56 protein-coding genes and 5 tRNA genes (1 of these 61 only partly in view) are annotated in these 48,725 nt (G+C 61.6%); 55 read left to right on the top strand and 6 right to left on the bottom strand.

Annotated elements, in window-relative coordinates; all coding sequences use genetic code 11:
- Nucleotides 1–197: FCD domain-containing protein (locus tag ACLKMW_RS14055; protein WP_415725080.1), on the top strand; the 197-nt coding region annotated here is incomplete at its 5' end.
- 229 nt (nt 198–426) lie between these two features.
- On the opposite strand, the gene ACLKMW_RS14050 is transcribed toward ACLKMW_RS14055, so the two are convergent.
- On the bottom strand, nt 427–840 hold the full coding sequence (locus ACLKMW_RS14050) for a MerR family transcriptional regulator (RefSeq protein WP_415725079.1): 414 nt from the start codon (nt 838–840) through the stop codon (nt 427–429).
- A gap of 74 nt (nt 841–914) precedes the next feature.
- On the opposite strand from ACLKMW_RS14050, the gene ACLKMW_RS14045 reads away from it, so the two are divergent.
- Both ACLKMW_RS14045 and ACLKMW_RS14040 read left to right on the top strand, forming a co-directional pair.
- Nucleotides 915–1,400 carry a methyltransferase family protein gene (locus ACLKMW_RS14045; protein ID WP_415725078.1) on the top strand — a complete coding sequence of 162 codons (486 nt, stop codon included), beginning with the start codon at nt 915–917 and terminating at the stop codon, nt 1,398–1,400.
- Nucleotides 1,401–1,484: 84 nt separating this feature from the next.
- The gene (locus tag ACLKMW_RS14040; RefSeq protein WP_415725077.1) at nt 1,485–3,671 is read left to right on the top strand and encodes a heavy metal translocating P-type ATPase; all 2,187 of its coding nucleotides are present in this window, start codon (nt 1,485–1,487) and stop codon (nt 3,669–3,671) included.
- A 121-nt stretch (nt 3,672–3,792) separates the two neighbouring features.
- Here the strand turns inward: ACLKMW_RS14040 and ACLKMW_RS14035 are convergent.
- Nucleotides 3,793–3,868: transfer RNA gene (locus tag ACLKMW_RS14035), tRNA-Val, on the bottom strand.
- 214 nt (nt 3,869–4,082) lie between these two features.
- Here ACLKMW_RS14035 and ACLKMW_RS14030 point away from each other — a divergent pair.
- Nucleotides 4,083–4,159, top strand: a tRNA-Asp gene (locus tag ACLKMW_RS14030).
- A gap of 133 nt (nt 4,160–4,292) precedes the next feature.
- Here ACLKMW_RS14030 and ACLKMW_RS14025 read toward each other — a convergent pair.
- A complete protein-coding gene (locus ACLKMW_RS14025) occupies nt 4,293–4,595 on the bottom strand; it encodes an IclR family transcriptional regulator domain-containing protein (RefSeq protein ID WP_415725076.1) in 303 nt (100 codons plus the stop codon).
- A gap of 296 nt (nt 4,596–4,891) precedes the next feature.
- On the opposite strand from ACLKMW_RS14025, the gene otnI reads away from it, so the two are divergent.
- Complete coding sequence (gene otnI, locus ACLKMW_RS14020; protein ID WP_415725075.1) at nt 4,892–5,701, top strand: 2-oxo-tetronate isomerase; 810 nt, start codon at nt 4,892–4,894, stop codon at nt 5,699–5,701.
- A 38-nt stretch (nt 5,702–5,739) separates the two neighbouring features.
- On the opposite strand, the gene ACLKMW_RS14015 is transcribed toward otnI, so the two are convergent.
- Nucleotides 5,740–6,603 (bottom strand): TrmH family RNA methyltransferase, encoded by an 864-nt coding sequence (locus tag ACLKMW_RS14015; protein ID WP_415725074.1) that lies wholly within the window; start codon nt 6,601–6,603, stop codon nt 5,740–5,742.
- 268 nt (nt 6,604–6,871) lie between these two features.
- Here ACLKMW_RS14015 and ACLKMW_RS14010 point away from each other — a divergent pair.
- The 12 genes from ACLKMW_RS14010 (at nt 6,872) to rpoC (ending at nt 21,301) form a co-directional block, all read left to right on the top strand.
- Nucleotides 6,872–6,956, top strand: a tRNA-Tyr gene (locus tag ACLKMW_RS14010).
- Nucleotides 6,957–6,993: 37 nt separating this feature from the next.
- Nucleotides 6,994–7,067, top strand: a tRNA-Gly gene (locus ACLKMW_RS14005).
- A 190-nt stretch (nt 7,068–7,257) separates the two neighbouring features.
- Nucleotides 7,258–8,433, top strand: coding sequence for an elongation factor Tu (gene tuf / locus ACLKMW_RS14000; RefSeq protein ID WP_415725062.1), 1,176 nt, complete (start codon nt 7,258–7,260; stop codon nt 8,431–8,433).
- A gap of 236 nt (nt 8,434–8,669) precedes the next feature.
- Nucleotides 8,670–8,745 (top strand) — tRNA-Trp (locus ACLKMW_RS13995).
- Nucleotides 8,746–9,210: 465 nt separating this feature from the next.
- On the top strand, nt 9,211–9,414 hold the full coding sequence (gene secE / locus ACLKMW_RS13990; RefSeq protein ID WP_415725073.1) for a preprotein translocase subunit SecE: 204 nt from the start codon (nt 9,211–9,213) through the stop codon (nt 9,412–9,414).
- Between the two features lie 28 nt (nt 9,415–9,442).
- Complete coding sequence (nusG, locus tag ACLKMW_RS13985) at nt 9,443–9,970, top strand: transcription termination/antitermination protein NusG (RefSeq protein WP_415725072.1); 528 nt, start codon at nt 9,443–9,445, stop codon at nt 9,968–9,970.
- Nucleotides 9,971–10,126: 156 nt separating this feature from the next.
- The gene (gene rplK, locus ACLKMW_RS13980; RefSeq protein ID WP_415725071.1) at nt 10,127–10,555 is read left to right on the top strand and encodes a 50S ribosomal protein L11; all 429 of its coding nucleotides are present in this window, start codon (nt 10,127–10,129) and stop codon (nt 10,553–10,555) included.
- A gap of 4 nt (nt 10,556–10,559) precedes the next feature.
- The gene (gene rplA, locus ACLKMW_RS13975; protein WP_415725070.1) at nt 10,560–11,261 is read left to right on the top strand and encodes a 50S ribosomal protein L1; all 702 of its coding nucleotides are present in this window, start codon (nt 10,560–10,562) and stop codon (nt 11,259–11,261) included.
- Between the two features lie 366 nt (nt 11,262–11,627).
- The gene (gene rplJ / locus ACLKMW_RS13970; RefSeq protein WP_415725069.1) at nt 11,628–12,146 is read left to right on the top strand and encodes a 50S ribosomal protein L10; all 519 of its coding nucleotides are present in this window, start codon (nt 11,628–11,630) and stop codon (nt 12,144–12,146) included.
- Nucleotides 12,147–12,199: 53 nt separating this feature from the next.
- On the top strand, nt 12,200–12,580 hold the full coding sequence (gene rplL, locus ACLKMW_RS13965; protein ID WP_415725068.1) for a 50S ribosomal protein L7/L12: 381 nt from the start codon (nt 12,200–12,202) through the stop codon (nt 12,578–12,580).
- A gap of 202 nt (nt 12,581–12,782) precedes the next feature.
- A complete protein-coding gene (rpoB, locus tag ACLKMW_RS13960) occupies nt 12,783–16,919 on the top strand; it encodes a DNA-directed RNA polymerase subunit beta (RefSeq protein WP_415725067.1) in 4,137 nt (1,378 codons plus the stop codon).
- A gap of 185 nt (nt 16,920–17,104) precedes the next feature.
- The gene (rpoC, locus tag ACLKMW_RS13955) at nt 17,105–21,301 is read left to right on the top strand and encodes a DNA-directed RNA polymerase subunit beta' (RefSeq protein ID WP_415725066.1); all 4,197 of its coding nucleotides are present in this window, start codon (nt 17,105–17,107) and stop codon (nt 21,299–21,301) included.
- Between the two features lie 81 nt (nt 21,302–21,382).
- Here rpoC and ACLKMW_RS13950 read toward each other — a convergent pair whose 3' ends face one another.
- A complete protein-coding gene (locus ACLKMW_RS13950; RefSeq protein WP_415725065.1) occupies nt 21,383–21,664 on the bottom strand; it encodes a transcriptional regulator in 282 nt (93 codons plus the stop codon).
- A gap of 464 nt (nt 21,665–22,128) precedes the next feature.
- Here ACLKMW_RS13950 and rpsL point away from each other — a divergent pair, with 464 nt between their 5' ends.
- The 36 genes from rpsL to ACLKMW_RS13770 all read left to right on the top strand — a co-directional run bounded on the left by rpsL (nt 22,129) and on the right by ACLKMW_RS13770 (nt 46,347).
- Nucleotides 22,129–22,500, top strand: coding sequence for a 30S ribosomal protein S12 (gene rpsL / locus ACLKMW_RS13945; protein WP_008837709.1), 372 nt, complete (start codon nt 22,129–22,131; stop codon nt 22,498–22,500).
- Between the two features lie 58 nt (nt 22,501–22,558).
- Nucleotides 22,559–23,029, top strand: coding sequence for a 30S ribosomal protein S7 (rpsG, locus tag ACLKMW_RS13940; protein WP_415725064.1), 471 nt, complete (start codon nt 22,559–22,561; stop codon nt 23,027–23,029).
- A 33-nt stretch (nt 23,030–23,062) separates the two neighbouring features.
- A complete protein-coding gene (gene fusA / locus ACLKMW_RS13935) occupies nt 23,063–25,153 on the top strand; it encodes an elongation factor G (protein WP_415725063.1) in 2,091 nt (696 codons plus the stop codon).
- Between the two features lie 63 nt (nt 25,154–25,216).
- Nucleotides 25,217–26,392, top strand: coding sequence for an elongation factor Tu (tuf, locus tag ACLKMW_RS13930; RefSeq protein ID WP_415725062.1), 1,176 nt, complete (start codon nt 25,217–25,219; stop codon nt 26,390–26,392).
- Nucleotides 26,393–26,459: 67 nt separating this feature from the next.
- Nucleotides 26,460–26,768, top strand: coding sequence for a 30S ribosomal protein S10 (gene rpsJ, locus ACLKMW_RS13925; RefSeq protein ID WP_006205468.1), 309 nt, complete (start codon nt 26,460–26,462; stop codon nt 26,766–26,768).
- Between the two features lie 65 nt (nt 26,769–26,833).
- Nucleotides 26,834–27,547, top strand: a complete 714-nt coding sequence (gene rplC, locus ACLKMW_RS13920) for a 50S ribosomal protein L3 (protein ID WP_415725061.1) — start codon at nt 26,834–26,836, stop codon at nt 27,545–27,547.
- On the top strand, nt 27,547–28,167 hold the full coding sequence (gene rplD, locus ACLKMW_RS13915) for a 50S ribosomal protein L4 (RefSeq protein WP_415725060.1): 621 nt from the start codon (nt 27,547–27,549) through the stop codon (nt 28,165–28,167). The genes rplC and rplD overlap by 1 nt, the downstream gene beginning before the upstream one ends.
- Nucleotides 28,164–28,457, top strand: coding sequence for a 50S ribosomal protein L23 (locus ACLKMW_RS13910; RefSeq protein WP_415725059.1), 294 nt, complete (start codon nt 28,164–28,166; stop codon nt 28,455–28,457). Before rplD ends, ACLKMW_RS13910 begins: the two co-directional genes overlap by 4 nt.
- A 19-nt stretch (nt 28,458–28,476) precedes the next feature.
- Nucleotides 28,477–29,310, top strand: a complete 834-nt coding sequence (gene rplB, locus ACLKMW_RS13905; RefSeq protein ID WP_415725058.1) for a 50S ribosomal protein L2 — start codon at nt 28,477–28,479, stop codon at nt 29,308–29,310.
- Between the two features lie 16 nt (nt 29,311–29,326).
- Entirely contained in the window at nt 29,327–29,605 is a 279-nt protein-coding gene (gene rpsS / locus ACLKMW_RS13900) for a 30S ribosomal protein S19 (RefSeq protein WP_415725057.1), read from the top strand.
- A 1-nt stretch (nt 29,606) separates the two neighbouring features.
- On the top strand, nt 29,607–29,996 hold the full coding sequence (gene rplV / locus ACLKMW_RS13895) for a 50S ribosomal protein L22 (RefSeq protein ID WP_415725056.1): 390 nt from the start codon (nt 29,607–29,609) through the stop codon (nt 29,994–29,996).
- A complete protein-coding gene (rpsC, locus tag ACLKMW_RS13890; protein ID WP_415725055.1) occupies nt 29,996–30,718 on the top strand; it encodes a 30S ribosomal protein S3 in 723 nt (240 codons plus the stop codon). Before rplV ends, rpsC begins: the two co-directional genes overlap by 1 nt.
- Nucleotides 30,719–30,746: 28 nt before the next feature.
- On the top strand, nt 30,747–31,160 hold the full coding sequence (gene rplP, locus ACLKMW_RS13885) for a 50S ribosomal protein L16 (RefSeq protein WP_415725054.1): 414 nt from the start codon (nt 30,747–30,749) through the stop codon (nt 31,158–31,160).
- A gap of 13 nt (nt 31,161–31,173) precedes the next feature.
- On the top strand, nt 31,174–31,374 hold the full coding sequence (gene rpmC, locus ACLKMW_RS13880; RefSeq protein WP_415725053.1) for a 50S ribosomal protein L29: 201 nt from the start codon (nt 31,174–31,176) through the stop codon (nt 31,372–31,374).
- A gap of 11 nt (nt 31,375–31,385) precedes the next feature.
- Nucleotides 31,386–31,628, top strand: a complete 243-nt coding sequence (gene rpsQ, locus ACLKMW_RS13875; RefSeq protein ID WP_415725052.1) for a 30S ribosomal protein S17 — start codon at nt 31,386–31,388, stop codon at nt 31,626–31,628.
- Nucleotides 31,629–31,696: 68 nt separating this feature from the next.
- Complete coding sequence (gene rplN / locus ACLKMW_RS13870; protein ID WP_353641725.1) at nt 31,697–32,065, top strand: 50S ribosomal protein L14; 369 nt, start codon at nt 31,697–31,699, stop codon at nt 32,063–32,065.
- A 12-nt stretch (nt 32,066–32,077) separates the two neighbouring features.
- A complete protein-coding gene (gene rplX, locus ACLKMW_RS13865; RefSeq protein WP_415725051.1) occupies nt 32,078–32,392 on the top strand; it encodes a 50S ribosomal protein L24 in 315 nt (104 codons plus the stop codon).
- A complete protein-coding gene (gene rplE / locus ACLKMW_RS13860) occupies nt 32,385–32,942 on the top strand; it encodes a 50S ribosomal protein L5 (RefSeq protein ID WP_415725050.1) in 558 nt (185 codons plus the stop codon). The genes rplX and rplE overlap by 8 nt, the downstream gene beginning before the upstream one ends.
- Before the next feature lie 27 nt (nt 32,943–32,969).
- A complete protein-coding gene (rpsN, locus tag ACLKMW_RS13855; RefSeq protein ID WP_415725049.1) occupies nt 32,970–33,275 on the top strand; it encodes a 30S ribosomal protein S14 in 306 nt (101 codons plus the stop codon).
- Nucleotides 33,276–33,287: 12 nt separating this feature from the next.
- Nucleotides 33,288–33,686, top strand: coding sequence for a 30S ribosomal protein S8 (rpsH, locus tag ACLKMW_RS13850; RefSeq protein ID WP_415725048.1), 399 nt, complete (start codon nt 33,288–33,290; stop codon nt 33,684–33,686).
- A 41-nt stretch (nt 33,687–33,727) separates the two neighbouring features.
- Nucleotides 33,728–34,261, top strand: a complete 534-nt coding sequence (gene rplF, locus ACLKMW_RS13845; RefSeq protein ID WP_415725047.1) for a 50S ribosomal protein L6 — start codon at nt 33,728–33,730, stop codon at nt 34,259–34,261.
- 80 nt (nt 34,262–34,341) lie between these two features.
- On the top strand, nt 34,342–34,701 hold the full coding sequence (rplR, locus tag ACLKMW_RS13840; RefSeq protein ID WP_415725046.1) for a 50S ribosomal protein L18: 360 nt from the start codon (nt 34,342–34,344) through the stop codon (nt 34,699–34,701).
- Nucleotides 34,702–34,774: 73 nt separating this feature from the next.
- Nucleotides 34,775–35,341: a 30S ribosomal protein S5 gene (rpsE, locus tag ACLKMW_RS13835; RefSeq protein ID WP_415725045.1), complete on the top strand. Its 567-nt coding sequence runs from the start codon at nt 34,775–34,777 to the stop codon at nt 35,339–35,341.
- Between the two features lie 22 nt (nt 35,342–35,363).
- Nucleotides 35,364–35,561 carry a 50S ribosomal protein L30 gene (gene rpmD / locus ACLKMW_RS13830; RefSeq protein WP_415725044.1) on the top strand — a complete coding sequence of 66 codons (198 nt, stop codon included), beginning with the start codon at nt 35,364–35,366 and terminating at the stop codon, nt 35,559–35,561.
- A 22-nt stretch (nt 35,562–35,583) separates the two neighbouring features.
- Nucleotides 35,584–36,060 (top strand): 50S ribosomal protein L15, encoded by a 477-nt coding sequence (rplO, locus tag ACLKMW_RS13825; RefSeq protein WP_415725043.1) that lies wholly within the window; start codon nt 35,584–35,586, stop codon nt 36,058–36,060.
- Between the two features lie 129 nt (nt 36,061–36,189).
- On the top strand, nt 36,190–37,530 hold the full coding sequence (gene secY, locus ACLKMW_RS13820; protein WP_415725042.1) for a preprotein translocase subunit SecY: 1,341 nt from the start codon (nt 36,190–36,192) through the stop codon (nt 37,528–37,530).
- Nucleotides 37,527–38,120, top strand: coding sequence for an adenylate kinase (locus ACLKMW_RS13815; RefSeq protein WP_415725041.1), 594 nt, complete (start codon nt 37,527–37,529; stop codon nt 38,118–38,120). The genes secY and ACLKMW_RS13815 overlap by 4 nt, the downstream gene beginning before the upstream one ends.
- Before the next feature lie 183 nt (nt 38,121–38,303).
- Nucleotides 38,304–38,672, top strand: coding sequence for a 30S ribosomal protein S13 (rpsM, locus tag ACLKMW_RS13810; protein ID WP_415725040.1), 369 nt, complete (start codon nt 38,304–38,306; stop codon nt 38,670–38,672).
- A gap of 142 nt (nt 38,673–38,814) precedes the next feature.
- Entirely contained in the window at nt 38,815–39,204 is a 390-nt protein-coding gene (gene rpsK / locus ACLKMW_RS13805) for a 30S ribosomal protein S11 (protein ID WP_415725039.1), read from the top strand.
- 100 nt (nt 39,205–39,304) lie between these two features.
- Nucleotides 39,305–40,315 (top strand): DNA-directed RNA polymerase subunit alpha, encoded by a 1,011-nt coding sequence (locus ACLKMW_RS13800; RefSeq protein ID WP_415725038.1) that lies wholly within the window; start codon nt 39,305–39,307, stop codon nt 40,313–40,315.
- Between the two features lie 155 nt (nt 40,316–40,470).
- Nucleotides 40,471–40,899, top strand: coding sequence for a 50S ribosomal protein L17 (rplQ, locus tag ACLKMW_RS13795; RefSeq protein WP_415725037.1), 429 nt, complete (start codon nt 40,471–40,473; stop codon nt 40,897–40,899).
- Nucleotides 40,900–41,141: 242 nt separating this feature from the next.
- A complete protein-coding gene (locus ACLKMW_RS13790; protein ID WP_415725036.1) occupies nt 41,142–42,665 on the top strand; it encodes a DegQ family serine endoprotease in 1,524 nt (507 codons plus the stop codon).
- A 7-nt stretch (nt 42,666–42,672) separates the two neighbouring features.
- Nucleotides 42,673–43,992, top strand: a complete 1,320-nt coding sequence (locus ACLKMW_RS13785; protein WP_415725035.1) for a replication-associated recombination protein A — start codon at nt 42,673–42,675, stop codon at nt 43,990–43,992.
- Nucleotides 43,993–44,038: 46 nt separating this feature from the next.
- Nucleotides 44,039–44,416, top strand: coding sequence for a fluoride efflux transporter CrcB (gene crcB / locus ACLKMW_RS13780; RefSeq protein WP_415725034.1), 378 nt, complete (start codon nt 44,039–44,041; stop codon nt 44,414–44,416).
- Between the two features lie 34 nt (nt 44,417–44,450).
- Nucleotides 44,451–45,437, top strand: a complete 987-nt coding sequence (locus tag ACLKMW_RS13775; RefSeq protein WP_415725033.1) for an RluA family pseudouridine synthase — start codon at nt 44,451–44,453, stop codon at nt 45,435–45,437.
- 118 nt (nt 45,438–45,555) lie between these two features.
- Nucleotides 45,556–46,347: an ATP12 family chaperone protein gene (locus ACLKMW_RS13770; protein WP_415725032.1), complete on the top strand. Its 792-nt coding sequence runs from the start codon at nt 45,556–45,558 to the stop codon at nt 46,345–46,347.
- Here ACLKMW_RS13770 and ACLKMW_RS13765 read toward each other — a convergent pair.
- Nucleotides 46,344–47,870: an NAD(P)H-hydrate dehydratase gene (locus tag ACLKMW_RS13765; RefSeq protein ID WP_415725031.1), complete on the bottom strand. Its 1,527-nt coding sequence runs from the start codon at nt 47,868–47,870 to the stop codon at nt 46,344–46,346. The two genes, ACLKMW_RS13770 and ACLKMW_RS13765, sit on opposite strands and share 4 nt — an antisense overlap.
- Before the next feature lie 318 nt (nt 47,871–48,188).
- Between ACLKMW_RS13765 and ACLKMW_RS13760 the strand changes: the two genes are divergently transcribed.
- Nucleotides 48,189–48,527 carry a P-II family nitrogen regulator gene (locus ACLKMW_RS13760; protein WP_415725030.1) on the top strand — a complete coding sequence of 113 codons (339 nt, stop codon included), beginning with the start codon at nt 48,189–48,191 and terminating at the stop codon, nt 48,525–48,527.
- Between the two features lie 41 nt (nt 48,528–48,568).
- Nucleotides 48,569–48,725: the start of a type I glutamate--ammonia ligase gene (glnA, locus tag ACLKMW_RS13755; protein WP_415725029.1), read on the top strand. The gene runs 1,253 nt beyond the window's last position; 157 of the gene's 1,410 nt are visible here — the first part of the coding sequence; its start codon is at nt 48,569–48,571; its stop codon lies beyond the right edge, outside the window.

Raw genomic sequence — 48,725 nt, 5'->3', positions numbered from 1 at the left:
AAGGGTTGAATGTCCGCATCAACCAGCTTCGCTCGATGACCATTGCTTCGGCAAATCGTCGAGAGCCGGCTATTGCCGAGATGATTGAAATCATGAGCGCGATCCGCTCACGCGACGCCGATGCGGCGGAACGGGCGGCCCGACACCATGTTGAGCAGGCTTGGCGTATCGCGCGGCAGTCGCTGCAGCCGAAATAGACAATCGCTCTGCACGCTTACCTGTTGGGCCCCGACGTCGCACGCCGACAGGTGTGATGGTTCGTCCGCAAGCATCCGACGCCGAAAGCCGAAGCTGACGGGCGAGACCGATATGTCGGGGCGCGAAACATCTGTGGGCAAGAGCATCCGACAAGTAGCGCGAAGCCTCGCCGATCTCGCCGCCAGAGATGGCAACCTGTTTAACAGCGCAACGCCCGGTTCGTGACCCTCAGTGTTCGTGTTCGCACAAGGAGTGGTCCGACAGCGCCCGGATGACGTAGCAGTGGCCAACGGTCTCGCCGGTGCAGCAGGTGGCTATGCGCTCCAGTTCCGTCTCCAGTTTCTGGAGTCGCGCGATGCGCTCACGGACGGAGGCAAGCTGCTCCTTCGCAATTCGGTCCGCATCCGCGCACGGCCTGTCCGCATGGCCGCTGAGTTCGATCAATTGCCGGATGGCGTCTATCGTGAGGCCGAGATCGCGCGCGTGACGAATGAATGCCAGCCGTTCCAGCTCCGCCCTCCCGAACCGCCGCTGGTTGCCTTCAGACCGCTCGGGCACATCTATCAAGCCCATTTGTTCGTAATAGCGGATGGTTGGGACTTTCACGCCCGTGCGCCGCGACAGGTCGCCGATCGAGTACATCGCCATTTTTCCTCTTGAACCTCTAGCTACTAGAGCAATTAGGTTGCGTGGAAAGCAATGGCAACAGGTGGCACATGAGTTCTCCGAATATTCCAACTCCAGACAATCCCGGTGTGATCGCGCCGCCGCCGCGGGTCTTTGCGAGCATGCTGGCCACGGGAATTCTCGTGGACCGCTACGTCGCGGAAAGCTCGATGGCACTCGCTACATCTCCGCGCCAGGTGTTCGCCTTCATTCTTTTTGTCGCCGGGTTGCTTTTTCTCGCGGGGGCGATCGGTCGGTTCCGCAGGGCCGGCACCCGTGCCGAACCTTGGCAGCCGACGACAGCAATCGTTACCAACGGCATCTATCGATATACGCGCAATCCCATGTATGTCGGCATGGCGTTGGCTTATGCCGCTGTGGCGGTCTTTGCCGATAGACCGGCCGCGCTGCTGCTACTTCCGCTTGCCGTTCTGGCTATCCACCATGGCGTCATCCTTCGGGAGGAGCGCTACCTCGCGGCGAAGTTCGGTGCCGAGTACCTCGACTACAAGTCTCGCGTACGACGCTGGCTTTGATCTCCGCCGCGTCTTTGGCTTGAAACTCCAGCCGGTTGAGCACGTAGCGTCGGCGGCTGCCGAACAATTTTCAGGAATGCAAGCATGGAAAACATCTCTACTCGAACGCGCTACCGGGTCAGCGGCATGGACTGCGGCTCCTGCGCAACGAAGATCGAGACCGCCGTCAGACGGATCGCCGGTGTGGAGGAGGTGTCCGTATCCGTCACAAACGGGAGCCTGACCGTTACCCATGGCGGCACGGTGACGGACAATGTCATTGTCCGTCAGGTGTCGAGATTGGGCTACAAGGTCACGCCTTCCGAAGGGGGAGCAGCGCATGCCGAAGACATCGGCCAATGCACCCATGATCACTCGCACGGGCGCGCGCATGATCACTCTCATGGAGGCTCGCATACAAGCAGCGACGAACGCTGGTGGCGGTCGGGCCGCGCATTGCTGACCATTGCCTCGGGCGTGGCGCTGTTGGTGGCGTACACGCTGGGCAAGCTCGTCCCTGCAATTGAACACTGGGCATTTCTGGCGGCATTGCTGGTAGGACTGATCCCTGTCGCACGGCGGGCGGTTACTGCCGCGTTTGCCGGGACACCCTTCTCAATCGAGACCCTGATGACGATCGCCGCCGTTGGGGCGGTGCTTATCGGCGCAACGGAAGAAGCGGCGGCCGTTGTGCTTCTCTTCCTTGTCGGCGAAATGCTCGAAGGCGTGGCCGCGGGCAGGGCACGCGCCAGCATTCAGGGTTTGGCTGATCTTGTGCCGAAGACTGCTTTGGTGGAGCGGAACGGCGAGGCTGTCGAGATTGCGGCAGGTTTGCTTGCTGTCGGCGATGTGATCCTCGTCCGTCCCGGCGACCGGATTCCGGCGGATGGCGAGATCGTGGAGGGATCGAGCGAGGTCGACGAGGCCCCCGTCACCGGCGAAAGCACCCCGAAGCGGAAGGCGGAAAAGGACCCGGTTTTCGCCGGAACGATCAGCACGGATGGCATGCTGAGGATCCGTGTCACCGCGACGGCTGAGGACAACACGATCGCCCGCATTGTCCGTCTGGTCGAGGAGGCCCAGGAAAGCAAGGCTCCGACCGAGAGATTCATCGACCGTTTCTCCCGCTACTATACGCCGGGTGTCCTGGTGGTTGGTTTGCTCGTGGCCGTGCTCCCGCCGCTGCTGTTCGGTGCGGGATGGAGCGAATGGATCTACAAGGGGCTGGCAATCCTGCTGATTGGATGTCCATGCGCGTTGGTCATCTCGACCCCTGCCGCGATCGCCGCCGGTCTTTCGGCAGGTGCCCGCCGGGGGCTGCTGATGAAGGGCGGTGCGGTTCTGGAGAACTTCGGCAAGATCACGGCGGTGGCATTCGACAAGACCGGCACTCTGACCGAAGGCAGACCTGTCGTTACCGATCTGGTTGCATATGACCGGACGGAACGTGAGATGCTCTCCATGGCGGCGGCGCTCGAACAGGGGTCCAGCCATCCCTTGGCCCTTGCCATCGTCGCAAGGGCCAAAGCCGACAAGGTTCCTGTCCCTCCCGCATTTGGCGCGAAGGCCGTCTCGGGAAAGGGCGTTGAGGGCAATGTCGGCGGCGTGCAGGTGTTTCTCGCGTCAAGCCAGGCGGCGGGCGAACGCGTGGTCCTTGCACCGGAACAGGTTTCCCGAATCGAGGCGCTGAATGGCCAGGGCAAGACGGTGTCAGTGTTGTTGGCCGACGACAAGGTGGCGGGCCTGATTGCAATGCGCGACGAGCCGAGAGCCGACGCCAAGGCCGGATTGGCGGCGCTCAAAGCTCAGGGCATTCGGACGGTCATGCTGACCGGAGACAACCGGAAGACGGCCGAGGCGATTGCGGGCGGCCTGGGAATCGAGCCGCGTGCCGAACTCCTGCCGCAGGACAAGCAGCGGATCGTCGCAGAACTGCAGAAACAGGGCCTGACGGTCGCCAAGGTCGGCGATGGCATCAATGACGCTCCGGCCCTTGCGGCCGCCGACATCGGGATCGCGATGGGCGGCGGCACCGATGTCGCACTCGAGACGGCGGATGCGGCAATCCTTCACGGACGTGTCGAAGATGTTTCGCGCATGGTCCGGCTGTCGCGCACCGTGATGGCGAACATCAAGCAGAACATCGCCGTTGCCCTCGGTCTCAAGGCGGTATTCCTGGTAACGACCGTGGTGGGTGTCACCGGACTTTGGCCCGCAATCCTCGCCGATACCGGCGCGACGGTTCTCGTCACCGCGAACGCCATGCGCCTTTTGCGGTGGGGGCGTGGCTGACAGGGAACAGAGTTCAGAAACATAGGGCCGAAATTTAATCCGGTGTTTCGAGAGACTGCAATTCGGGTGGTGGAGCCTTCAAGCGGCTCTGCCGCCCCGCTTCATATATTCGATTGAAGGATGGTGGGCGATGACGGACTCGAACCGCCGACATCTTCGGTGTAAACGAAGCGCTCTACCAGCTGAGCTAATCGCCCTTTGAACGGCGAACGTGTAAGCGGTTCGTTGACGATCCGCAAGGTGAATTGACGCCTTTTTTCAGGCCCGTCCCCTGTAGTGTCGCCGTTGGAGGCCGAAGTGCGAAAACCTTTCGACGATTGTTGGAAATGGCGCTTCGGGCCGCTTGACACTCACTGCCGAACCCCTTAATGCCAGCCCACGACGCGGCACGGTTCGTTGCAGCGTCAGTGCGCGGGTGTAGCTCAGTCGGTTAGAGTGCCGGCCTGTCACGCCGGAGGTCGCGGGTTCGAGCCCCGTCACTCGCGCCATTCTTTTCAAGGCTTTAGCAACGATCTTTCGCAGGCTTCTCGCTGCTCTATGCGAAGTCGGCGGTTGACCCTCGGCAAGGGACGCCGTTGCGATTGCGGCTGCGGATCCCTTGAACTTCATTCAAGTGGCCGGCTAAGGAGACGGTGCGGCGCCGCCGATCAGCGCGGTCACCGCTGCCGCTGCCTTGCCGACCAGCGGGCCGATCTGCGCGACGCGATCGGGAGTGATGCGGGCCGATGGTCCCGACACGGCAATGCCCGCCAGCGATTCGCCAAATTCGTTGAAGATGGCGGCTGCCACGCAGCGCATACCTGGATAACGCTCTCCGTCGTCTATCGACCAGCCGCGCGACCTTGTTGCGGCGAGATCGCGGGCGAGGGCGTCTGTGTCGACCAACGTCTTTTGCGTATAGGCTTCGAGACCCGCCTTGCGCACGATTGAGCTGCACGATCGGGCGGCAGGTAGGCGAGGATCGCCTTGCCTATGCCAGAGACGCATGCAAGAGGCTGCGGGTGCCTGGCTGAAAGAAGGCACGAATCGCGCCTTCGCCGAGGCCGAGCGGCTGATGATGGAATACCAGGTGCCGTGGTGTTTGAATTCATCCTGGAGGGGGTGACGAATATTTCCATGGCACGGAAATCGACAATATCGTCGCGTTCGAGGAACTTGTCGAACGAAACGAAGATGCGCCGACGGCGGTCACGCTGCTCGACTGACAGATGAGGAAGACCATGCCGCGTTTTTCAGCCAATCTTTCCATGCTCTTTACGGAGCACGATTTTCTCGATCGCTTCGATGCAGCGGCGAAGTCCGGCTTTGTCGGCGTGGAATATATTGCGCCTTACGACCACGAGCCGGAGACGGTTGCCGCACGCCTGAAGCAGAACGGGCTGGTGCAGGTGCTGTTCAACCTGCCGCCCGGCGACTGGGCCAAGGGCGAGCGCGGCATCGCCGTGCTGCCGGATCGCATCAATGAGTTCCGCAAGGGCGTCGATACGGCGATTACCTATGCCAAGGCGCTGGGGTGCAGCCAGGTCAACTGTCTCGCCGGTATCGCGCCTAAGAATGTGGATCACGCCTCATTGGAGACGGTGTTCATTGAAAATCTCCGCTTTGCGGCCGAAAAGCTGAAGGCAGCCGGCATCAAGCTGCTGATCGAGCCGATCAATACGCGCGACATTCCGGGTTTCTTCCTGACGAATACCAAGCAGGCACTCGACATCATCGAGCGCGTCGGCTCCGACAATCTCTATCTGCAGTACGATATCTACCACATGCAGATCATGGAGGGGGATCTCGCCCGCACGATCGAGGCCAATCTCGGCCGCATCGCGCATATCCAGCTTGCCGACAATCCCGGTCGCCACGAACCCGGTACGGGCGAGATCAACTGTCCGTTCCTCTACGAGCATCTGGACCGGATCGGCTATGCCGGCTGGGTGGGTGCCGAATACAAGCCCAAGGCCGGCACGGTCGAGGGGCTCGGCTGGTTCAGAGAATTTGCTGTCGGGAAAAGTGCTGCGGCTAGTTGTGGTGAGTAGCGAGTAGTGAGTAGGGGATTGGCCCTACTCGCCATTCGCTATTCCCTATTCGCTATCCCCAGGTGCTTCCTCGCCGCGTAAAGCGACACCGCCGCCGCATTCGACACGTTGAGCGAGCGGATCGCGCCGGGCATGTCGAGCCGGGCGAGTACGGAAACGGTCTCGCGCGTCTTTTGTCGCAGTCCCTTGCCTTCGGCGCCGAGCACGAGAGCGATTCTGGTGCCGTCGAGGGATTTTTCCAGATCTTCGGGACCTTCCGAATCGAGGCCGATGGTCTGAAAACCGGCTTCGTGCAGTTCGGCGAGTGCTTCGGCCAGGTTTCGCACCTCGATCAGATCGATATGTTCCAGCGCGCCTGAAGCCGATTTCGCCAGCACGCCCGATTCATGCGCGCTGTGGCGCGAGGTGGTGATCAGCGCGCCCGCGCCGAAAGCAACGGCGGAACGGATGATGGCGCCGACATTGTGCGGGTCCGTCACCTGATCAAGCACCAGCACCAGTGAGGTTTCGCCCAGCGCGCTGAGTGCCTTCGGCTTCAGTGGTTTGGCTTCGATCAGCGCGCCCTGATGGACCGCATCCGTGCCGGTGATCTTGTCGATGTCGCGCGGCTCGACGATCTCGACGGGAAAGGGCAGGGCGGAGGTGTCGGCGATTTCGAGCCGCTCCAGCGCGTTGCGGGTAACAAGCATTTTGCGGATTGTTCGGCGCGGGTTGTCGATTGCCGCACGCACCGTATGCAGGCCATAGAGCCGCAGCAGCCCGTCCGGTGCTGCTTCGCCGGGCGGCAGAGGCTTTTTGGGCCGAAAGGCGGGCGGGCCGCCGGCTTTCTGGTCGCGGTAGCTGCGCCGCAATCTGGCGTAGTGCGTGTCTTTGGGCGTTCCGGATTTCTTGTCGTCGGTCATTGGAGCTCTATAGCCGGGTGCTCGCCGTTTGGATATGGCGCTTGTGAAACGCAGGCGGGCTTTGCGCGTCGAACCGGTTTTCTCGTCCAGGCGCATGGTCTTGTTGGAAAAGTCCGCAACTTTTCTGAAACATAGCCGACAGCGCGGTTGACAGTGTTTTGCCTTGACGCCATAAGGCGCTTCGCAAGGCTTGGGTGCCCGGTCGTCTTCATGACGGAATGACGGACCTTTCGCACAATGCCTCGCTGCACGGCTCCCGGCCGCAATTGGAGGGGTGTCCGAGTGGTTAAAGGAGACGGACTGTAAATCCGTTGGCTAAGCCTACGCTGGTTCGAATCCAGCCCCCTCCACCACCGGCCGGAAACGTGAAGCGCGCGGTACCTGGAACACGCGGGTATAGCTCAATGGTAGAGCAGCAGCCTTCCAAGCTGAATATGCGGGTTCGATTCCCGCTACCCGCTCCAGAACTCCAAGGTCGGACGGCTATTCCATTTCCAGCAAAACGTCCCATATGGACGGCGATCACTCAATCGCGGCCGTTTCATCGCAAACAGGCAAGGTGCGGGCAAAAGACTCTTGTGTTTTTTGGCCTTTGTCGCTAATCGCCCGCATTCGAACCCAAACCGAAGTTCCCGCCGCCAAGGAAAGTAAACGATGGCTAAGAGTAAATTCGAGCGCACCAAGCCGCATGTGAACATTGGCACGATTGGTCACGTCGACCATGGCAAGACGTCGTTGACGGCTGCGATCACGAAGTATTTCGGGGATTTCAAGGCGTACGACCAGATCGACGCGGCGCCGGAGGAGAAGGCGCGCGGCATCACCATTTCGACCTCGCATGTTGAGTACGAGACGGCCAACCGCCACTATGCGCATGTCGACTGCCCGGGCCACGCCGACTATGTGAAGAACATGATCACCGGTGCGGCGCAGATGGACGGGGCGATCCTGGTGGTTTCGGCCGCCGACGGCCCAATGCCGCAGACGCGCGAGCACATCCTTCTGGCGCGCCAGGTCGGCGTGCCGTCGATCGTGGTGTTTTTGAACAAGGTCGACCAGGTCGACGATGCCGAGCTTCTGGAGCTGGTCGAGCTCGAGGTGCGCGAGCTGTTGTCGAAGAACGAGTTCCCGGGCGACGATATTCCGATCGTCAAGGGCTCGGCGCTGGCGGCGCTTGAAGACAGTGACAAGAAGCTGGGCGAGGATGCGATCCGCGCGCTGATGGAAGCGGTCGACAGCTACATCCCGACGCCGGAGCGTCCGGTCGACCAGCCGTTCCTGATGCCGATCGAGGACGTGTTCTCGATCTCGGGCCGCGGCACGGTGGTGACGGGCCGCGTCGAGCGCGGCATCGTCAAGGTCGGCGAGGAGCTGGAGATCGTCGGCATCCGGCCGACGACGAAGACGACCTGCACGGGCGTCGAGATGTTCCGCAAGCTGCTCGACCAGGGCCAGGCCGGCGACAACATCGGCGCGCTGCTGCGCGGTGTGGACCGTGACGGGGTCGAGCGCGGCCAGGTTCTGGCCAAGCCGGGCTCGGTCAAGCCGCACAAGAAGTTCAAGGCCGAGGCCTACATCCTGACCAAGGACGAGGGCGGCCGCCACACGCCGTTCTTTACCAACTACCGGCCGCAGTTCTATTTCCGCACGACCGACGTGACCGGCATCGTGCAGCTGGCGGAAGGCACCGAGATGGTGATGCCGGGCGACAATGTGACGGTCGACGTCGAGCTGATCGTGCCGATCGCCATGGAAGAGAAGCTGCGCTTCGCCATCCGCGAGGGCGGCCGCACCGTCGGCGCCGGCGTCGTCGTCTCGATCACGGAATAATCGATACGCGGCTACCGGCCGCGAACAACGTTGCAAACGCGCTCCGCGCGTTTGCAGGCCGCTACGGCGGCACGTCTTGGGAATTTCGGTTTATGGAGAGGGTGGCTTTGGTCACCCGCTCCTGATGGAACCAAGGCTTCAGCATCCCGGTCGATATAAAGCGGGATTGCAGCGCCCGAAGCATGGCTTCGGCACTTGAAACGTCGCGACGTTTGTGAAATGAACGCAGCCGCGATAGGGGTATAGCTCAGTTGGTAGAGCGGCGGTCTCCAAAACCGCAGGTCACAGGTTCGAGCCCTGTTGCCCCTGCCATTTCAATTCCCTTGCCATTTGTCTTTTGAGACGCAGCGCAATTGGATGCGCCGGATCATTGATTACTGACGAATCTCCGCTGAAATGCAGAGGGCAAGGCCACCGCGATCAAAGTAGCGCTCAAGAGTCCGGCATGGTCAGGGCGTCCAATTTCTGAATGTGGCGCCTGCCGCGTTGCCGGTACCTGGTCGAGGCAAGCGGTGCACGTTGATTGCGGTCTATCGTCTTTCGACGATGTTTGACAGGCAGGATGGGTTTAGCACTTGCAAGTGCGCGAAATCGGTTTTATGTAGAGGAAACAGACACGCGGCGCGTGGAGCTGGGTAGCCGGCTTTACGCGCCCGAAATGCATGGGCCGAACACAGCGCTGATTCGCGGCGGTTTTGGTGTCACGCAGAGAATTGCCCGGCCAACGGGAGCGTCCAGAAAGGCCCACCTCAAGGGCTTTCGAAAGCAGAGCGGCATATGGCGTCAAAAACCACCAATCCTTTTACCTTTCTCCAGCAGGTCAGGTCGGAGACGGCGAAGGTGACCTGGCCTTCGCGGCGCGAGACGGTGATCTCAACGATCATGGTTCTTGTGTTCTCGGTGCTGACGATGGCCTTTTTCTTCGCTGCAGACCAGTTAATGGCCTTCGCGGTCGAATTGATCCTCGGCATCGGCCGCTGAACTCAGCGATTACGGAGAAGCATCCAAGATGACTGCGCGCTGGTACATCGTCCATGCCTACTCGAATTTCGAGAAGAAGGTTGCCGAAGATATCGAGCACAAGGCGAGGCAGAAGGGTCTGAGCGACCTGATCGAGCAGATCGTCGTTCCGACCGAAAAGGTGGTTGAAGTGCGCCGCGGCCGAAAGGTCGATGCGGAGCGCAAGTTCTTCCCCGGCTACGTGCTGGTTCGTGCCAATCTGACCGACGCGGTGTTCAGCCTGATCAAGAACACGCCGAAGGTCACGGGATTCCTTGGCGATTCGAAGCCGGTTCCGATCACCGACAAGGAAGCGGACCGCATCCTTCACCAGGTGCAGGAAGGGGTCGAGAGGCCGAGGCCGTCGGTCACTTTCGAGATCGGCGAGCAGATTCGCGTTTCGGACGGGCCTTTCGCGTCGTTCAACGGGTTCGTCCAGGAAGTGGACGAGGAGCGGGCGCGGCTCAAGGTGGAAGTTTCGATCTTCGGGCGCGCCGTGCCTGTGGATCTGGAGTTCGGACAAGTCGAAAAAGGCTGATCCGAAAACTGCCGCCAGCTTGGCGGCGGGCGCGGCGGGGCGCGAGCTCTCCGTCGAAGCGGTGGGAGGAAGGTGCTGGCTTAGCCGGCCGCATCGACCGGACCACCAGACTGCAACCGCCGGGATCGTCCGGCTCTAAGACAAGGCAGATTAGAGATGGCTAAGAAAGTTGCGGGCCAGCTCAAGCTTCAGGTTCCCGCGGGTTCGGCGACGCCGTCGCCCCCGATCGGTCCTGCGCTTGGTCAGCGTGGCATCAATATCATGGAATTCTGCAAGGCGTTCAACGCGCAGAGCCAGGAGATGGAGAAGGGATCGCCGATTCCGGTCGTGATCACCTACTATCAGGACAAGTCGTTCACCTTCGTCATGAAGACGCCGCCGGTGACCTTCTTCCTCAAGAAGGCCGCCAACCTGAAGTCGGGCTCGAAGGAGCCTGGCAAGGCCAAGGCCGGCCAGATCAGCCGCGACAAGGTGCGCGAGATCGCCGAAGCAAAGATGAAGGACCTGAACGCGAACGACGTCGAGGCGGCGATGCGCATGGTCGAGGGTTCCGCCCGCTCGATGGGCCTGGAAGTGGTGGGCTGAGATCATGGCAAAGATTGCAAAGCGCGTAGCAAAGTCCCGCGAGGGCATCGACGCCAACAAGGCTTACGACCTCGGCGAGGCGCTGAAGCTGCTCAAGGAGCGGTCGTCGGTCAAGTTTGACGAGACGGTCGAAATCGCCATGAACCTGGGCGTCGATCCGCGTCATGCCGACCAGATGGTGCGTGGCGTCGTCAATCTGCCGAACGGCACCGGGCGCACCGTGCGCGTGGCTGTGTTCGCCAAGGATGCCAAGGCCGATGAAGCTCGTGCCGCGGGTGCCGACATCGTCGGAGCCGAAGACCTTCTCGAGATCGTGCAGAAGGGCGAAATCAATTTCGACCGCTGCATCGCCACGCCCGATATGATGCCGCTGGTCGGCCGTCTGGGCAAGATTCTCGGCCCGCGCGGCATGATGCCGAATCCCAAGGTTGGCACTGTCACCACCGATATCGCCGGTGCTGTGAAGGCCTCCAAGGGCGGCGCCGTCGAGTTTCGCGTCGAGAAGGCCGGCATCGTGCATGGCGGCGTCGGCAAAGTGTCTTTCGACGTCAAGGCGCTGGAAGAAAACATCTGTGCCTTCGCCGATGCGGTTAACAAGGCCAAGCCTGCCGGCGCCAAGGGTGTCTACGTCAAGAGGGTTTCAGTCAGCTCGACCATGGGTCCGGGCCTGAAGCTTGATCTGGCAACGATCGCCCAGGCATCGTGAGCCGGTTGAAGGTCGGCTCGTAACGGGCTGACCATGTGAAGAATTCCGGGCCTTATGGGGCCTGGATAGCGGAGGTGAAAACTTCCGCGCATCCTGTCCGAGATTGCAGGCGGCTCGCCTTAATTCATATGGGCCTGCATGAGACGGGTGAAGACCCGACAACGGAGCCTCAAGCTCCAATGAAAGGTTCGAACCGTGTTTGCCTTTTGTCTGCGCATCGGGGCGACGCCAATGTCGGCCGGTGTGGCGAAAGGGGGCAGGATCCTCGAGCGCCGTTCGGGAGATCTGGAAGTCTGGATCGCCCGCCCGGCAAAAGGCAACCCGATGGCCGTTTCGAGTGAAGCGGTTGTCAACTGGAGATAGGCAGTGGACAGAGCGGAAAAACGCGAACTCGTCACGGGCCTGAATGAAGCGTTCTCGAACGCCGGTTCAGTCGTCGTGGCCCACTATGCCGGTATCACCGTTGCGCAAATGAACGACCTGCGGTCGAAAATGCGTGCAGCCGGCGGCACCGTCAAAGTCGCGAAGAACCGCCTCGCCAAAATCGCTCTTCAGGGCACGGAATCCGAAGGCATCGTCGATCTGTTCAAGGGACAGACGCTGATCGCCTATTCGGAAGATCCGGTTGCGGCGCCGAAGGTCGCGTCCGATTTCGCCAAGGGAAATGGCAAGCTTGTCATTCTCGGCGGCGCAATGGGCTCGACCTCGCTCGATGCCGATGGTGTGAAGGCCTTGGCCACCATGCCGTCGCTCGACGAACTTCGCGCCAAGATCGTCGGCATGATTTCCACGCCGGCGACCAGGATCGCCCAGGTCGTCAACGCACCGGCAGGCCAGCTTGCCCGCGTATTCGGCGCCTATGCCCGGAAGGACGAGGCGGCATGAGGCCGTTCCTCGCTGTCATCAACATGTGTTCGAACTTTAAAGGAAAATGAAAAATGGCTGATCTCGCAAAGATCGTAGACGACCTGTCGAGCCTGACCGTCCTCGAGGCGGCTGAGCTCTCCAAGCTCCTGGAAGAGAAGTGGGGCGTTTCGGCTGCCGCTCCGGTTGCTGTTGCCGCTGCTGGCGGTGGCGCTGCCGCTGCTGCTGCTCCGGAAGAAGAGAAGACCGAATTCGACGTCGTTCTCGCCGACGCCGGCGCCCAGAAGATCAACGTGATCAAGGAAGTGCGCGCCATCACCGGTCTCGGCCTGAAGGAAGCCAAGGATCTGGTCGAGGCTGCGCCGAAGCCGGTCAAGGAAGGCGTTGCCAAGGCGGACGCCGAGAAGATCAAGGCCCAGCTCGAAGCAGCCGGCGCCAAGGTCGAACTGAAGTAAGTACCCAGGGTTTCGGCGGGCGGCTTGCCGCTCGCCGGCCCGCGTGGCGGGAACTGATTGGAAACCTCTTTCCTGAGGGCCGAAAACGGCTTTCAGGAAACGGGTTTTTGCCCGTTTCAGAAGAACCGTCGGCGGAGACGGTAACGAGTTGCAAGGCGCGCCGTGCGAGGCCGCGCCCCAAGAGAGGCAGCAAGGAGCGACGATGGCCCAGACCCAGACTTTCAATGGCCGCAGACGCGTACGCAAGTTCTTCGGGAACATCCCGGAAGTTGCGGAGATGCCGAACCTGATCGAGGTTCAGAAGGCATCGTATGATCAGTTTCTCATGGTGGAGGAGCCCAAGGGCGGCCGTCCCGACGAGGGGCTGCAGGCCGTTTTCAAGTCGGTCTTCCCGATTTCCGATTTTTCCGGCGCCTCGATGCTGGAATTCGTCAAGTATGAGTTCGAAGCGCCGAAGTTCGACGTCGACGAGTGCCGTCAGCGCGACCTGACCTACGCGGCGCCGCTCAAGGTAACGCTTCGTCTCATCGTGTTCGATATCGACGAGGATACGGGTGCCAAGTCGATCAAGGACATCAAGGAGCAGGACGTCTATATGGGCGACATGCCGCTCATGACGTCGAACGGCACCTTCATCGTCAACGGCACCGAGCGCGTGATCGTCTCGCAGATGCACCGTTCGCCGGGCGTGTTCTTCGACCACGACAAGGGCAAGTCGCACTCGTCGGGCAAGCTTCTGTTTGCAGCGCGCGTCATTCCTTATCGCGGGTCCTGGCTCGATATCGAGTTCGATTCCAAGGATGTCGTGCATGCGCGCATCGACCGTCGCCGCAAGATTCCGGTGACGTCGCTGCTGATGGCGCTTGGCATGGATGCCGAGGAAATCCTGTCCACCTTCTACGAGAAGATCACCTACAAGCAGTCCGGCGATCATTGGCGCATTCCCTTCACCGTGGAGCGCTTCCGCGGTCTCAAGGCCGTTGACGACCTGATCGATGCCGACACGGGCGAGATTATCGTCGAGGCCGGCAAGAAGATCACTGCGCGCCAGGCCAAGCAGCTTGCCGACAAGGGCCTGAAGGCGATCAAGGCTACGCAGGACGATCTCTACGGCAGCTACCTGGCCGAGGACATCGTCAACTATGCGACGGGCGAGATCTTCCTCGAAGCCGGTGACGAAATCGATGAAAAGACACTGAAGGTTCTGCTCTCGACGGGCGCGGAAGAGTTCAGCGTGCTCGATATCGATCATGTCAATATTGGCGGTTACATCCGCAACACGCTGGCGGTGGACAAGAACGAAAGCCGACAGGACGCGCTGTTCGACATCTACCGCGTCATGCGTCCCGGCGAGCCGCCCACGCTCGAGACGGCGGAGGCGATGTTCAATTCGCTGTTCTTCGATGCCGATCGCTACGATCTTTCGGCCGTCGGTCGCGTCAAGATGAACATGCGCCTCGACCTCAAGGCGGAAGACACCGTGCGCGTGCTGCGCAAGGAAGACATCCTTGCCGTGGTCAAGACGCTGGTCGAACTGCGCGACGGCAAGGGCGAGATCGACGACATCGACAATCTCGGCAACCGCCGCGTGCGCTCGGTCGGCGAACTCATGGAGAACCAGTATCGCGTCGGCCTGCTGCGCATGGAGCGCGCGATCAAGGAGCGTATGTCGTCGATCGAGATCGACACCGTCATGCCGCAGGACCTGATCAACGCCAAGCCGGCGGCTGCAGCGGTGCGCGAATTCTTCGGTTCCTCGCAGCTCTCCCAGTTCATGGACCAGACCAACCCGCTTTCGGAAATCACCCACAAGCGTCGCCTCTCGGCGCTTGGACCGGGCGGTCTTACCCGCGAGCGCGCCGGCTTCGAAGTGCGCGACGTGCACCCGACGCACTACGGCCGCATCTGCCCGATCGAGACGCCGGAAGGCCCGAACATCGGTCTGATCAACTCTTTGGCGACCTTTGCGCGCGTCAACAAATACGGCTTCATCGAGACGCCTTATCGCAAGATCGTCGATGGCAAGGTCACGCTTGACGTCGTCTATCTTTCAGCGATGGAAGAGGCCAAGCACTATGTTGCTCAGGCCAACGCCGATCTCGACAAGGAAGGCGCGTTCGTCGACGAATTCGTCATCTGCCGTCATGCCGGCGAAGTGATGATGGCGCCGCGCGAGAACGTCGACCTCATGGACGTGTCGCCCAAGCAGCTCGTTTCAGTTGCCGCCGCACTCATCCCGTTCCTTGAGAACGACGACGCCAACCGTGCGCTGATGGGCTCCAACATGCAGCGTCAGGCCGTGCCGTTGGTGCGCGCCGAAGCGCCGTTCGTCGGTACCGGCATGGAGCCGATCGTCGCTCGCGATTCAGGCGCCGCAATCGGCGCTCGCCGTGGCGGCATCGTCGATCAGGTCGACGCGACGCGTATCGTCATTCGCGCGACGGAAGATCTCGATCCGGGCAAGTCGGGCGTCGACATCTACCGGCTGATGAAGTTCCAGCGTTCGAACCAGAACACCTGCATCAACCAGCGCCCGCTGGTGCGCATGGGCGATCACGTCAACAAGGGCGATATCATCGCCGACGGCCCGTCGACCGATCTTGGCGATCTGGCGCTCGGCCGCAACGTGCTCGTCGCGTTCATGCCGTGGAACGGCTACAACTACGAGGACTCGATCCTTCTGTCCGAGAAGATCGTGTCGGACGACGTCTTCACCTCGATCCACATCGAGGAGTTCGAGGTCATGGCCCGCGACACCAAGCTCGGGCCCGAGGAAATCACCCGCGACATTCCGAACGTCTCGGAAGAAGCGCTGAAGAACCTCGACGAAGCCGGCATCGTCTATATCGGCGCGGAAGTGCTGCCGGGTGACATCCTGGTTGGCAAGATCACGCCGAAGGGCGAAAGCCCGATGACGCCGGAAGAGAAGCTTCTGCGCGCCATCTTCGGCGAGAAGGCGTCTGACGTGCGTGATACCTCCATGCGCATGCCGCCCGGGACCTATGGAACCGTGGTCGAGGTTCGCGTGTTCAATCGTCACGGCGTCGAGAAGGACGAACGTGCGATGGCGATCGAGCGCGAGGAAATCGAGCGCCTGGCCAAGGACCGCGACGACGAACAGGCAATTCTCGACCGCAACGTCTATAGCCGCCTGAACGACATGCTCATCGGCAAGGAGGCGATTGCCGGGCCGAAGGGCTTCAAGAAGGGCAGCACGCTCACCAAGGAGACGTTCGACGACTATCCTCGTTCGCAGTGGTGGCAGTTCGCACTCGAGGACGAGAAGCTCCAGGGGGAACTCGAGGCGTTGCGCGGCCAGTACGACGATTCCAAGAAGGCTCTGGAACAGCGCTTCATGGACAAAGTCGAGAAGGTGCAGCGTGGCGACGAGATGCCGCCCGGTGTCATGAAGATGGTCAAGGTCTTCGTGGCCGTGAAGCGCAAGATGCAGCCGGGAGACAAGATGGCCGGCCGTCACGGCAACAAGGGCGTTGTCTCCAGAATCGTTCCGGTCGAGGATATGCCGTTCCTCGAAGATGGCACCCATGCCGATATCGTGCTCAATCCGTTGGGCGTGCCGTCGCGCATGAATGTCGGCCAGATTCTGGAAACGCATCTTGGCTGGGCTTGTGCCGGCATGGGCCGCAAGATCGGAGACCTGATCGAAGCCTACAGGGCTGATGGCGACATCAAGCCGCTGCGGGCCGAGATCGAGAACCTGATCCCCGAGAACGACCGCAACGAGTCGGTTCGCGAATTCGACGACGAAAGCATCGTTCGCCTCGGCGAGCAGATGAAGCGTGGCGTGTCGATCGCGACGCCGGTCTTCGACGGTGCGCATGAGGTCCACATCAACGAGATGCTGGAGCGTGCGGGCCTTCACTCGAGCGGACAGTCGCAGCTCTATGACGGGCGCACCGGCGAGCCGTTCGATCGCAAAGTGACGATGGGCTACATATATATGCTGAAGCTCCATCATCTCGTGGACGACAAGATCCACGCGCGTTCGATCGGACCGTACTCGCTGGTCACCCAGCAGCCGCTGGGCGGCAAGGCGCAGTTCGGCGGTCAGCGCTTCGGCGAGATGGAGGTCTGGGCGCTCGAAGCCTACGGTGCCGCCTACACGCTGCAGGAAATGCTTACGGTCAAGTCGGACGACGTGGCCGGCCGCACCAAGGTGTATGAGGCGATCGTGCGCGGAGACGACTCGTTCGAGGCGGGTATTCCCGAGAGCTTCAACGTGCTCGTCAAGGAAATGCGTTCGCTCGGTCTCAACGTCGAACTGGAGAACACCAGATACGACGAAGTGCCGACGCCGCTGCCCGACGCGGCCGAGTAAGAATACGGCGCGCCGCGGGATGACGAGCATCCCGCGGCTGCACCACGACTATCTCGCGACCGCCCATGCGGTCGATCGTACGGATCCGGTGATGCCAGCGAAGCGGCGGCGTTCGAGCGGATCGCCATGGGGCTTTTGCCCGTCAATATTCGAAAGGGGCCTTCGGTCCCGAGAAGGAGAACGGCATGAACCAAGAGGTCATGAATCTCTTCAACACCAACGCCCCGGCGCAGGTGTTCGATTCCATCCGGATTTCTCTCGCCAGCCCGGAGAAGATCCTGTCCTGGTCGTTCGGTGAGATCAAGAAGCCGGAGACGATCAACTACCGCACGTTCAAGCCCGAACGCGACGGCCTGTTCTGCGCCCGCATCTTCGGGCCGATCAAGGACTATGAGTGCCTGTGCGGCAAGTACAAGCGCATGAAGTACAAGGGCGTCATCTGCGAGAAGTGCGGTGTCGAAGTCACGCTGTCGCGCGTGCGTCGCGAGCGTATGGGCCATATCGAACTGGCGGCACCCGTCGCCCACATCTGGTTCCTGAAGTCGTTGCCGTCGCGCATCGGCACGCTGCTCGACATGACGCTCAAGGATATCGAGCGCGTCCTCTATTTCGAGAACTACATCGTCACCGAACCCGGCCTGACGGCGCTGAAGGAGCATCAGCTTCTTTCCGAAGAAGAATACATGATTGCCGTCGACGAGTATGGCGAGGACCAGTTCACCGCCATGATCGGCGCCGAGGCGATCCACGAGTTGCTGTCGGCGATGGACCTGGAGAAGATCGCGGGCGACCTGCGCACCGAGCTTGCCTCTACCACGTCCGAACTGAAGCAGAAGAAGTTCCTCAAGCGACTGAAGGTCGTCGAGAACTTCATGGAATCGGGCAATCGTCCGGAATGGATGATCATGAAGGTCGTGCCGGTTATCCCGCCGGACCTGCGCCCGCTGGTTCCGCTCGACGGCGGCCGTTTTGCGACTTCCGATCTCAACGATCTATATCGTCGCGTCATCAACCGTAACAACCGCTTGAAGCGGCTGATCGAACTGCGTGCGCCCGGCATCATCATCCGCAACGAAAAGCGCATGCTGCAGGAGGCCGTCGACGCACTGTTCGACAACGGTCGCCGTGGCCGCGTCATCACCGGCGCGAACAAGCGTCCGCTGAAGTCGCTCTCGGACATGCTGAAGGGCAAGCAGGGCCGGTTCCGCCAGAACCTGCTCGGCAAGCGCGTCGACTACTCCGGACGTTCGGTTATCGTGACGGGTCCGGAACTCAAGCTGCATCAGTGCGGCCTGCCGAAGAAGATGGCGCTGGAGCTGTTCAAGCCGTTCATCTATGCGCGGCTGGACGCAAAGGGCTATTCGTCGACCGTCAAGCAGGCCAAGAAGCTGGTCGAAAAGGAACGTCCCGAGGTTTGGGACATTCTCGACGAGGTTATTCGCGAGCATCCGGTGCTGCTCAATCGCGCGCCGACGCTGCACCGCCTCGGCATCCAGGCGTTTGAGCCGACCCTTATCGAGGGCAAGGCAATCCAGCTTCATCCGCTGGTCTGCACGGCCTTCAACGCCGACTTCGACGGCGACCAGATGGCTGTGCACGTCCCGCTGTCGCTGGAAGCGCAGCTTGAAGCCCGCGTGCTGATGATGTCGACCAACAACATCCTGCATCCCGCGTCCGGCGCGCCGATCATCGTGCCGTCGCAGGACATGGTGCTCGGTCTCTATTATCTCTCGATCGTCAACCAGAACGAGCCGGGCGAGGGCATGGTGTTTGCCGACATGGGCGAACTCCAGCACGCGCTGGAGACCAAGGTCGTCACGCTGCATTCCAAGATCAAGGGGCGCTTCCGCACCGTCGATGCGCAGGGCAATGTCGTTTCCAAGATCTATGAGACGACGCCGGGCCGCATGATCATCGGCGAGCTTCTGCCGAAGAACCCGAATGTGCCCTATGAGATCGCCAACCAGGAGATGACCAAGAAGAACATCTCCAAGATGATCGACACCGTCTACCGCCATTGCGGTCAGAAGGAGACGGTCATTTTCTGCGACCGCATCATGGCGCTCGGTTTTGCCCATGCCTGCCGCGCCGGTATTTCGTTCGGCAAGGACGACATGCTCATCCCCGACACCAAGCACAAGCTGGTGGCCGATACTGAGGCGCTCGCGAAGGAGTATGAGCAGCAGTACAATGACGGCCTGATTACCCAGGGCGAGAAGTACAACAAGGTCGTCGACGCCTGGGCCAAGTGCTCCGAGAAGGTCGCCGACGAAATGATGGCCCGCATCAAGGCCGTGGAGTTCGAGGACAGCGGCCGTCAGAAGCCGATGAACTCGATCTACATGATGTCGCATTCCGGTGCGCGTGGCTCGCCGACCCAGATGCGCCAGCTTGCCGGCATGCGCGGCCTGATGGCCAAGCCGTCGGGCGAGATCATCGAGACGCCGATCATCTCGAACTTCAAGGAAGGCCTGACCGTTCTTGAATACTTCAACTCGACCCACGGCGCCCGCAAGGGTCTTGCCGATACCGCGTTGAAGACCGCGAACTCCGGCTATCTGACGCGCCGACTGGTCGACGTGGCCCAGGACTGCATCGTAAACTCGATCGACTGCGGCACTGAGAAGGGCCTGACCATGCAGCCGATCGTGGATGCAGGGCAGGTGGTCGCATCGCTCGGCCAGCGCATCCTTGGACGCACCGCGCTCGACGACATCAATCATCCGGTTTCGGGCGAGTTGCTCGTCAAGGCCGGAACGCTGATGAACGAGCAGGACATCGAGCAGATCGAAAAGGCGGGCATCCAGTCGGTTCGCATCCGTTCGGCACTGACCTGCGAGGTCAGGACCGGCGTATGTGCGGTCTGCTACGGGCGCGACCTTGCCCGCGGAACCCCGGTCAACCAGGGTGAAGCGGTCGGCGTCATTGCCGCGCAGTCGATCGGCGAGCCGGGCACGCAGCTCACCATGCGCACCTTCCACATGGGCGGCACCGCGCAGGTGGTCGACAGCTCGTTCCTCGAAGCTTCCTACGAGGGTACCGTCCAGATCCGCAACCGCAACGTGGTTCGCAATTCCGATGGTCAGCTCATGGTCATGGGCCGCAACATGGCGGTCCTGATCCTGGACGAGACCGGCAAGGAGCGTGCCGCGCATCGCGTCACCTACGGTTCGCGCATTTTCGTCGACGATGGCGACAAGGTGAAGCGCGGCCAGCGCATCGCCGAGTGGGATCCATACACCCGCCCGATCCTCACCGAAATCGAGGGCAGGGTGGTGTTCGAGGACCTGGTCGACGGCATCTCCGTGCAGGAGACCGCGGACGAATCGACCGGCATCACCAAGCGCGAAGTCATCGACTGGCGCTCGACGCCGCGTGGTGCGGACCTCAAGCCGGCGATCGCCATACACGATGCCAAGGGCAAGGTCGGCAAGCTCGCCAAGGGCGGCGATGCGCGCTTCCTGCTGTCGGTCGAGGCGATCCTGTCGGTCGAGCCCGATGCGATGGTGCGTCCTGGTGACGTGATTGCGCGTATTCCGATGGAAAGCGCCAAGACCAAGGACATCACCGGCGGTCTGCCGCGTGTTGCCGAGCTGTTCGAGGCGCGTCGTCCGAAGGATCACGCGATCATCGCCGAAATCGACGGCACGGTGCGTTTCGGGCGCGACTACAAGAACAAGCGCCGCATTGTGATCGAGCCGCACGACTCGACGCTCGAGCCCGTCGAATACCTGATCCCGAAGGGCAAGCCGTTCCATCTTCAGGACGGTGACGCTATCGAGAAGGGCGATTACATCCTCGACGGCAATCCGGCGCCGCATGACATCCTGGCGATCAAGGGCGTGGAGGCGCTGGCCTCTTATCTCGTCAACGAAATCCAGGAAGTCTACCGGCTGCAGGGCGTGTTGATCAACGACAAGCACATCGAGGTGATCGTTCGCCAAATGCTGCAGAAGGTGGAGATCACCGCGCAGGGCGATTCGACCTACATCCCTGGCGATCATGTCGACGTGATCGAGCTGGATGAGATCAACGAACGCCTGATCGAGGAAGGCAAGAAGCCTGCCGAAGGCCAGCCGGTGCTGCTCGGCATCACCAAGGCCTCGCTGCAGACGCCGTCCTTCATTTCGGCAGCCTCCTTCCAGGAGACGACCCGGGTGCTCACCGAAGCGGCTGTGGCCGGCAAGACCGACATGCTGCAGGGCTTGAAGGAAAACGTCATCGTTGGCCGGCTCATCCCGGCCGGCACCGGCGGTCAGATGAGCCAGATCAGGCGCATCGCGACCTCGCGCGACGAACTGATCCTCGACGAGCGCCGCAAGGCGAGCGGAGCGGAAGTCGCCGAGCCGATGCTGACCGACATGGTCGACGCGGCGCAGTAATCGGGCCCGCGCCCTTTGCTAAAACGAAAAGGCCGCCGGGCACTCCCGGCGGCCTTTGTGTTAGCGGTAATGCGAAATTGGCTAACGCTTTTCGTTGAAGGTCACGATCGACACTTCACCCTCCAGCGCCCCTTGATAGGCTGACAGGTGAGGCTCGTCGTCAGGCTCGCCGTCCATATCGCCGATCTGGTCGAACTCGACTTCCGCGAACCCTTCGGCGTTCAGCGCTTCGAGCGCGCGGCGCACGGCCGAATCGTCGTCAGGCGCCACCAGAAGGACGTGAACGCCCTCTGCGCGACCGTCCTTGCGGCGCCAGACCCGGCCGGTGATGATGGTTACCGGTCGTTCTTCATTGTCGTTCATGAGGCGATTCTCTGCTCCGGTAGAGTTGGCATGCGTCGAATGCGAATTCTTGCATGAAGCGAGGGTAGGTGACAGGCAAAACTACGCCACATTCTGTTTCGCGGATGCGAAGATGCGCAAGAAAATTTCTCGGGACTGCCAACCTTGTTCCAAATGCCCGGATCGTTAAGATAATCTGCGTTGCGGGGTTGACGATTGGTGGTCTTGGGCGTATTACCCGCGGCGTCTGAACCGATGTGAGGTCTGGCTTTCCGGAGCGACGCGTTCTGGAGTTCGCCTCAAACAGGGTTCGTTTTACGAGCGAATACATATTTCCGGCGTGCAAGAGGCGGTTTCCGCTTCCTCTGCTTTTTGGATCGGGCGCACCGCGAATTGGCGGTTTGTGGCCCGATTTGCGTATGGAAACGACGCTTGAAGCCGCCCGTGAATGGGCTCGAGACGGAATTGAGAGACAAGAGGGTTTAATGCCTACCGTCAACCAGTTGATCCGCAAGCCGCGCATCGCGCCGGTGAAGCGCAATAAGGTTCCGGCCATGCAGGCCAATCCGCAGAAGCGGGGCGTCTGCACGCGTGTCTACACGACGACGCCGAAGAAGCCGAACTCCGCGCTCCGCAAGGTCGCGAAGATTCGCCTGACGAATGGCTTTGAGGTGATCGGCTACATTCCTGGCGAGGGTCATAACCTTCAGGAGCACTCCGTGGTCATGATCCGCGGCGGCCGCGTCAAGGACCTTCCGGGCGTGCGCTACCACATCATCCGTGGCGTGCTGGATACGCAGGGTGTGAAGAACCGCAAGCAGCGTCGTTCGAAATACGGCGCCAAGCGTCCGAAGTAAGGTTTCCCGGCGCGGTATGTTCAGGCGTACCGAGCTTCGAAGTTGAAAGACGAAAGCCATGTCCCGTCGCCATAGTGCAGAAAAGCGTGAGATCAATCCGGACCCGAAGTTCGGTGATCTGGTCATTACGAAATTCATGAATGCCGTCATGTATGACGGCAAGAAGTCGGTCGCCGAAACGATCGTCTATGGCGCGCTCGATCAGGTGCAGGCCAAGACGAAGCAGGAGCCGGTCACGGTGTTCCATCAGGCGCTCGACAATGTCGCCCCGCAGGTCGAGGTGCGTTCGCGCCGCGTCGGCGGTGCGACCTATCAGGTTCCGGTCGACGTTCGTCCCGAGCGTCGCCAGGCGCTTGCCATCCGCTGGCTCATCACGGCTGCGCGCAACCGCAACGAGACGACGATGGTTGACCGTCTGTCCGGCGAGCTGATGGATGCCGCCAACAACCGTGGCACCGCCGTGAAGAAGCGCGAAGACACCCATAAGATGGCGGAAGCCAATCGCGCCTTCGCGCACTACCGCTGGTAACAGCGAACGGACTTACAGGAAGGCACGACCCCGATGGCCCGCGAATATAACATTTCCGACTACCGCAACTTCGGCATCATGGCGCATATCGACGCCGGCAAGACGACGACGACGGAGCGCGTCCTTTATTATACGGGCAAGAACCACAAGATGGGCGAGACGCATGATGGCGCCTCGACCATGGACTGGATGGAGCAGGAGCAGGAGCGCGGCATTACCATCACGTCCGCCGCGACGACCACGTCCTGGCCGGGTCGTGACGGCCGTCGCCGGCGCTTCAACATCATCGATACGCCCGGACACGTCGACTTCACCATCGAGGTGGAGCGTTCGCTCCGCGTGCTGGACGGCGCTATCGCGCTTCTGGATGCCAATGCCGGTGTCGAGCCGCAGACGGAGACTGTCTGGCGCCAGGCCGACAAGTATCACGTCCCGCGGATGATCTTCTGCAACAAGATGGACAAGATCGGCGCTGACTTCTACCGCTCGGCCGAGATGGTCAAGTCGCGTCTTGGCGCGACTCCGGTCGTCATGCAGTTGCCGATCGGTGCGGAAACCGATTTCAAGGGCGTCGTCGATCTGATCGAGATGAAGGCGCTCATCTGGCACAATGAAGAGCTCGGCGCGCAGTGGGACGTCCTCGATATCCCGGCCGATCTTCAGGCGAAGGCCGAAGAATATCGCGAGAAGATGATCGAGACGGCCGTCGAGATGGACGAGGCGGCGCTCGAGGCTTACCTCGAAGGCACGATGCCGACCAACGAAGAGCTGCGCGCGCTGATCCGCAAGGGCACGATCGGCGTGAAGTTCTTCCCGATGTTCTGCGGCACCGCGTTCAAGAACAAGGGCATCCAGCCGCTGCTCGATGCGGTCATCGACTTCCTGCCGGCTCCGGACGAAGTGCCTGCCATCAAGGGCATCGACCCGAAGACCGAGGCGGAAGTGGTCCGTCGTTCGACCGACGAAGAGCCGCTGTCGATGCTGGCCTTCAAGATCATGAACGACCCCTTCGTCGGCTCGCTCACCTTCTGCCGCATCTATTCGGGCAAGGTCACCAAGGGTGCCTCGCTTGAGAATACGGTCAAGGGTAAGAAAGAGCGTATCGGCCGCATGCTGCAGATGCATGCGAATGCCCGCGCCGACATTGAAGAGGCCTTCTCCGGTGACATCGTTGCCTTGGCTGGCCTGAAGGAAACGACGACCGGCGATACGCTTTGCGATCCCGCGAAGCCTGTCATCCTGGAGCGCATGGAATTCCCCGAGCCGGTCATTCAGATCGCGATCGAGCCGAAGACCAAGGGCGACCAGGAGAAGATGGGTCTGGCGCTTCATCGCCTCGCGGCCGAGGATCCGTCCTTCCGCGTCAAGACCGACGAAGAGTCCGGCCAGACCATCATTGCCGGCATGGGCGAGCTTCATCTCGACATCATCGTCGACCGCATGAAGCGCGAGTACAAGGTCGAGGCGAATGTCGGCGCGCCGCAGGTGGCCTATCGCGAGACGATCACCCGTACGCATGAGCAGGACTATACCCACAAGAAGCAGTCGGGTGGTTCCGGCCAGTTCGCGCGCGTCAAGATCCTGTTCGAGCCGAATCCGGAGGGCGAAGACTTCCTGTTCGAGTCGAAGATCGTCGGCGGCGCCGTTCCCAAGGAATATGTGCCGGGCGTCGAGAAGGGCATCGAAAGCGTGCTTTCGTCGGGTCCGTTTGCCGGCTTCCCGATGATCGGTGTGAAGGCGACGCTCATCGACGGCGCCTACCACGATGTCGACTCGTCGGTTCTTGCCTTCGAGATCGCCGGGCGTGCCTGCTTCCGCGAAGCGGCGCCGAGGGTCGGCGTGCAGTTGCTGGAGCCGATCATGAAGGTCGAGGTCGTGACGCCGGAAGATTATGTCGGCGATGTCATCGGCGACCTCAACTCGCGGCGTGGCCAGATCCAGGGCACGGAGGCCCGCGGTGTGGCGACCGTCGTCAATGCGATGGTGCCGCTCGCCAACATGTTCAAGTATGTCGACAATCTGCGCTCGATGTCGCAGGGCCGTGCCCAATACACGATGCAGTTCGATCACTATGAGCCGGTGCCGACTGTCGTGGCTCAGGAAGTTCAGAAGAAGTACGCGTAATCCGCGGGTTACGCCGATAATTTAATTCAATGCCCTAACCGGCTGCTAGAATGGAGACTTCACATGGCTAAGAGTAAATTCGAGCGCACCAAGCCGCATGTGAACATTGGCACGATTGGTCACGTCGACCATGGCAAGACGTCGTTGACGGCTGCGATCACGAAGTATTTCGGGGATTTCAAGGCGTACGACCAGATCGACGCGGCGCCGGAGGAGAAGGCGCGCGGCATCACCATTTCGACCTCGCATGTTGAGTACGAGACGGCCAACCGCCACTATGCGCATGTCGACTGCCCGGGCCACGCCGACTATGTGAAGAACATGATCACCGGTGCGGCGCAGATGGACGGGGCGATCCTGGTGGTTTCGGCCGCCGACGGCCCAATGCCGCAGACGCGCGAGCACATCCTTCTGGCGCGCCAGGTCGGCGTGCCGTCGATCGTGGTGTTTTTGAACAAGGTCGACCAGGTCGACGATGCCGAGCTTCTGGAGCTGGTCGAGCTCGAGGTGCGCGAGCTGTTGTCGAAGAACGAGTTCCCGGGCGACGATATTCCGATCGTCAAGGGCTCGGCGCTGGCGGCGCTTGAAGACAGTGACAAGAAGCTGGGCGAGGATGCGATCCGCGCGCTGATGGAAGCGGTCGACAGCTACATCCCGACGCCGGAGCGTCCGGTCGACCAGCCGTTCCTGATGCCGATCGAGGACGTGTTCTCGATCTCGGGCCGCGGCACGGTGGTGACGGGCCGCGTCGAGCGCGGCATCGTCAAGGTCGGCGAGGAGCTGGAGATCGTCGGCATCCGGCCGACGACGAAGACGACCTGCACGGGCGTCGAGATGTTCCGCAAGCTGCTCGACCAGGGCCAGGCCGGCGACAACATCGGCGCGCTGCTGCGCGGTGTGGACCGTGACGGGGTCGAGCGCGGCCAGGTTCTGGCCAAGCCGGGCTCGGTCAAGCCGCACAAGAAGTTCAAGGCCGAGGCCTACATCCTGACCAAGGACGAGGGCGGCCGCCACACGCCGTTCTTTACCAACTACCGGCCGCAGTTCTATTTCCGCACGACCGACGTGACCGGCATCGTGCAGCTGGCGGAAGGCACCGAGATGGTGATGCCGGGCGACAATGTGACGGTCGACGTCGAGCTGATCGTGCCGATCGCCATGGAAGAGAAGCTGCGCTTCGCCATCCGCGAGGGCGGCCGCACCGTCGGCGCCGGCGTCGTCGTCTCGATCACGGAATAATAGTGGACCAATCGATCTGTCGCGGGCGCAGGACAAGCCCGCGCCGCGCCAGAACAAGGAAATGACCATGAACGGACAGAATATCCGAATTCGCCTGAAGGCGTTCGATCATCGGGTGCTCGATGCCTCGACCCGCGAAATCGTGTCGACGGCAAAGCGCACCGGCGCCAATGTTCGTGGGCCCATTCCGCTGCCCACGCGGATTGAAAAATTCACTGTTAACCGTTCGCCGCACGTCGACAAGAAGAGCCGCGAGCAGTTCGAGATGCGCACCCACAAGCGCCTGCTCGACATCGTGGATCCGACCCCGCAGACGGTCGATGCTTTGATGAAGCTCGATCTGGCTGCAGGTGTCGACGTCGAAATCAAGCTGTAAGGCTTGGAATAAGAGGCGTGGAGGGGTGTTGAACCCCTACGGGAACTCTAGAGGAAATCGAACCGATGCGTTCAGGTGTTATCGCACAGAAGTTGGGCATGACCCGCGTCTATAACGACGCTGGCGAGCATGTCCCCGTTACGGTTCTTCGCATGGAGAACTGCCAGGTCGTGGCGCAGCGCACGAAGGAAAAGAATGGCTACACCGCCGTTCAGCTCGGCGTTGGGCTGGCCAAGGTCAAAAACACGTCGAAGGCGCTGCGCGGTCATTTCGCTGTCGCTTCCGTCGAGCCGAAGGCCAAGCTTGCAGAGTTTCGCGTCTCCGACGAGAACCTGCTCGATGTCGGCGCCGAGCTGACGGTTGAACACTATGTTCCCGGCCAGAAGGTCGACGTGACCGGCACCAGCATGGGCAAGGGCTTTCAGGGCGTCATGAAGCGCCACAATTTCGGTGGCGGCCGCGCGACGCACGGTAACTCCGTGTCCCACCGCACGCACGGTTCGACCGGCCAGCGCCAGGACCCGGGCAAGGTGTTCAAGGGCAAGAAGATGGCCGGCCACATGGGTGCTACCCGCGTGACCACGCAGAACGTCGAAATCGTGTCGACTGACAGCGATCGCGGCCTGATCCTGATCCGCGGCGCGGTTCCGGGCACCAAGGGCGCCTGGATACTGGTTCGCGACGCCGTCAAGGAAGCGCTCCCGGAAAATGCTCCCAAGCCGGCCGGCATTCGTGCCGCCTCAAAGAGCGAAGCTCCGGCCAAGGAAGGAGCTGAATAATGGATCTCAAGATTTCAACGCTTGGCGGCGAGGATGCCGGCAAGGTGAAACTCTCCGAGGAGATTTTCGGCCTTGATCCGCGCGAGGATATCCTGCAGCGCGTGGTGCGCTGGCAGCTTGCCAAGAAGCAGCAGGGCACGCACAAGGCGAAGGGCCGCGCCGAAATCGCGCGCACCGGCGCCAAGATGTACAAGCAGAAGGGGACGGGCCGCGCTCGTCACTCCTCGGCTCGCGCACCGCAGTTCCGCGGCGGCGGCAAGGCCCACGGCCCGGTCGTTCGCAGCCACGAGCATGATCTTCCCAAGAAGGTGCGCGCTCTCGGCATCAAGCATGCGCTGTCGGCGAAGGCCAAGGGCGCCAGCCTGATCATCGTCGATGATCTGGTGGTCAAGGAAGCCAAGACCAAGGCGCTGGCCGAGAGCTTCGCCAAGCTCGGCTTGAACAATGCCCTCGTGATCGGCGGCGCCGAGCTCGATCGGAACTTCAAGCTCGCCGCGGCCAACATCCCCAATATCGACGTGCTGCCGATCCAGGGCATCAACGTCTACGACATTTTGCGCCGCGGCACGCTGGTCCTTTCGAAGGCCGCCGTCGAGGCTCTCGAGGAGCGCTTCAAATGACGGATCTCCGCCACTACGACGTGATCGTCAGCCCGGCGATCACCGAAAAGTCGACCATGGCGTCGGAGCAGAACCAGGTCGTCTTCAATGTCGCCCGCAAGGCGACGAAGCCGGAAATCAAGGCTGCGGTCGAGGCGCTGTTCAGCGTCAAGGTCACCGCAGTGAACACGCTGGTCCGCAAGGGCAAGGTGAAGCGTTTCCGCGGCACGATTGGCCGTCAGAGCGACGTGAAGAAGGCGGTTGTGACGCTGGCCGATGGTCAGTCGATCGACGTCGCGACGGGCCTCTGACAGGCGCGAGGACAGAACAATGGCATTGAAGCACTTCAAACCGGTAACGCCTGGCCTTCGCCAGCTGGTCATCATCGACCGATCCGGCCTCTACAAGGGCAAGCCCGTCAAGGGACTGACCGAAGGCCTGACGAAGTCGGGCGGCCGCAACAATTACGGCCGCATCACCGCTCGTTTCATTGGCGGCGGCCACAAGCGCTCCTACCGCATCGTCGACTTCAAGCGTCGCAAGTTCGGCGTGTCGGCAACTGTCGAGCGGATCGAATATGATCCCAACCGCACGGCGTTCATCGCGCTGATCAAGTATGAGGACGGCGAGCTCAACTACATCCTGGCGCCGCAGCGCCTGGCGGTTGGCGACCAGGTCATCGCCGGCGAGAGCGTCGACGTGAAGCCGGGCAATGCCATGCCGCTCAGCGCCATGCCGGTCGGCACGATCGTGCACAATGTGGAGCTGAAGCCGGGCAAGGGCGGTCAGTTGGCGCGTTCGGCCGGCGCATATGCGCAGCTCGTCGCACGCGACCAGGGCATGGCGATCCTTCGCCTGAACTCGGGCGAACAGCGTGCCGTTCCGGGCGCCTGCATTGCCACCATCGGGGCGGTGTCGAATCCCGACCATGCCAACATCAACCTGGGCAAGGCCGGCCGCAACGTCTGGCTTGGCAAGCGTCCGCACAATCGCGGCGTCACCATGAACCCGGTTGACCATCCGCATGGCGGTGGTGAGGGACGTACCTCGGGCGGCCGCAATCCGGTGACCCCGTGGGGCAAGCCGACCAAGGGCAAGAAGACGCGGTCCAACAAGGCGACCGACAAGTTCATTCTGCGCTCGCGTCATCAGCGCAAGAGCTAAAGAGAGGTAACGCCAAGTGACCCGTTCAGTTTGGAAAGGCCCGTTCATCGATGGCTTTCTGCTCAAGAAGGCCGAGAAGGTGCGCGAGGGTGGCCGCAACGAAGTGATCAAGATGTGGAGCCGCCGCTCCACCATCCTGCCGCAGTTCGTCGGATTGACCTTCGGCGTGCACAACGGCCAGAAGCATGTTCCGGTTAGCGTGTCGGAAGACATGGTTGGCCACAAGTTCGGTGAATTCGCCCCGACGCGAACCTACTACGGTCACGGCGCGGACAAGAAAGCGAAGAGGAAGTAACATGGGCAAGGCCAAAGCTCCGCGCAGGCTTGCTGACAACGAGGCACGTGCAGTTCTGCGCACCATCCGCATCAGCCCGCAGAAGCTGAACCTGGTTGCAGCGTTGATTCGCGGCAAAAAGGTCGAGACCGCGCTTTCGGATTTGGAATTCTCGCGCAAGCGCATCGCCGGCACCGTTCGCAAGACGCTGGAATCGGCGATCGCGAATGCGGAAAACAATCACGACTTGGATGTCGACGCGCTGGTCGTCGCCGAGGCCTATGTCGGCAAGTCGATCGTCATGAAGCGTTTCCAGGCTCGTGGCCGCGGCCGCGCCAGCCGCATCGAGAAGCCGTTTTCGCATCTCACGATAGTCGTTCGTGAAGTCGAAGAGAAAGGGGAGGCCGCCTGATGGGTCAGAAAATCAATCCGATCGGTCTGCGCCTCGGCATCAATCGCACCTGGGATTCGCGCTGGTTCGCGAACACCGGCGAGTACGGCAAGCTGCTGCACGAAGACATCAAGATCCGCAAATATCTTGAGGGCGAACTGAAGCAGGCCGCGATTTCCAAGGTCGTCATCGAGCGTCCGCACAAGAAGTGCCGCGTCACGATCCATGCTGCCCGTCCCGGCCTGATCATCGGCAAGAAGGGCGCCGACATCGAGAAGCTGCGCCGCAAGCTGACCGAGATGACCAAGTCGGAAACGCATCTCAACATCGTCGAGGTGCGCAAGCCCGAGACGGACGCCACGCTGGTCGCGCAGTCGATCGCGCAGCAGCTCGAGCGCCGCATCGCATTCCGCCGCGCTATGAAGCGCGCCGTTCAGTCGGCGATGCGTCTCGGCGCCGAGGGCATCCGCATCAACTGCTCCGGCCGTCTTGGCGGCGCCGAGATCGCGCGCATGGAGTGGTACCGTGAAGGTCGCGTGCCGCTGCACACGCTGCGCGCCGACGTCGACTACGGAACCGCCGAAGCGCAGACCGCCTATGGCATCTGCGGCGTCAAGGTTTGGGTATTCAAGGGCGAAATCCTTGAGCACGATCCGATGGCTTCGGAGCGTCGTGCGACGGAAGATCATTCGCATGGCGGTGATCGTGGCGACCGCGGTGGTCGTCGTCGCGAGAACGCCTGAGAAGCACTGAGAATTTGGAGTAAGAACGATGCTGCAGCCAAAGCGCACAAAGTTCCGCAAGCAGTTCAAGGGCCGCATCCACGGCGCCGCCAAGGGTGGCACCAATCTGGATTTCGGTGGTTTCGGGCTGAAGGCGCTGGAGCCGAACCGTGTCACGGCACGTGAGATCGAAGCGGCCCGCCGCGCGATCACGCGTGAAATGAAGCGCCAGGGCCGGGTGTGGATCCGCATTTTCCCGGACGTTCCGGTCACAGGCAAGCCAACCGAAGTCCGCATGGGCAAGGGTAAGGGCGCGGTCGACTACTGGGCGTGCCGTATCAAGCCGGGCCGGGTGATGTTCGAGATCGACGGCGTGCCGGAAGACGTTGCCCGCGAGGCGCTCCGTCTCGGCGCCGCCAAGCTGTCGGTGCGCACGCGCTTCGTGCAGCGCATCGCTGAATAAGGAAGGTCAAGTCATGAAAGCCGCAGATGTCCGGTCAAAGACCCCCGACCAGTTGGACGATGAGTTGGCCGCGCTGAAGAAGGAGCAGTTCAACCTGCGTTTCCAGAAGGCGACGGGCCAGCTCGAGAAGACAGCACGCGTGAAGCAGGTCCGCAGGGACATTGCGCGCATCAAGACCATCGCCGCCGAGAAATCGGCAGGCAAGAAGGCTTAAGGACGAATACCATGCCAAAGCGCATTCTGCAGGGCACCGTCGTCAGCGACAAGAACGAGAAGACGGTCGTCGTCAAGGTCGAACGGCGCTTCACGCACCCGGTGATGAAGAAGGTCGTGCGCATGTCGAAGAAGTACAAGGCGCACGACGAGAACAACGCCTGCAAGGTCGGCGACCAGGTCTTTATCCAGGAATCGGCTCCGATCTCCAAGGACAAGCGCTGGGTCGTCATCACCGAGACGCAGGCGTCTTAGTAACGATATTTTGGACAAGCCGGGCAGGGCGCGACGTCACTGCCCACGAATGAAGAAGGCGGCCAGTCATGATTCAGATGCAAACAAACCTCGATGTCGCGGACAATTCCGGCGCGCGTCGTGTCATGTGCATCAAGGTGCTGGGCGGCTCGAAGCGGAAATACGCTTCCGTCGGCGACATCATCGTGGTGTCGATCAAGGAAGCCATTCCGCGCGGCCGCGTGAAGAAGGGCGATGTGATGAAGGCGGTCGTTGTGCGTACCGCCAAGGACATTCGCCGTCCCGACGGCAGCGTGATCCGCTTCGACAAGAATGCGGCCGTTCTCGTCGACAACAAGAAAGAGCCGATCGGCACGCGTATCTTTGGACCGGTTCCGCGTGAACTGCGCGCCAGGAACCACATGAAGATCATCTCGCTCGCGCCTGAAGTGCTGTAAGGAGCCGCAAAGATGCAAAAGATTCGCAAAGGCGACAAGGTCGTCGTTCTTGCAGGCAAGGACAAGGGCCGCTCGGGCGAGGTCGTCCGGGTCATGCCCAAGGACGACAAGGCCGTCGTTCGTGGTGTCAACCTGATCCGCCGCCACCAGAAGCAGACCCAGTCCCAAGAGGGCGGGATCATTACCAAGGAAGCGCCGATCCATTTGTCGAACATCGCACTGGCCGATCCTAAGGACGGCAAGCCGACCCGCGTCGGCTTCAAGATCCAGGACGACGGCAAGAAGGTGCGCGTGGCAAAGCGCTCGGGAGAAGTGATCAATGGCTAAGGCAGAATATCAGGCCCGGCTGCGCAAGGTCTATGACGAGACCATCCGCAAGGCGCTGCTCAAGCAGTTCAAGTACGAGAACGAGATGGAAGTCCCGCGTCTCGACAAGATCGTGCTGAACATGGGTGTGGGCGAGGCGACGGCGGATTCCAAGAAGCCGTCCGTGGCAGCCGCAGATCTGGCGCTGATCGCCGGTCAGAAGCCGGTCATCACCTATGCGCGCAATTCGATCGCCGGCTTCAAGGTCCGCGAGAAGATGCCGATCGGCACCAAGGTGACGCTGCGCAAGGAGCGCATGTACGAGTTTCTGGATCGCCTGGTCAACATCGCGCTGCCGCGCGTTCGCGACTTCCGCGGCCTTAACCCGAAGAGCTTTGATGGCCGCGGCAACTATGCCATGGGCATCAAGGAACACATCGTGTTTCCCGAGATCAACTACGACAAGGTAGACCAGGCTTGGGGTATGGACATCATCGTATGTACGACGGCGAAGACGGACGAGGAAGCCCGGGCACTGCTCAAGGCTTTCAACTTCCCCTTCCGCCAGTAACGGCAGCGAGCAAAGGAAAGATCTGAAATGGCAAAGACCAGCTCAGTCGAAAAGAACAATCGGCGCCGCAAGCTTGTGGACCAGAGCGCTGCCAAGCGTAAGGCCCTCAAGGCGACGATCATGGACAAGAGCCTCCCGATCGAAGAGCGTTTTCGGGCGCAGCTGAAGCTTGCGGCGATGCCGCGCAATTCGTCCCGGACCCGCATCCGCAACCGTTGCGAGATCACCGGACGTCCGCGCGCCTACTATCGCAAACTTAAGATGTCGCGCATCGCGCTTCGTGAGCTTGGTTCGCTGGGTGCGATCCCGGGCCTGGTCAAGTCGAGCTGGTAAGGAGCACACGATATGTCCCTAAGTGATCCTCTCGGCGATATGCTGACCCGCATCCGCAACGCTTACGGCCGCAAGAAGACGAAAGTCTCGACGCCTGCCTCGCGTCTGCGTGCCCGCGTTCTGGACGTGCTGAAGTCGGAAGGTTACATCCGCGACTACAGCCAGGTCGACTACGGCAACGGAAAGTCCGAAATCGAGATCGAGCTCAAGTATTTCGACGGCGCTCCGGTTATCCGCGAGATCGCCCGCGTCTCGAAACCCGGCCGCCGTGTCTACGTCTCGGTGAAATCGATCCCGCAGGTCGCCAACGGTCTCGGCATTTCGATCCTTTCGACGCCCAAGGGCGTGATGGCCGATCACGATGCGCGTGAGCAGAACGTCGGCGGCGAGGTGCTCTGCCAGGTATTCTGACCGGGGCAGGCTGAAACATACAGAAAGACGAGGACAACGACATGTCTCGTATTGGCAAGAAACCCGTTCCGCTTCCGCAGGGCGTGACCGCGACCGTGGACGGCCAGACCGTTACGGCCAAAGGTCCCAAGGGCGAGCTGAAGTTCGTGGTCAACGATGAAGTGCTGGTCAAGCTGGAGAATGGCGAAATTTCCGTCCAGCCGCGCGATGAGTCGAAGGACGCCCGCTCGAAATGGGGCATGTCGCGCACCCAGATCGTCAACATCCTTCAGGGCGTGAAGGAAGGTTTCGAGCGTCGGCTCGAGATCAACGGCGTCGGCTATCGCGCCGCCATGCAGGGCAAGAACTTGCAGCTTGCCCTTGGCTTTAGCCACGACGTGGTCTACGAGGCACCCGAAGGTGTCACGATCAGCGTTCCGAAGCCGACCGAAATCGTCGTCGCCGGCATCGACAAGCAGGTCGTTGGCCAGGTCGCGGCCGAGATTCGCAAGCATCGCCAGCCGGAGCCCTATAAGGGCAAGGGCGTGAAGTATGTCGGCGAGACGATCGTGCGCAAGGAAGGCAAGAAGAAGTAACGCCGCGGTGCGCGGTTGCGGGAGCGATTTTCCTACCGCACATGGCCGCTCCCGTCTGTTGAAGGCAAGGAAACGAAGAGATGGCTTCCAAGGAAACCACCCAGCGGCGCGCCCAGCGGGTACGCCGTCAGCTCAAAAAGGTCGCCGGCGACCGGTTGCGCCTGTCGGTGTACCGTTCGTCGAAGAACATTCATGTGCAGATCATCGACGATTCGAAGGGGCACACTGTTGCCGCCGCCTCGACGCTCGAGAAGGATCTGAAGGGATCGCTCAAGACCGGCGCGGACATAGCGGCGGCTGCGGCCGTCGGCAAGCTGATTGCCGAGCGAGCCACCAAGGCCGGCATCAAGGAAGTGGTCTTCGACCGCGGACCGTATATCTATCACGGCCGCGTCAAGGCGCTCGCCGAGGCAGCTCGCGAAGGCGGCCTCAGCTTCTAATCCGCCCCGGCGCCCTAGTGGCGCCGGATCGTTGTTTTAACCGTGCTTCCGGAAAAAAATAAGGAACAGGATAATGGCACAAGAACGTAGGGACAGCCGCCAGGGCGGTCGCGAGCGCGAAGAGCGCGATAGCGAATTCGTCGACAAGCTCGTCCACATCAACCGCGTCGCCAAGGTCGTCAAGGGCGGCCGGCGCTTTGGCTTTGCAGCGCTCGTCGTCGTCGGCGACCAGAAGGGCCGGGTCGGCTTCGGTCACGGCAAGGCGCGCGAAGTTCCGGAAGCGATCCGCAAGGCGACCGAATCGGCCAAGCGCGATCTGATTTTCGTGCCGCTGCGCTCGGGTCGTACGCTGCATCACGACGTCGAGGGCCGTCATGGCGCCGGTCGGGTTCTGCTGCGCACCGCCAAGGCCGGTACCGGCATCATCGCAGGTGGCCCGATGCGCGCTGTCTTCGAGACGCTTGGCGTTCAGGACGTGGTCGCGAAGTCCATGGGCTCGTCCAACCCGTACAACATGGTTCGTGCGACCTTCGATGCGCTGAAGAGCCAGTTGCATCCGAAGGATGTGGCCGCCCAGCGCGGCATCAAGTACTCGACGCTCCAGGCGCGCCGCGGCACCGCCGTCGCCGCTGACGAGTGATCGGCCGGCAAGGATTACGACCATGGCAAAGAAATCAAGCAAGACGATCACGGTCGAGCAGATCGGCAGCCCGATTCGCCGTCCGAAGGAGCAGCGCGCGACGCTGGTCGGCCTCGGCCTCAACAAGATGCATCGCCGCCGCACCCTTGAGGATACGCCCTCCGTGCGCGGCATGATCGCGACAGTGCAGCATCTCGTCCGCGTCGTGGACGAGGCGTAGTCTTGAGCGCAGGAGAACAATCATGAAACTCAACGAACTGCGTAACAGGGACGGCGCAACCCACGCGAAAAAGCGTGTCGGGCGCGGCATCGGCTCGGGTTCGGGCAAGACCGGCGGCCGTGGCGTGAAGGGTCAGAAGTCCCGCTCGGGCGTTTCGATCAACGGCTTCGAGGGCGGCCAGATGCCGCTTTACCGGCGCCTGCCGAAGCGTGGCTTCAACAACATTTTCGCCAAGAGCTACAACACCGTGTCGCTTGCCCGCGTCCAGGCCGCAATCGATGCCGAAAAGCTTGATGCAAAGGAAACGGTAACCGCCGAGGCCCTGGTCAAGGCTGGGGTTATTCGTCGCGTCAAGGATGGCGTGCGCCTGCTCAGCGGCGGCGAACTGAAGGCCAAGCTCGCATTCGATATCGCCGGCGCGTCGAAGGCCGCCGTCGAGAAGGTCGAGAAGGCCGGTGGATCGGTCAAGGTCCCCGAGAAGGCTGCGGAAGCCGAATAACGATCTTAGATCAGGCGGCGGGCATCAGCTCGCCGCTTGCATCTTTGCCGTCCGAAGCCTATCTCGTGGCTTCGTCGACACGTGCCGCCCGGCGCGGGCTTTCGAGCGTGACCAAGCGGAGAATTTTGCATGGCATCGGCTGCTGAACAACTTGCCTCGAATCTGAATTTCGCAGCCTTCGCCAAGGCCGACGATCTGAAGAAACGCATCTGGTTCACGCTCGGCGCACTGCTTGTCTATCGGCTCGGCACCTATATTCCGCTCCCCGGAATCAATCCGGAGGCGTTCGCGCAGGCGTTCCAGCAACAGCGCGGCGGCGTGCTCGGCATGTTCAATATGTTCGCCGGTGGTGCCGTCGAGCGGATGGCGATCTTCGCCCTCGGCATCATGCCGTACATTTCCGCCGCCATCATCATGCAGCTCATGACGTCGGTGGTGCCGACGCTTGAGGCGCTGAAGAAAGAGGGCGAGCAAGGCCGTAAGGTCATCAACCAGTATACACGCTACGGAACCGTGCTTCTGGCGATCGTGCAGGCCTACGGGATAGCGGTGGGGCTTGAGAGCGGCAACGGTATCGTCAGCGATCCGGGCATGTTCTTCCGCGCCTCCACGGTGATCAGCCTGCTCGGCGGTACCATGTTCCTGATGTGGCTCGGCGAACAGATCACCGAGCGCGGCGTCGGCAACGGCATCTCGCTGATCATTTTCGCCGGCATCGTGGCGGGCATGCCGGGTGCGATCAGCGGCACCCTCGAGCTTGGCCGAACCGGCGCGCTGTCGACGGGCCTGATCCTGGCGATCATCGTGCTTGCGGTTCTGGTCATAGCATTGATGGTGTTCGTCGAGCGCGCGCAGCGGCGGCTGCTGATCCAGTATCCGAAGCGTCAGGTCGGCAATCGCATGTTCCAGGGCGACACGTCGCACCTGCCGCTGAAGCTGAACACCTCCGGCGTCATTCCGCCGATCTTCGCCTCGTCGCTTCTGCTTCTGCCTGCGACTATCGCCGGCTTTTCGACAACGACCAATTTGCCGGGATGGGCGAGTACCGCGCTAGCCGCGCTGGGTCACGGGCAGCCGCTCTATATGGCGCTCTACGCGGCGATGATCGTCTTCTTTACATTCTTCCACACGGCGATCGTGTTCAATCCGAAGGACACGGCCGACCAGTTGAAGAAGCATTCCGGCTTCATTCCGGGCTATCGTCCGGGTGAGCGCACCGCCGAATATATCGATTACGTGCTGACCCGCATCACGGTCATCGGCGCCATCTATCTCGTCCTCGTTTGCCTGTTACCCGAATTTCTGATCTCGGCCACTGGCATTCCATTCTATCTTGGTGGAACATCGCTGCTGATCGTCGTCAGCGTCACACTTGACACGATCGCGCAGATCCAGGGCCATTTGATCGCTCACCAGTATGAGGGACTGATCAAGAAGTCGAAGCTTCGTGGGGGCAAGAGGGGTAGATGAGACTGATATTGCTTGGGCCGCCCGGAGCAGGGAAGGGAACGCAGGCGCAGCGCCTCGTAGAAAAATACGGCATCCCGCAACTGTCGACCGGGGACATGCTGAGAGCGGCGGTGAAGGCCGAGACCGAAATCGGTAAGCGCGCCAAGGCGGTCATGGATGCGGGGCAACTCGTTTCCGACGAGATCGTCAATCAGATCGTCTCGGAACGCGTTGATGCTCCCGATGCGGCGAACGGCTTTATTCTCGACGGCTTTCCGCGCACGGTTCCGCAGGCCAAGGCTCTGGGCGAGATTTTGTCCGGCAAAGGGCTGAAGCTCGATGCGGTGATCGAACTTGCGGTCGATGAGTCGGCGTTGGTGAAACGGATGGAAAAGCGCGTCGCCGAGACGGTAGCGGCCGGCGGGCAGGCGCGGGCCGACGACAATCCGGAATCATTCAAGAAGCGTCTCGTCGAATTTCGCGAAAAGACCGCACCGCTGTCGGCATATTATGCCGGCACCGGTGAGTTGAAGAAGGTCGACGGCATGGCGCCGGTAGATGAAGTCACCGAGGCGATCGAAGCTGCGCTGATGCAGGCCGCGGAAAGTTGAATCGCCACGGTTGACAATTTGCCTTGCCTGGACTAGAGGGGCCCGTCTCCCATTCAGGCGTATCATTGGCTTGTCCGAGAGGGCAAGGCATTTGCTTTGAACCAGGAACACCCGCAAGGGCCGGCCTCCACCGGACGCGGGTCAACTCACACGCCGGCTCGCCCGGCCCACATGGAGAAGAAAATGGCTCGTATAGCCGGCGTCAATATTCCGACGAACAAGCGCGTGGTTATCGCGCTGCAGTACATTCACGGTATCGGCAAGCAGTTCGCCCAGGAGATCGTCGACAAGGTCGGCATCCCGTCGGAGCGTCGCGTCAACCAGCTTACGGACGCGGAAGTGCTGGCGATCCGCGAGACGATCGACCGCGACTATCAGGTCGAGGGTGACCTGCGCCGCGAAGTTTCGATGAACATCAAGCGTCTGATGGACCTTGGCTGCTATCGCGGCCTGCGTCACCGTCGTTCGCTTCCGGTTCGCGGTCAGCGCACGCACACCAATGCGCGCACCCGCAAGGGTCCCGCCAAGGCGATTGCCGGGAAGAAGAAGTAATTCGGCGAATGGTCAATGGTGAATAGTGAATGGTAGTTCGCGACGAGTTCGCTGTTCCGCCATTCACCATTTTTCCATTCACCATTCACTGTAGGTGGAGCCGCTGGAATTACGGCGGTGCAGAGATCAGGAAAGGATAAACATGGCCAAGGAAGCCACGCGTATTCGCCGCCGCGAACGCAAGAACATTTCGACGGGCGTCGCCCACGTCAATTCGACTTTTAACAACACGATGATCACCATCACCGACGCGCAGGGCAATGCGATTGCCTGGTCGTCGGCCGGTGCTCAAGGGTTCAAGGGCTCGCGCAAGTCGACACCGTTTGCCGCGCAGATGGCTGCCGAGGATGTTGCCAAGAAGGCGCAGGAACACGGCATGCGCACTCTCGAGGTCGAGGTTTGCGGCCCCGGCTCCGGTCGTGAATCGGCATTGCGTGCCCTGCAGGCCGGCGGCTTCACGATCACCTCGATCCGCGACGTCACGCCGATCCCGCACAATGGCTGCCGCCCGCGCAAGAAGCGCCGCGTCTAAGCCCTGACTTAACCGCCGGGCGGGAGCGAAGGCGCTCGCTCGGTTTTTCCAGATCGCCTGCCACGATTGGATGGTGGCAGGGAAACGGAAGGACGACAAAATGATCCAGAAAAATTGGCAGGAACTGATCAAGCCCAACAAGATCGAGTTCTCGTCGAAGAAGAAGACGCTGACCACTCTGGTCGCCGAGCCGCTGGAGCGCGGCTTCGGCCTGACGCTCGGCAACGCGCTCCGTCGCGTGCTGCTGTCGTCGCTGCGGGGTGCTGCCGTCACCGCGGTGCAGATCGACGGCGTTCTGCATGAGTTCTCGTCGATCGCCGGCGTTCGCGAGGACGTGACCGACATCGTGCTCAACATCAAGGAAATCGCCATCCGCATGGAAGGCGATGGCCCCAAGCGCATGGTCGTGCGCAAGCAGGGTCCAGGTGCCGTGCTCGCAGGCGACATCCAGACGGTGGGTGATGTCGAGATTCTCAATCCTGACCACGTCATCTGCACGCTGGACGAGGGCGCTGAAATCCGCATGGAATTCACCGTCGACACGGGCAAGGGCTATGTGCCGGCCGACCGCAACCGTGCGGAAGACGCGCCAATCGGCCTCATTCCGGTCGACAGCCTTTATTCGCCGGTCAAGAAGGTCTCCTACAAGATCGAGAACACCCGCGAGGGCCAGGTTCTCGACTATGACAAGCTGACAATGACGATCGAGACCAACGGCTCGGTTTCCGGCGAGGACGCCGTGGCATTTGCAGCCCGCATCCTGCAGGACCAGCTTGGCCTGTTCGTCAATTTCGACGAGCCGCAGAAGGAAGTCGCCGCCGAGCAGGTGACGGAATTGGCGTTCAATCCGGCGCTGCTGAAGAAAGTCGACGAACTCGAGCTTTCGGTGCGTTCGGCAAACTGCCTGAAGAACGACAACATCGTTTATATCGGCGACCTGATCCAGAAGACCGAAGCCGAAATGCTGCGCACGCCGAATTTCGGACGCAAGTCGCTGAACGAGATCAAGGAAGTTCTCGCCGCGATGGGACTCCATCTCGGCATGGAGGTGGCCGACTGGCCGCCGGAGAACATCGACGATCTGGCCAAGCGTTACGAAGACCAATACTAAATCGGTGAATGGTGAATGGCAAAATGGTGAATGGTCGCCGGCGGCGCCGCAGGAACGAGAAAAGAAACTCTTCTGATATTCCATTCACCATTCACTATTCACCATTCACGAATTGAAACACCGGGCGCGTCGCCCACTAACCAAGGAGAAGAGCCATGCGCCATGGATTTGCCGGCCGCCGGCTGGGCCGCAGCTCAAGCCACCGCAAGGCGATGTTTGCCAATCTGGCAGTGTCGCTGATCGAGCATGAGCAGATCACGACCACGCTTCCCAAGGCGAAGGACCTTCGTCCGATCGTCGAGAAGCTCGTCACGCTGGGCAAGCGCGGCGATCTGCACGCACGCCGGCAGGTCATTGCGCAGATCGGCAACGAAGCCGTCGTCAAGCGCCTGTTCGACACGATTGCGCCGCGTTATGCCACCCGCAACGGCGGCTATCTGCGCATCATGAAGGCGGGTTTCCGTCATGGCGACAACGCGGCCATGGCCGTGATCGAGTTTGTCGACCGCGACACCTCGGCGAAGGGTGCGGCTGACCGGGCTCGCGCGGAAGCCGAAGAAAAGTCGGAAGCCGAAGCGGCATAATCATTTCGGCAGCGCCGAAAGTTCGGGAAGGGGCCTCGCGGCCCCTTTTTGCTTTTGAGCCTTGGAAGATTGATCGCCAAGTGACTTGCCATAGGTGTGGCGGGACTGATTTCCATGGCTGCGGAGCGCAAGAGGGCATGAACATGTCGGCTCGCGCAAATATGCTCGTCGAATGACCGGCCGAGCCTTTCATTTTGCACAATCGTCATGACAATGGCGCGCGCTTGGCTTGGAGGATTCGCATGGCTGCGAAACGATTGACCTATTTGTTGTTCGCCATCTGGTTTGCCGTGGCGGCGGGACCCTCTATTGCTCAGGAAACTGCCGCGCCCACCGTAAAAACGGCACCTGAGAAGGCGCCCGCCGTCAAGGAGGATCCCGGTCTCAAGGAAGTGCTGAACGAACTTCTTCGCGGCAGCGACAAGCCTTTGCCCCCACCAGCGCCCCAAGGTCGTCGCCTACCGTTCGGCCGGGCCGAGATACAGCTATCCTTTGCGCCTCTGGTGAAGGAAACCGCGCCTGCCGTGGTCAATGTCTATGCCTCCCAGCAGGTCCGGGCGCGTTCGCCATTTGCCGGCGATCCGTTCTTTGAGCGCTTTTTCGGCCAGGCGCCGCAACGCATGCAATCGTCGCTCGGCTCCGGTGTGCTTGTCGATCCGAGCGGTATCGTGGTGACAAATTATCACGTCATTCGCGATGCCGACGAGGTGAAGGTGGCGACTTCGGACGGCCGCGAGTTCACGAGCAAGGTGTTGCTCAAGGATGAGACGCTTGACCTCGCCGTGCTGAAGATAGACGGCGACAAGCCGTTTCCCGTCGTTCCGGTCGGGGATTCCGATGCGCTCGAAGTAGGCGATCTGGTGCTTGCGATCGGCAACCCGTTCGGCGTCGGGCAAACCACGACCAGCGGCATCGTCTCCGCGTTGGCGCGCTCGCATATCGGCGTTTCGGATTTCGGCTTTTTCATCCAGACCGATGCGGCGATCAATCCGGGCAATTCCGGCGGCGCCCTGATCAACATGACCGGCCAGCTCGTCGGCATCAATACGGCGATCTACAGCCGGAGCGGCGGCTCGATCGGCATCGGTTTTGCCATTCCCTCCAACATGGTGCGGGCTGTGGCGGAAGCCGCCAAGCAGGGCAGGGACTATTTCGAGCGTCCGTTTATCGGCGCTTCCTTCGAGCCCGTAACCGCGCAGATAGCAGAAGCGCTCGGCATGTCGAGCCCGCTCGGCGCGCTGGTGGCGGCTGTTGCGCAGGACGGTCCCTCGGCCAAGGCAGGTCTGAAGCCCGGCGATGTCGTGCTGTCGCTGAACGGCGTTCGCATCGAGCATGTCGACGCGCTTGGCTACAGGCTGGCCACGCTTTCGGTCGGTACCGCCGCGACGCTTGCGGTGCTTAGCCAAGGCGAAGAGAAGACGATCTCGGTCACCCCGGTGCGGCCGCCGGAAGGCGCGTCGACGGCCGAGGTGACGATTGGCGGGAACAGTCCCTTCGCCGGAACCAAGGTGGCCTCGCTGTCGCCTCGATTGGCGCAGAGGCTTGGTCTTGGAACCGATACGAGCGGTGTGGCGGTTGTAAGTGTCGAGCGCAATTCGCCTGCCGCCAGCCTCGGCCTCCAGCCGCGCGACATTGTGCGCGAAGTAAATGGAGAGCCGATCGAGACGCCCGAGCAACTGAGCGAGGCGGCTGCTCGCGATACGCGTTGGTGGCGGTTCACCGTCGAGCGGAATGGACAGTTGATGCGTCAAATGCTGCGATACTGAACCCGACATGGCTGACCTGTTCAACGCCGATCAACCCGACAAAGCGCCCGCCGGACGGCCGCTTGCCGACAGGCTGCGCCCGGCAAGCCTGGATCAGGTCGTTGGCCAGCAACTGACCGGCGATGACGGCGCGCTGACGCGAATGATCCGTTCCGGCTCGCTTGGCTCCATGATCTTCTGGGGGCCGCCAGGCACCGGAAAGACGACGGTAGCGCGGCTGCTTGCCGGCGAAACCGGCCTCGCCTTCGAGCAGATTTCCGCAATCTTCTCGGGCGTTGCCGATCTCAAGAAGGTGTTCGAGATGGCACGGATGCGCCGTTCGAACGGCCGCCAGACGCTGCTGTTCGTCGACGAGATTCATCGCTTTAATCGCGCCCAGCAGGATTCCTTTCTGCCGGTGATGGAAGACGGGACGGTTATCCTCGTCGGCGCCACGACCGAAAACCCTTCGTTCGAGCTCAACGCGGCACTTCTGTCGCGCGCTCGCGTGCTGGTTTTCAGGTCGCTGGATGAGGAGAGCATTGCGCGGTTGCTGCAGCGCGCCGAAGAAAGCGAAGGCAGGAAACTGCCCGTCGAAGAGGAGGCGCGCGAACTTCTGCTTCGCATGGCCGATGGCGACGGTCGCGCCGCATTGACGCTCGCCGAGGAGGTCTGGCGCGCGGCCAAGCCGGGAGAGGTCTTCGACGCCGAGGGGCTGCAGCGCGTCGTTCAGCGCCGGGCGCCGATCTACGACAAGGGTCAGGACGGCCATTACAACCTGATTTCGGCTCTGCATAAATCGGTGCGCGGCTCGGACCCCGATGCGGCGCTCTATTATCTCGCGCGCATGTTCGATGCGGGCGAAGACCCGCTCTATCTTGGCCGCCGGCTGGTGCGCATGGCGGTGGAAGATATCGGACTGGCCGATCCGCAGGCGCTGGTCGTCGCTAACGCTGCCAAGGACGCCTACGACTATCTTGGCTCGCCCGAGGGTGAACTCGCCTTCGCCGAGGCCACCGTCTATCTCGCCACAGCGCCGAAATCGAACGCCGTGTATACCGCCTTCAAGAGCGCCATGCGCGCCGCAAAGGAGCACGGCTCGCTGTTGCCGCCGCGGCACATTCTCAATGCGCCGACAAAGCTGATGAAGGACGAGGACTACGGCAAAGGCTATCAATACGACCACGATATGCCCGAAGCTTTTTCCGGACAGGATTATTTTCCCGAGAAGATGGGCCGACAGGTCTTCTACGACCCGCCCGAACGTGGCTTCGAGCGCGAAATCAGGAAGCGGCTGGACTACTGGTCGAAGCTCAGAAGCGAACGGCAAAAGGGCGGCGGCTCGTGAGCCTCCGCTGCTTTCGCGGGCACGGCGGATCGGCTACATAGCCGCTATGTATCACCTTTTTCTTGTCGCGACCGGTGGGGCGGTCGGTGCTTCGATGCGCCATCTGGTCAATTTCGCTGCATTGCGCCTGATCCCGTCGACGCTGCCGCTGGGCACGCTGATCATCAACATCGTTGGCTCCTTCGCGATGGGAGTGTTCATCGAAATTCTCGTGCGGCGGCTCGGCAGCTCGAGCGAATTGCGGCTATTCGTGGCGACGGGGGTTCTGGGCGGCTTCACCACCTTTTCGGCATTTTCGCTGGATTTCGCGGTGCTATGGGAAAAGGATGCGCCGCTGTGGGCACTGGTCTATCTGATTGCCAGCGTTGTCGGCGCCATTTTGGCTCTGTTTCTGGGATTGTGGGTCGCAAGAAGCTTTGGCTGATGGTATTGCGCCCTGTTGGATCGGACGGGTGAAAATGGCAGGCGTAGAGCAGATCAAGGTCGAGGCGGACGAAGCTGGCATGCGGCTCGACCGCTGGTTCAAGACGCATTTTCCCGGGCTTGGTTTTGGACATCTCCAGAAACTGCTGCGCTCCGGCCAAGTCCGGGTCGATGGCGGGCGCGCGAAGGCCGATACGCGTGTCGAGGCTGGGCAGACGGTCCGGGTGCCGCCTCTGGGAGTGGACAGGCAGGGCGCCGGAACACTTACCGCGCGCAGCATCCGCAATCAGGGCGATGCCGACGTGCTGTCGCAGATGCTGCTTTATGAGGACCCGAAGGTGTTCGTATTCAACAAGCCGGCGGGGCTTGCGGTACAAGGCGGGTCCGGGGTGACGCGCCATGTCGACGATATGCTCGAGGCTTGGCGCAACGCCAAGGGCGAGAAGCCGCGCCTTGTCCACCGCCTGGACCGCGACACCTCCGGCGTGCTGGTCGTGGCGCGCACCCGCCTTGCCGCGATGAAGCTGGCCGAGGCATTTCGCGGACGCGACGCCAAGAAGACCTATTGGGCCTTGGTCAAGGGCGTGCCGAAAAAGCGCGAGGACAAGATTTCAACCTGGCTCGTCAAGGAAGCGACGCCGGATGGCGACCGGATGCGCGTGGCCAGGCATGGCGAGCCGGGCGCCGATCATGCGGTCTCCTACTACCGTGTTGTGGAGCAGGCTGCGCAATCCATGGCATGGCTTGAAATGGAGCCGCATACCGGCCGCACGCACCAGTTGCGCGTCCACGCGGCCCATATCGGCTGTCCGATCATCGGCGATCCCAAATATTTCGAGGCCGACACCAACTGGGATTTTCCCGGTGGCATCCAGAACCGGCTGCATCTCCATGCGCGCCGCATCCGCATCCCTCATCCTTCCGAAGGTGTCATCGATGTGACCGCACCGATGCCCGGGCATATGCGCCAAAGCTGGAATCTGCTCGGCTTCGACGAGGCCAGCGGCGACGAGGAGGAATGAGCGTCGCCGTCGATGTGTCGTTAGTTGGGCGTTGCCTTTCTGACGCCGGCATTCGGCGCACTATATATGTCATGGACGTCAACAGTGGCGGAGTCCCAACCGCTGGCGCGAGGAAACTATGCGTGACCTTCTGAATAATCTCGAGACCGGCGATGCGTATTCGCAACCGGATCCGATCCGCCGCGCTCAAAGCAGCCTGAAGAAGCCGCTGCCGAAGCGCTTCTACAAGGACGTTTCGGTTGCTCCCGAAGTGGAAGGCTTTGCGGTCCATCTTGACGGCAAGCCCGTCCGCACGCCGGCGAGGGCGCTGCTGTTGCTGCCTACCGGAGCTGCCGCCGAACTGGTGGCAAAGGAATTTTCCGCGCAGGAACAGCATATCGACCCAGCCAGCATGCCGGTGATGCGGCTGGTCAATACGGCGATTGACGGCGTGGCGACGGACATGCAGGCAGTGATCGAGGACATTCTGCGTTTCGCCTCTTCCGACCTTCTTTGCTATCGCGCCGATGCACCGGAGGCGCTGGTGCGGCGACAGTCGGAGGCCTGGGATGGCGTGCTTGATTGGGCGCGCGCATCGCTCGGCGCGCGTTTCCTGCTGGCCGAAGGCGTCATTCACGTCGAGCAGCCGCGCGAGGCCATCGGCGCTATCGGCATTCACCTCAGCCAGCGGGCGGACCCGCTGAAGCTCGCGGCGCTTCACCTGATGACCTCGCTGACCGGATCGGCGCTTCTGGCGCTGGCTGTCGAAAGCGACGAACTGGATGCCGAGACGGCCTGGGCGGCGGCGCATGTCGACGAAAATTGGCAGGCGGAGCAGTGGGGGCAGGATTCGGAAGCACTTGCCAGGCAGGCTCATCGGAAGCGCGACATGATGGCCGCTGTTCGCCTGCTTGCGGCGTTGCGCGATTAGAGCGCTTCGGTCCCGGTGAGCTTGCTGGGGGCGAAAATGTCGCGAACGACAGGCAACACCGCCGAGGGCAGGTCTTCGGCGATCAGTCCCGGCCCGAACCGTTGCGCCGCTTCTGCGTGAATCCATACCGCCGCGCACGCAGCCTCGAAGACCGGCATGCCCTGGGCAGCCAGCCCCGCGCACAGGCCTGAAAGCACGTCGCCCGACCCGGCTGTCGCCAGCCAGGGCGTTCCGTTTGCATTGATGGCAGCCTGGCCGCCTGGAGCGGCAACGACCGTATCCGCGCCCTTGTAGACGATGACCGCTCCGGACCGCGCGGCCGCCGCCCGAGCCTTTGCAAGCTTGGACGTGTCACGGCCTTTGGCGATATCGGGAAAGAAGCCGCGAAACTCGCCTTCATGCGGCGTCAGGATCACTTCCGGTGCGCCCGGTCTTTGCAGGAGCGGGAACAATGCCTGCGATCGATGCACCAGCGAGGTGATGCCGCTGGCATCCAAAACAAGGGCTTTTGGCAGGTCTTCCGCTCCAAGCATTTCGGCGAGAAACTCCGCGGTCGCAGCTTCTGGCCGGAGACCCGGCCCGTAGACAAGCGCGCGAGGATGGCGCGCTTCGAAGAAGGCGAGCGCATCGGCGAGCGTGTCGCATTTCCTGAGCATGACGGAGGTCAGATGCGCGGCATTGGCTGCAATCGCATCTGACGGCGATAGCACCGTCACCGCGCCGGCCCCGATCCGCGCTGCGGCAATCGCCGCAAGGCGCGCGGCGCCCGTTGCTGACGCTTCTCCGGAAAAGACGCCGACATGGCCGCGGCGATACTTATGGGCATCGATTGCCGGAAAGGGAAAAGCGCCAAGCCACGCATCGGGCGTGTTTTCCACGCATCGCGCACCCGTTTCGGCGATGGCTGAATCCGGGATGCCGATGTCGGCGACGACTACCTGGCCGCAAAGATCGCGGCCGGGCAGGAGGAGGTGTGCGGGTTTCTTTCGGGCGAAGGTGACTGTTATGGCCGCCCGGAACGACTGGCCAAGCACCAGGCCGGTTTCTCCTGAAACGCCGGAGGGCAGATCGACCGATATGACGGCGAGGTTCAATGCAGCCGCCTTTTCGGCCGCATTGGCGGCATCGCGAGAAAGCGGTTTCGACAGCGCGGCGCCATATAGCGCATCGATGACCAGCGAACCGCTTTCGGGGTTGAAGGAGGCGAGCGGTTGTGCGTGGATAGGGCAGTCGGCGGCGGCCGTGGCTGCGTCGCTGCCGGCTTTCGGCCTGCCCTCCTGCCACAGCGAGACGAAGAACCCTGTTTCGGCGAGAATTCGCGCGATCACATAGCCATCGCCGCCATTGTTACCCGGTCCGCACAAGACGTGGACGCGAGCCGTATGCGCGAAATGCTTCAACACGAGGGAGGCCACGGCGGCTGCGGCATTGCGCATCAACGCCGTTCCGTCGAGCGGTCCGGCTGCGATGGTCAGGCGATCGGCCTCGGCCATTTCCTGGGGGGTTAGCACGTCGTGGCGCATGCAAGACACTCTTCGACAAATCGCCCGATGCATAGCACATGATCGGGGATGATTGAATTTCGAAGCCTTCCGCAGTCAACGCGCGCGGCTGCCTAAAAATTGTGCGGCATGCACATTTTCGCGCCTGAGCACGCAGGTGAGCCGCCGTTTCGGATAAAGGAATTGTACGATATCCGTTGAAATCGCCTTCTAGTCGCGGATTTTTGCGCGGAAACTGGGCAGCTTGTAACTTTCTTGCACTCACCGCAATTGGCACGCTTCGTGCTTTATGGCTTGCAGGCGGGTGTCGCCCGCATGTTCAGCCGGAGGCGGATTCAAATGAAAAAAATCGAAGCGATCATCAAGCCCTTCAAGCTCGACGAAGTGAAGGAGGCCCTCCAGGAGGCCGGATTGCAAGGCATCACAGTTACCGAGGCAAAGGGCTTCGGACGGCAGAAGGGCCACACCGAGCTTTATCGCGGCGCCGAATATGTCGTCGACTTCCTTCCGAAGGTGAAGATCGAACTGGTGCTCGGCGACGATTCCGTCGATGCCGCCATCGAAGCGATCCGCAAGGCAGCCCAGACCGGCCGCATCGGCGACGGCAAGATCTTCGTCTCCAATGTCGAGGAAGTGGTGCGCATCCGCACCGGCGAAACCGGCATCGACGCGATCTGATCGAGAAATTTCAATCAACGTCATCACACAGGAAGCATGACATGACGACAGCCAATGACATCCTCAAGCAGATCAAGGACAACGACGTGAAATTCGTCGATCTGCGCTTCACCGATCCCCGCGGCAAGCTGCAGCATGTCACCATGGACGTTGCCGAGGTCGATGAGGACATGTTCTCCGACGGCGTCATGTTCGACG

Source organism: Borborobacter xinjiangensis (assembly GCF_047739745.1).
GTDB lineage: Bacteria > Pseudomonadota > Alphaproteobacteria > Rhizobiales > Rhizobiaceae > Pseudaminobacter.
This window is presented reverse-complemented; position numbering and strand designations above follow the sequence as displayed.

What these genes read in the sequence shown, in the direction of transcription:
- rpoB (WP_415725067.1), top strand. Translation starts at nt 12,783, where the DNA reads ATGGCCCAGACCCAGACTTTCAATGGCCGCAGACGCGTACGCAAGTTC.
- rpsC (WP_415725055.1), top strand. Translation starts at nt 29,996, where the DNA reads ATGGGTCAGAAAATCAATCCGATCGGTCTGCGCCTCGGCATCAATCGC.
- rpsM (WP_415725040.1), top strand. Translation starts at nt 38,304, where the DNA reads ATGGCTCGTATAGCCGGCGTCAATATTCCGACGAACAAGCGCGTGGTT.
- rpmD (WP_415725044.1), top strand. Translation starts at nt 35,364, where the DNA reads ATGGCAAAGAAATCAAGCAAGACGATCACGGTCGAGCAGATCGGCAGC.
- nusG (WP_415725072.1), top strand. Translation starts at nt 9,443, where the DNA reads ATGACTGCGCGCTGGTACATCGTCCATGCCTACTCGAATTTCGAGAAG.
- ACLKMW_RS13800 (WP_415725038.1), top strand. Translation starts at nt 39,305, where the DNA reads ATGATCCAGAAAAATTGGCAGGAACTGATCAAGCCCAACAAGATCGAG.
- rplL (WP_415725068.1), top strand. Translation starts at nt 12,200, where the DNA reads ATGGCTGATCTCGCAAAGATCGTAGACGACCTGTCGAGCCTGACCGTC.
- secY (WP_415725042.1), top strand. Translation starts at nt 36,190, where the DNA reads ATGGCATCGGCTGCTGAACAACTTGCCTCGAATCTGAATTTCGCAGCC.
- rplF (WP_415725047.1), top strand. Translation starts at nt 33,728, where the DNA reads ATGTCTCGTATTGGCAAGAAACCCGTTCCGCTTCCGCAGGGCGTGACC.
- rpsK (WP_415725039.1), top strand. Translation starts at nt 38,815, where the DNA reads ATGGCCAAGGAAGCCACGCGTATTCGCCGCCGCGAACGCAAGAACATT.
- rpoC (WP_415725066.1), top strand. Translation starts at nt 17,105, where the DNA reads ATGAACCAAGAGGTCATGAATCTCTTCAACACCAACGCCCCGGCGCAG.
- rplK (WP_415725071.1), top strand. Translation starts at nt 10,127, where the DNA reads ATGGCTAAGAAAGTTGCGGGCCAGCTCAAGCTTCAGGTTCCCGCGGGT.
- ACLKMW_RS13775 (WP_415725033.1), top strand. Translation starts at nt 44,451, where the DNA reads ATGGCAGGCGTAGAGCAGATCAAGGTCGAGGCGGACGAAGCTGGCATG.
- fusA (WP_415725063.1), top strand. Translation starts at nt 23,063, where the DNA reads ATGGCCCGCGAATATAACATTTCCGACTACCGCAACTTCGGCATCATG.
- rplV (WP_415725056.1), top strand. Translation starts at nt 29,607, where the DNA reads ATGGGCAAGGCCAAAGCTCCGCGCAGGCTTGCTGACAACGAGGCACGT.
- ACLKMW_RS13785 (WP_415725035.1), top strand. Translation starts at nt 42,673, where the DNA reads ATGGCTGACCTGTTCAACGCCGATCAACCCGACAAAGCGCCCGCCGGA.
- rplO (WP_415725043.1), top strand. Translation starts at nt 35,584, where the DNA reads ATGAAACTCAACGAACTGCGTAACAGGGACGGCGCAACCCACGCGAAA.
- rplP (WP_415725054.1), top strand. Translation starts at nt 30,747, where the DNA reads ATGCTGCAGCCAAAGCGCACAAAGTTCCGCAAGCAGTTCAAGGGCCGC.
- rpsH (WP_415725048.1), top strand. Translation starts at nt 33,288, where the DNA reads ATGTCCCTAAGTGATCCTCTCGGCGATATGCTGACCCGCATCCGCAAC.
- rpsN (WP_415725049.1), top strand. Translation starts at nt 32,970, where the DNA reads ATGGCAAAGACCAGCTCAGTCGAAAAGAACAATCGGCGCCGCAAGCTT.
- rpsQ (WP_415725052.1), top strand. Translation starts at nt 31,386, where the DNA reads ATGCCAAAGCGCATTCTGCAGGGCACCGTCGTCAGCGACAAGAACGAG.
- rpsG (WP_415725064.1), top strand. Translation starts at nt 22,559, where the DNA reads ATGTCCCGTCGCCATAGTGCAGAAAAGCGTGAGATCAATCCGGACCCG.
- rplN (WP_353641725.1), top strand. Translation starts at nt 31,697, where the DNA reads ATGATTCAGATGCAAACAAACCTCGATGTCGCGGACAATTCCGGCGCG.
- ACLKMW_RS13765 (WP_415725031.1), bottom strand. Translation starts at nt 47,870, where the DNA reads ATGCGCCACGACGTGCTAACCCCCCAGGAAATGGCCGAGGCCGATCGC.
- otnI (WP_415725075.1), top strand. Translation starts at nt 4,892, where the DNA reads ATGCCGCGTTTTTCAGCCAATCTTTCCATGCTCTTTACGGAGCACGAT.
- ACLKMW_RS13910 (WP_415725059.1), top strand. Translation starts at nt 28,164, where the DNA reads ATGACGGATCTCCGCCACTACGACGTGATCGTCAGCCCGGCGATCACC.
- rplQ (WP_415725037.1), top strand. Translation starts at nt 40,471, where the DNA reads ATGCGCCATGGATTTGCCGGCCGCCGGCTGGGCCGCAGCTCAAGCCAC.
- ACLKMW_RS14045 (WP_415725078.1), top strand. Translation starts at nt 915, where the DNA reads ATGAGTTCTCCGAATATTCCAACTCCAGACAATCCCGGTGTGATCGCG.
- rplC (WP_415725061.1), top strand. Translation starts at nt 26,834, where the DNA reads ATGCGTTCAGGTGTTATCGCACAGAAGTTGGGCATGACCCGCGTCTAT.
- ACLKMW_RS14050 (WP_415725079.1), bottom strand. Translation starts at nt 840, where the DNA reads ATGTACTCGATCGGCGACCTGTCGCGGCGCACGGGCGTGAAAGTCCCA.
- ACLKMW_RS14040 (WP_415725077.1), top strand. Translation starts at nt 1,485, where the DNA reads ATGGAAAACATCTCTACTCGAACGCGCTACCGGGTCAGCGGCATGGAC.
- rplE (WP_415725050.1), top strand. Translation starts at nt 32,385, where the DNA reads ATGGCTAAGGCAGAATATCAGGCCCGGCTGCGCAAGGTCTATGACGAG.
- rpsE (WP_415725045.1), top strand. Translation starts at nt 34,775, where the DNA reads ATGGCACAAGAACGTAGGGACAGCCGCCAGGGCGGTCGCGAGCGCGAA.
- ACLKMW_RS13950 (WP_415725065.1), bottom strand. Translation starts at nt 21,664, where the DNA reads ATGAACGACAATGAAGAACGACCGGTAACCATCATCACCGGCCGGGTC.
- rplR (WP_415725046.1), top strand. Translation starts at nt 34,342, where the DNA reads ATGGCTTCCAAGGAAACCACCCAGCGGCGCGCCCAGCGGGTACGCCGT.
- secE (WP_415725073.1), top strand. Translation starts at nt 9,211, where the DNA reads ATGGCGTCAAAAACCACCAATCCTTTTACCTTTCTCCAGCAGGTCAGG.
- rpsL (WP_008837709.1), top strand. Translation starts at nt 22,129, where the DNA reads ATGCCTACCGTCAACCAGTTGATCCGCAAGCCGCGCATCGCGCCGGTG.
- ACLKMW_RS13770 (WP_415725032.1), top strand. Translation starts at nt 45,556, where the DNA reads ATGCGTGACCTTCTGAATAATCTCGAGACCGGCGATGCGTATTCGCAA.
- rplX (WP_415725051.1), top strand. Translation starts at nt 32,078, where the DNA reads ATGCAAAAGATTCGCAAAGGCGACAAGGTCGTCGTTCTTGCAGGCAAG.
- tuf (WP_415725062.1), top strand. Translation starts at nt 25,217, where the DNA reads ATGGCTAAGAGTAAATTCGAGCGCACCAAGCCGCATGTGAACATTGGC.
- rplA (WP_415725070.1), top strand. Translation starts at nt 10,560, where the DNA reads ATGGCAAAGATTGCAAAGCGCGTAGCAAAGTCCCGCGAGGGCATCGAC.
- rpmC (WP_415725053.1), top strand. Translation starts at nt 31,174, where the DNA reads ATGAAAGCCGCAGATGTCCGGTCAAAGACCCCCGACCAGTTGGACGAT.
- tuf (WP_415725062.1), top strand. Translation starts at nt 7,258, where the DNA reads ATGGCTAAGAGTAAATTCGAGCGCACCAAGCCGCATGTGAACATTGGC.
- crcB (WP_415725034.1), top strand. Translation starts at nt 44,039, where the DNA reads ATGTATCACCTTTTTCTTGTCGCGACCGGTGGGGCGGTCGGTGCTTCG.
- ACLKMW_RS13815 (WP_415725041.1), top strand. Translation starts at nt 37,527, where the DNA reads ATGAGACTGATATTGCTTGGGCCGCCCGGAGCAGGGAAGGGAACGCAG.
- rplD (WP_415725060.1), top strand. Translation starts at nt 27,547, where the DNA reads ATGGATCTCAAGATTTCAACGCTTGGCGGCGAGGATGCCGGCAAGGTG.
- ACLKMW_RS13760 (WP_415725030.1), top strand. Translation starts at nt 48,189, where the DNA reads ATGAAAAAAATCGAAGCGATCATCAAGCCCTTCAAGCTCGACGAAGTG.
- ACLKMW_RS14015 (WP_415725074.1), bottom strand. Translation starts at nt 6,603, where the DNA reads ATGACCGACGACAAGAAATCCGGAACGCCCAAAGACACGCACTACGCC.
- rplB (WP_415725058.1), top strand. Translation starts at nt 28,477, where the DNA reads ATGGCATTGAAGCACTTCAAACCGGTAACGCCTGGCCTTCGCCAGCTG.
- ACLKMW_RS13790 (WP_415725036.1), top strand. Translation starts at nt 41,142, where the DNA reads ATGGCTGCGAAACGATTGACCTATTTGTTGTTCGCCATCTGGTTTGCC.
- rpsJ (WP_006205468.1), top strand. Translation starts at nt 26,460, where the DNA reads ATGAACGGACAGAATATCCGAATTCGCCTGAAGGCGTTCGATCATCGG.